Origin of the sequence: Nitratireductor pacificus pht-3B, from assembly GCF_000300335.1 — a bacterium.
Classification (GTDB): domain Bacteria; phylum Pseudomonadota; class Alphaproteobacteria; order Rhizobiales; family Rhizobiaceae; genus Nitratireductor; species Nitratireductor pacificus.
In genome coordinates, this window is the sequence record NZ_AMRM01000023.1 from 1 (window position 1) to 55000 (window position 55000).

Here is a 55000-nt window from a genome sequence, read left to right on the forward strand (position 1 = left end):
CCGAAACACGCCCTTCCGTTACGTCGAGCTCCCGGGGAATGAAGATCGTCTGCGTCATGCGGCTGCTCCACGCGCCTGCCGGTTGGCCGGGGCAACGCCCCGGCGGCACCAGTTCCGATAGGTTGGGTTGTCGGTCCGCGGACCGGAGTGCCGGTCAGTGGGAGACCAGCACGCCCTTGGCCTCGAAGATCTCGCGGATCTGCCGGACATAGCCGTGATAGGCCTTGTCCTCATGGGTGCTGCCCCATTGGCGCGGGCGCGGCATGTCGATCTTGAGATCGAGGTCGATCCGTCCGGGGCGCGGCGACATCACCAGCACGCGGTCGGCGAGGAAGACGGCCTCGTCGATGCCATGCGTGATGAAGAGAACCGTATTGCCGGCCTTGAGCCACATCGCCTGCAGATCCATGATCATCTGCTCGCGCGTCAGCGCGTCCAGCGCGCCGAACGGCTCGTCCATCAAAAGCAGGCCCGGCTCCTGGATCAGCGCGCGGCAGATCGCAACGCGCTGGCGCATGCCGCCGGACAGTTCCGAGGGATATTTGTTGCCGAAGCCCTCGAGGCCCACCTGGGTCAGGAGTTCCTCGGCGCGGACCCTGTACCTGGCGATGTCGAGCTTCTTGATCTCGATCGGCAGCAGGATGTTGTCGAGCACCGTGCGCCAGTAGAGCAGCAGGTCGGACTGGAACACGACGCCGATCTTGGGATGCGGCTTGCTGATCGTTTCGCCGTCGATCGCGATGGTACCGGTCGTGATCCCCGTCAGCCCTGCCATGAGGGACAGAAGGGTGCTCTTGCCGCAGCCGCTGGGGCCGACCACGGCCACGAAGCTGCCCGGCTCGAACTGCAGGTCGATCCCGTCGAGCGCGACGACGTCGTCGTCCTCGCGCACCTCGTATGTCTTCGACAGCCGGGAGATATCGACCGCTGCCCCGGTTTGACTGATGGCATTCATGGATTTGCCTCGCTTAACCTAACATGTGTCGTGGATGACTGATCCACTCAGGGGCTTTCGGCTGGCCTATTTGGCCGCGTCCCGCTTGTAGGCGACACGGGTCTCGATCAGGTCCAGCGCGAAGTAGAGCAGGACGCCGAGACCGGAAATCGTCACCACCGTGGCGAAGTTCAGCGTCGTGTCGAAGAGCGAGTTTGCCTGAAGCTGAAGATAGCCGAGGCCGCGTTCCGCAGCGACATACTCGCCGATCACCGCGCCGATCACGGCCAGCGAGATGGCAACCTTGAAGCCGCCGAAGATGCTGGGCAGCGCCGCCGGCAGGCGGACCTTGAAGAAGGTCTGCAACTCGTTGGCCCCCATCGAACGGACCAGATTGACCAGGTTCTTGTCCAGCGACTGCAGCCCCACGACGGTCGAGATGACGATCGGAAAGAACGAGATCAGAAAGGCAAGCGTGATCTTCGGTGCCCAGCCGTAACCGAGATAGAGCACCAGAAGCGGCGCCAGAGCCACCTTCGGCACGGTCTGCAACGCCACCAGAAGCGGATAGATCGCACGCTCGAACGCCCGCGAGTAGAAGATGGCGAGCGCCAGCGGGACGCCGAAAAGCACCCCGATGGCGAAGCCGGAAACCACCTCGAACAGTGTCACATAGGCATGGGTGGCGAGCAGCGGAGCCTCGCTCACGATGCGCTTGGCGATCGCCAGGGGTGTCGGCAGGACAAATTCCGACACGCCCGACAGGGGAACCAGGATCTGCCATGCTCCGAACAGGACCGCCGCCAGGATCAGCGCCGAGTATCGCTCGGTCCATGGTGTGCGCTTCTTCTTCTTGCTCATGGTCTTGCTCTGTCCCGTGCGCGCCCTGCCGGCGCCGATAGCATCCGTGTTCGCCACCATAACCTCACTGCGTCAAGAGTTCGTTGGTGTAGAAGGTGGAGAGCGGCTTCGCCTCCCCGATGTCTTCGACGCTGCCGATAAGCTTCAGCGCGTCGGATATCGCCTTCTCGTCGATCCAGCCGGTCGGCTGGCCGCTCGGCGAATGGATCGAGGCGGAGGTCGCTTCGACCTGCTGGCGAACCACCTTGTCGGAGGGTCCGGCCTGCCAGACCTTCTTCAACGCCGCCGTGGCGGCGTCGGGGTCGGCGCGCGCCATGTCGATCGCCTTGCCGGTGGCAGCGAGGAAGTTGCGGAGCACTTCCGTCTTGTTCTCGATGCCGTCATTGCTGGCGACCACCGCCATGCCGGGAATGGCAAGGCCGTACTTCGTCATGTCGAGGGTGGGAAACTTGGTCCCGGTCCTTTCCTCGAGCACGGGAAGGTCATTGGTCATGTAGACGCTGACCAGATCGATCTGCTTCTGGAGGAACTGCGGCACGCGCGACTGCGAGTCCATCTGGACCTTGCTGATCTTGCTGCAGTCCACATCGTTCAGTTCACAGAAAACCCCGAGATAGGACGTTCCCGTCTCGCCGACGGAATGGGCAATCGACTTGCCTTCCAGATCCTTCGGAGCAACCACCGGATTGTCGGGCTGGGAAATCAGCGCGATCGGCGATTCCGGCTGGTAGAGGGCGACCAGCTTGACCGGCATGCCCTTCTGGATCGCCGAGATGGCGAAGATGCCCGGCAGGATGACGACATCCTCCTGGCCCTGGATCAGCGCGCCCAGCGCGGCCTGCGAGCCCGCGCCTTCGCCAAGCGTCAGCTCGACGCCGGCATCCTTGTAGAGCCCCTTCTCCTCACCGAGATAGAAGAAGCCGTATTCTCCCTTGAGCTTCCAGCTGAACCGGGCCTTGACATCCTCCGCCATGGCGCCCTGGGCTGTGAAGACGATGGCTGCAGTGGCGGTGGCAGCCAGCATCGTGTTGCGAATGAGACCTGTGACGTACAACATAGCTCTCCTCCCTGATGGGCGCCGGCAAGCGCCCTTTGATCGACCCGAAGGTCTGCCTCTCTCCCCAGATCGGAGCGTTCGGCATGCACCGTTATCTCCAATCTTGATCTCATAGTGTGATCACATTTACCGATTGTCAAGCGCTGAGTCCGGGAGATGGCGAGAGATTTTCGGCGTGAATGTCGTGACGGGTCCGTTTGCGCCAGCCATCCGGAGCCGCAACTCGGAGCCTGTTGCCATGTGGCGAGCATTGGCGGCGCACCGGCCGGAACGAGGATCGAGCGCAGGCAACGGTCGTGCGCTCCGGCTGACGAACCAGCACGGGCGGAAGGCAATCACGCCCTTCGCCCCGCTCCGGCGCGCACACCCTACGCGGTCGGTTCTCCGCAATGCAGTCCGTGCGAAGGTTCACAGAGCGCTCCGCAGTCAGGCTGGATCATCCGACACCGGCATGAACGCGGTAAAACAATGAGATTGGCCCCGTTCGGCATTTCTGTGAAACGTTGAACGGGCCTAGGTTTCGGTGAAAACGCTCTTCAGCGAGGCTTCGACCGCCGACCGCGTGAGGTCGCGGGCGATGAAGACGAGCCATCCGCGCGGCGTGTCTTCGGGCCAGCGCGGCAGATATTGCGGCGGATAGACGACGTTCTGCACGCCGTGGATCACCACGGGACGCGCGTCGCCGATCACCGGCAGCAAGCCCTTCACGCGCAGGATGGACTGGCCCCGACTGGCCAGCAGCAACTCCAGCCATTCGACAAAAGCCGGCCATTGCACGGGCCTGTCCAGCGTGACGGAGAACGTGTCGATGCCGTCGCTGTGCCTGCCGGATGCCGGGCCCTGGTCCTGGTCCTGGTCCTGGCTCAGGAAATGCGGCTGCCAGTCGTCGTCATCATGCGCGAAGATCGCATCGCTCGGCGGAAACCGCTCCATGCTCGATGTCAGGCGGCGAACGGAAGGGTTGATCCGGGCGATCTCCAGATCGAGGGCGTCGAGTGACCACGGCTCCACGAGATCCGACTTGGTGACCACCACGCAGTCGGCAAGCGCCACCTGCTGGACCGCCTCGCTGAAATCGCCGATGCTGCGGGCGCCGCTGACGCCGTCAATCGTCGTCACGATGCTGCCCGCCTGATAGGCGCGGCAGAGCCGCAGGTCACTCATCACGGCGTGCATGATCGGCGCCGGGTCGGCAAGCCCGGTGGTCTCCACCACAACCCTGTTGAATGCCGGCATCCTGCCTGTGCCGGCGAGCGATGCGAGCTCGGCCAGCGTCGATACGAGATCGTCGCGCACGGCGCAGCACAGGCAGCCGGACGAGAGGAGCACCACGTCCTCGGAGACCTCCCGCACCAGCAGGTGATCGAGCCCCACCTCGCCGAACTCGTTGATGACGACCGCCGTGTCGGCCAGCCCGGGCTCGCCGAGCAGATGCTTCAGGAACGTCGTCTTGCCGCTTCCGAGGAAGCCGGTCAGGACGTGAACCGGAACTCGTTCGTCGACGGTGGCGGCGGCCGGCAGCACGGTCAACGGACCTCGAACAAGGCCTCGATCTCGACGGGCACGTTGCGCGGCAGGGAGTAGCAGCCGATCGCGGCGCGCGCATGACGCCCCGCCTCGCCGAACACCTCGACCATCAGGTCGGATGCGCCGTTGACCACTTTCGGATGTTCTCCGAAATCCGGCTCCGCGTTGACGAAGCCGCCGAGCCGCACCACACCGACGACGCGGTCGAGATCACCGTCCAGCGCCTGCCGCAACTGCGCCAGCACATTGACGGCGCAGACGCGCGCGGCGGCCTGTCCCTCTTCGGTCGAGAAATCCGACCCGAGCTTTCCCGTGTAGAGATCCTTGCCGTCACGGCTCGGCACCTGCCCGGAAATGAAGACCTGCGTTCCAAGGCGGCGGGCCGGAACATAATTCGCCGCAGGCGCCACGGTGGCCGGCAGGGTGATGCCCAGGCTGGCGAGTTTGTCGTCGATCTTTCCCACTCTGGCGAACTCCTTCGGACCAATTCTAACTGTCGAACTGCAATTCCAGGCCGTTGGCGAAGGGCAGCTCGATGCCCTGCGAACCAGCGACGCTGAGCAGCGCCTTGCCAGTGGTGCGTATGTCATGGACGCATCCCTTCTTGGCGGCAGCTACGTTGTTTTCCCTGAGCGCATTGAGGATGATCTCGTGATCGGACGCGTTCCACGGCATCGACGGGATCAGCAGCGACATGTACATCGTCGGCCCGAACTGCAGCCACAGCGACTCGATCAGCGGCATCAGCACTTCCGAGCCGGATGCCTCATACAGCGTGAAATGGAACTTCTGATTGAGCGACAGGCAGTTCAGGATGTCGCGTTTCTCGATGGCGATCAGCAGATGCTTGTTGACCTCCGCCAGCTCGTCGATGAGCGCCGGGGTCGCCTTGGCAGCGGCCAACTCGACGGCCATGCCCTCGAGCATCTCGCGAACGGCGAAAAGGTCGCTGAGTTTTTCCGGCCCGAGCCGGGGGACGCGGACGGAGCCGCCCTTCGTCTCCTCGAGAGCGCTTGCCGCGACCAGCCGGCTGAGAACCTCGCGCACCGGCATGGGGCTGGTGCCGAGGCCGGCCGCCAGCTTGCGCAAGCTCATCACCTGCCCCGGCAGGAAGGCGCCGACCATCAGCCCGCGACGCATGTAGCGCAGCACCTGTTCATGGACATGGCCGCGCGGAGGCTTCTCTCCGGGGTTGCCGTCAGTCCCTGATCGCTCGACCTTCTTGACCGGCATCCGCTCGCCTTCCGCAAATTCTTCGTTCATTGCCGGCTCCAGACCGGCATCGGGACGAGACCCCATCGACGCCCCGTCATGGAATGGCCGAAACGGCCAAGCGTTGACAGGCGCTTATTTGTGATCTCATATTGTGATCAATAAATGATTTTTGCCTGTCCGGCAACCGGAAATCGGCAGCTTTTCCCGGCCGAAACGCCACTCTTTCAGCGATCGCCTCAAGGGGCAGGAGGTGCCACCGTGACAACCTATTCGAGGGATCGGGACGATCTGCGCGCGATGCTCGCCCGCCTGGCCGGACAAGGGTCCTACAAGCTGCGCAACATCCGTCTCGATGCGACCCTGACCGGGATCGCCTCATCGGCGGCCGACGGTGACGATTTCCTCCTCTGCGACCTCGCCATCGAGGCCGGCAGGATACTCGCAGCAACTCCAGCGGGCATCAATGCCGACGATAGTTCAACCGATGCGATGCCGTCGATGGACGCCGGCGGACGCATCGCGCTGCCTCTCTTCGTGGACTGCCACACCCATCTCGACAAGGGACATATCCTCCCGCGAACCACCCTGGCGAACGGCTCGTTCCCGACGGCGCTCACCCAGACGAAGGCCGACCGCGAAGCCCGCTGGACACGCGATGACCTGGCCCTGCGCATGGACTTCGCGCTGCGCTGCGCGCTGCATTACGGCACCGCCGCCATCCGCACCCATCTCGATTCCCACCCTCCGCAGGACGCCATCTCCTGGCCCCTGTTCGAGGAGCTCCGGCAGGAGTGGCGCGGGCGCATCGAGCTGCAGGCGGCGAGCCTCGTCCCCATCGATTTCCTGCATGACGAGGACCTCCTCGCGAGGCTTGCGCGGCGGGTCTCCGGCGCGGGCGGCGTTCTGGGCGCCGTCACCTACCCGACGCCGGACCTGGATCGCTTGCTGGACCGCTTGTTCCAGGTGGCGTCACGGCAGGGGATGGATCTCGACTTTCATGCCGATGAAACAGCCGATCCCGCCGCCGACACGCTGCACCGCATCGCCCTCGCGGCAAAACGCAACCGCTTTCCGGGCCGCGTTCTCGTGGGACATTGCTGCTCACTGGCGAGACAGGACTCCGCCACGGTCGACGCGACGCTGGACGCCGTCGCGAGCGCCGGCATCGCCGTCGTGTCGCTGCCGACCTGCAATCTCTATCTTCAGGACCGCAGGCACGATGCGACGACGCCCCGGTGGCGCGGCGTCACCCTGCTGCACGAGATGAAGAAGCGCGGCATTCCCGTCGCGCTGGCATCGGACAACACCCGCGATCCCTTCCATGCCTATGGCGACCTGGACATGCTCGAAACCTATCGGCTCGCCACGCGCGTCCTGCATCTGGATCATCCGACGGCCGACTGGCCGAGGGCGGTCAGCGCGACACCGGCCGAAATCATGGGCCTGTCAGGAACGGGCGTGATCGAGCCCGGCGGAAAGGCCGATCTCATCCTGCTCGAGGGGCGGTCCTGGTCGGAGGTCCTGTCGCGACCCGAGAGCAACCGGATCGTCCTGCGCGCCGGCCGTCCCGTCGACGCGCCCCTGCCATGCTATTCGGAGCTCGACGCGCTGACCGCCGGATGAATACCGGGACGGGCGAACCCTCACGCGCGCCATCCTCCCATGAAAAAGCCACCCGGACGTCCGGGTGGCTGAGTTCCATCACCGCAGCGGGAGCGATCGGCCCCGCTCCGGACGATCAGGCGCTGGCACCGACCTGATACAGCTCGACCTTGGTTCCATCGGGATCGGCGATATAGATGGTCAGGCCATAAGGCCCATCGTGCAGTTCGTTGAAGTAGCGGACGCCGGCCTTCTTCAGCCTGGCGTCCATCGCCCTGACGTCGTTGACCTCGAAGGCGATATGGTCGAGCTGCCTGTGCCCGGCCGTCTTGCCGCCGATCAGGGCGATGCCCTGGTGGAAGGCCGTGAAGGGCCGTCCGTCCGCCAGCGGTTTCGCCGGCCGGATCGTGAAGCCGAGCTGCTTCGTGTAGAAATCGACGGACGCGTCGATATCGTCGACCATGATCAGCTGATGGCCGTAATTCGTCACCCGCGGCTTCACCTGCTCGCCGATCCAGCCGATCACCTCCGACGACTGGGCGACCTCGCAGAAATACTGTTTCCAGACCTGCTTTGCGGTCGCCTCCCAGTCGCCATTGACGCCCGACACGCAATCGTCCACGGCGATCACGTCATAGTCGCGCAGATAGGCTTCGCGAATGGAGGTCTCGACGCAGGCATTGGTCGTCGCGCCCGTCACGAACAGGTGCTGCGTGCCCAGCATCTTCAGCATCATCTCCAGGCGCGTCTCATGGAAAGCGCCGAAGCGGTGCTTGCGGATGACGAAGGCCGGATTGACGTCGGCGAGCGGCTTCAGTTCGTCGATGATCTGCTCGTCCCAGCTTCCGGCGAGCGCCGAAACCTGCTTGCGCTTGGCCGTATGGCCGAGCAGCTTCTTCCTGGCGCGGTTGTGATCGATCGCGAAGTGTTCCTGCACGGTCCAGATGACGGGAATGCCCACCTCCTGGCAGCGCGCGATCAGCTTGGCGAGCGGCGGCACGATCGACGAGAGACGTTTCGTATCGACGCCGGAGATGCCGAGCGTTCCCTTGTCGTGAATGAAGGCGTTCTGCAGGTCGATGACGAGCAGGGCCGACTTGCGGTAGTCGAGGACGTCGAGGCTCATGACTTGTTCTCCACCATGTCGATGCCGAGCACGCCGCCACGGCCCCAGCTCTCCTTCGGGGTCTCATGGATGACCACGTGCAGGTGGTCGGGCTTGCAGGCAGCCTCCTCGACCATGGCCTTGGTGATCGCCCTGACGAGGTTGCGCTTCTGCTCGACCGTGCGCCCCTCCCACATCTCCACAACAACGAACGGCATTCTACGTCTCCTCTCCATTGATGGGTTTCGGGCCGGACGCCCACACGGGCACGGCGGGCGCGAAACCCGTAGTCAGATCGTTCGCCGCCCGGTCGGTGCCGCTCAGCAGCCAGAGCGGACGGTTCGCGTAATTGACGAGCAGCTGCTCTTCCATGCAGGCGCGATGCGCGGGATGGCCGGGGTCGCGCTCGAAACGGCTGGTCGCGGGCATCAGCCGGATCACGTAGAGCGGCTCGTCCTCCGCGAACCCGGCCAGACTCTCAGCACCGATCCCGTCAAGCGGCACTGCGCGGGCCTCCGGCCGTTCACGGCTGACCGGCACGAGAATGACGGCGCCGGCACGCGGCGCGACGGGCCAGTAGCGGCCCTCCCGCCCGGCGCCGAGGAAAGCGCCGTAGACCCGGCTCTCCGGGAACAGCTCGCTGTCCCAGAGAATGAAGTCCGGCCCGAGAACCGCGCAGGCCGCATCGAGCACCAGGCTGCTTTCGCAAAGGTCCAGAAAAGCCCAGGGGTCGGTGAAGGCCACGGCATGGCCCCACGGATTGTGAATGCCCGACAGGCGCTCCTGGCGCAGCGTCGCCTTGCGCGCGACGATTCCGGCAACCGCATCCCGCAGATCGAGCGTGGACGGGATCAGCGGATCCCGGCCGGCCAGATCGAGATGGTCGGTGCCGCCCGTCATCACGCGGGCACGGTCACGCAGCGGCCGCGGCCGTAATGGCTGTCGTCGACGGCGCCGTTCTCGTAGACAATGTCGCCGCGCGCCACCGTCATCACCGGCCAGCCCTTGAGCGTCCAGCCTTCGTAGATGCAGGTTCCCTTGCCCGTGTGCTCGACGGTGCGCTCCTCGTCCAGATCGACCAGGACGAGATCGGCGTCAAAGCCGACATCGATATGGCCCTTGCGCGGCCACAGGCCGAAGCGGCGCGCCGGATTGAACGAGTTGAGCTCGACAAGCCGCGTCAGCGGCAGGCCGCGCTGGTGGACGCCGAAATGCAGCATCAGCGATAGCTCCCACGGGAAGCTGACGACGCCCGGAAATTCCGTCCAGAGGTCTTCCAGCTTCTTCGGCAGGAACGGGACGTGATCCGTGCCGAGGCTGTAGACGGAGCCGTTCAGCATGCCGTTCCACAGGCCTTCGAGTTCGTTCCGGTCGCGCAGCGGCGGCGAGATCTTGGCGCGCATGTCCAGATCCTCGTCGTAGCAGGTGCGCGTGAGATAGTGCGGGCAGGTCTCGACCGTGACATGAACGCCACGCGCCTGCGCCTCGGCGGCGAGCACCGGTCCCATCCCGACCGAGGTGTGGACGAGATGCAGAGAGCAGCCCGTCTTCTCGGCGAGGAAGATCATCCGCCGGATGGTCTCGACCTCGCAGAAGGCGGGGCGCGATTCCGTATAGGCGCCGAGGTCCTGACGGCCCGAGGCGGCGATCTCCTTCTTGATCCAGGAGGCGATCTGCGTGTTCTCGCAGTGGACGTTGATCACACCGCCCGGAACCTGCGAGAGAATCCGCATCGCCGCATAGACCCAGCCGTCGGTCGCCGGGACGATGCCGATCGGATTGTCCGGCTCGTAGCCGAAATAGCACTTGAAGGACTTGACCCCGGTCCTGGCGATGATCTCCGGGATCTCGGCGATATGCTCCTCGCGCTGGATGCCGAAATGGAAGCCGAAGTCGATCACCGAATTCTCTTCGCCGATCGCCTTCCGCTCCTCGTAGAAAGGCAGATAGGATTCCTTCAGGTTGCGGATGTAGAGCAGCGCCGTCGTGACGCCGCCGGAAGCGGCTGCGGCGGTCTCCGTGCGCATGTCCTCGTCGAACGGGAACTTGACGCCCAGATGGCAGTGCGGGTCGATCAGGCCGGGCATCAGCACGCGGCCTTCCGCGTCGATCGTGCGCGCCGCGTCCGGCAGCACCGCGTCGGCGCCGGTCATGACGATCTTGCCGTCCTTGACCGCCACGCCGCCGTGAAATTCGCCGTCGTGCCGGACGACGCGCGCATTCTTGATAACCAGATCCGCCTTCATGATGCCTGCTCCCATATGCCTTCAATGCGCCTGCTGATCCCGGTCCACTGGCTGCGGCCGACGGTGATCGGCGCCCGCGAGCCCATGCCCCGCGCCCACACCGCCTTCAGGCCGAGCTCACCCGCCGCCTCGCGGTCGATCGTGCCGGGCGGGGCCGCCACATCGACCAGAAGCGCGTGCTTCGGCAGTTGCCGCAGCATGTCGCGCTGAAGGAGCCGCTTCGGCACGCTGCCGATCACGATGTCCACGCGCGGCAGGAAGCCGGGCATCTCTTCCAGCGTCAGGGCCTCCGCGCCGGCGGCGTGCGCAGCCGCGCGCTGCACCGGGTTGCGCGCCGCCACATGGACATGCGCCCCGAGCCCGACCAGCGTGTGCGTGAGAAGCGAACCGATCGTGCCCTGCCCGACCAGCAGGACGTTCGCCTTGTGGATGGTGATGTCGGTGTTCTCGATGATCACCTTCAGGACGCCCTCGACAATGGCCGGGCCGCGCAGGAGCATCAGGTCCACATCCCACTCATACTCGTGCAGCGTGATGCCGAGCGCCTCGCAATGCCCCTTCAGATTGGCGTCCGCCCAGCCGAGGATGATGTGTCCGGGCTTGTTCATCCCGGCCAGCATCTCCCGCGTCGGGATGATCTTCTCCGGGCATTTCGGCGCGAACAGCGCTCCCTCGGCAGTGATCCCCGGGATCGGGAACAGCGCGAAATCCGCCCCCTTCAGCGCGTCGGCCGCATCGCTCGCATGGTAGACCCCCTCGATGCCGCCCTCCGGCCAGGGAAAGCCGTAGGCGCGCACGCCGGCGCCGGCGCGCAGCGCGCAGCGGGCAATCTCCTGTTCACGGGCATCCCCGGCGACGACGGCGATGACGGTCTTGTCCCAACTCATTGCACACGCACCTTCTCGATCAGCTGGTCCCTTGTCAGGCCGGCAATGCCCATCGCCTCGGCCGTCCGGCCGCCCTGGCGGTAGTCCGTGCCGACCGCGATCTCGGCGAGATTGTAGAGGGACCGCGCCACGGGCGTTTCGACCTCTGCGATCCGCGCAAGTTCGAGGAACGGCAGCAATCCGTGGCCGAAGTCCTCCTTGTAGTAGCGATACTCCAGCGAATCCGGCCCCTTGATGCGCTTGTTGGCCTCGCCCCCGGCGATCGCCGCGCGAAAATCGCTCGTGTCCTCAACATCCGCCTCGACCGTGCCGAGCAGCTTCATCTCCTCGATCAGGTTCGGCAGGTCGTGCCCGAAGGCCCGGGCGACCGCGAGGCGCTCATCGTCGAGCTTTTTCATGATGCGCGCCACACCGGGCGTCATGGCATCGACATAGAAGGTGAAAGCTCCGCCCGTCGCCTCGACCCATGCCGCCGCGAGGACGGCGCCCGGAGGATGCAGGATCATGTTAACGTTGGACAGGTCCGAGGCGATCACGTCGGCGACCGGCTTCACGCCGGGATAGAGCAGCGCCGCGACGTCAAGCGCCGCCGCGTCGCCGCCGAGAACGGCGGCTTTCAGCTCTTTCGCGCGACCGCTGACCGTCACCCCGTCAGGACGGTATTTGCGTGCCACATAGGTGAGCGTCGAGAACTCGACAACCGGCGGTGCGGCCCGACCGGTTCGCGAGAAGGTCTCGGCGAACTCGAGCGCTCCGCCGGTATGGCCGGGGTTGAGCACCACGGGCTTCTCCGACGGCCAGCCCGCCGCCGCCAGCGCTCCTGCGATGGCGGAATGCGAAAAGGTCGGCAGCACCACCACCGCGACGTCGACGCCGGCGATCGCCGCCGCGAGATCGGTCGTGATCAGCCCCGGGCGGGCGACGCCCTCGCCCAGCTTTCCCTCATAGGCGACGCCGCCCAGCGCGACATGCGGCTCGAGCGTTCCCGCCGAACGCGCCCAGAAATGCACCTCATGTCCGGCCTGGACCAGCTCCGCGACCGAAGCCGCGCCACCCGCGCCCGCGCCCAAAACTGCAACTTTCATTCTCTCCTCCGAGGGCCAAAGAGCGGTTAGTATCGCCATGTGACCTCATCTGACGGCGCACCGGCTCCCGCCCTCCTCGACGGGTATCGGCACAAACGCCATCAAATTATTTGATCACACTTTATGATCACATATTGAATTGTCAAGTGCCGGGATGAGGATCGTCGGCCGATCTGCGGCACGAGGTCAACAGCCTTTATCCCAGCAAATGCAAAGAGTTCTCCATTGCCCGGCGGGCTGCCCGCGCCTCCGTCGCCACCGGGGGAACCCGCCGGCCGGCAGCGCGCGGCATGCCGCTTCGAACCGCGTCAGTTTCCTTCGTCGTAGAGCGTCGTCGTGGTCTCCACGTCATCTTGATGCAGGCCGGCGCGCACGACCGCCGCGGCCGCCAGTTCGCGCGCCTTGCGCCGCACCTCCACCTCGTCGACGCCCTGCACCCGTCCGTTGCGGTACAGCGCCTTCCCGTCCACCCAGGTCTGGCAGACCGAAGCCGTGGACGCCGAGAACACCAGCGCTTGCAGCGGATCGTGGAAAGGCGTCCACTCGACGTGGTCGAGATCGAACAGGATGAAGTCGGCTTTCTTGCCGATCTCCAGCGAGCCGATCTCGTCATCCCACATCAGCGCACGCGCGCCCTCGATCGTCGCCGCACGCAGGGCCTGCCGCGCAGTGAAGATATCCGGCTGCATGCGCGCGTCCTTGAACATGCCGGCGACCATCAGCATCTGCCGCATCAGGTTCATGTTGCCCGCCGCCGACACGCCGTCCGTGCCGAGCCCGACCTTGACGCCGGCCGCGACCATCTCGGGATACTTGCCGATCATCGTCGCACCCTTCCCGAGCTTGAAGGAGGAGCAGGGACAGAAGGCCACGCTCGCGCCACGCTCGGCCAGCAGCCGCACCTCCTCGTCGGACACGGCTGAACCGTGGGCGATGACCAGATTCTTGCGGACGCCGCCGGCACGATCGACGCGGGTGATCGGCCAGCAGCCATACTTGCTTTCGCAGACCTTGGCTTCCTCGATCGACGTCGCCAGGTGATAGGTGGTGCCGACGCCGAGTTTCTCGGCGAGCGCCACCGCACCGACATGCAGCTCGAGGCTGCACGGTTCCTTGCCTTCGATGTTGACCCAGCAGCGAGCGCGCCCGTCCAGCGTGTTGTTGTAGCGCACGACACACTCTTCCAGCACCTTCAGCGCCGACTCCGCGTCGGGGAAGAAGTGATGGTCGGCCATCTCCTTGGTCCAGCCGCGCGGCAGTTCCGCCGGAGGATTGTCGGCAGCGTGACGCCCGGTGATCCCGCGCATGCCGGTCTTTTCCATGGCGCGGATGACGATGCCGGGATCGTACTGCGACCCCATGTCGAGGAAGCATGTGGTGCCGCAGCGGAGCATTTCGGTAATGCCCAGCATCGCTCCCCAGTACTCGTCCTCCTCCGTGATATGGGCATAGAACGGCTTGGCCCAATGGAAGACCCAGGCCCGCGTCGTGAGGTTGTCCGGGAAGACGGCGCGCGACAACGTCTCGGAAAGATGCACATGGCTGTCGATGAAGCCGGGGCACGCCCCCATCATGCTGCCGTCGATGACCTCGTCGAAGCTTCCGGCATTGTGACGCGAAGCGATTTCCCGGGCGGGTCCGATATCCGCAATCCGGTCATCCTCGACGACGATGCTCGCATCGCGCAGCACCGTGTCGTCCTCGTCGACCGTAAAGGCAAAGTTCAGGTTCTCGATAAGCGTACGCATGCGGCTCCACCCAATTCTCTGGCCAGGAATTTCCATTTGCGCCGTGCCGCTCGATGACGGCAAGGGCCTCCGCGGCGGCACTCATGCTGCCGCGGACTGTCTTTCAGGCGTCTTCAGGCGACGGCCTGCCGCTTGCCGCTTTTCTTGGCGGCTCCGGTAACGATCAGCCGGTCCGTGTCGGCATAGTCGGACAACAGTTCCGAGCCGTTGGCCGTCACCAGCAGCATGTCCTTGTTCTGCATGCCGAACCCGTAGCCCGTGTCATAGCAGAGCGGCTCGAAGCCCAGCACCATGTTTTCCTCGAGCGGCGCATCGCTGCCCGGCTGGCCGAGCACTGGCGTCAAGCCGAGATAGGGATCCTCGTGCAGGTGCAGGCCGATGCCATGCCCGACGAACGAGATCGGCGGCAGGTCGAGCCTGGCGAGCTTGGCGATGAACGCGTCGTAGATCGCGCGGCAGCTCGCGCCCGGCTTCACCTTCTCCATGATTTCGTACTTGCACTCGACGAGATGGCTCCAGATCTCATCGGCCATCGGCGGCGCCTCGCCGACGACGGCCGTGCGGCAGACGCCAGCCTGATAACCGTTGATCACCGAGAAGATCTCGACCCGGCAGACATCGCCGCGCTTCAGGATCCGTTCCGAGGGGCCCACATTGGGAAGCGTGCTGCGCTCGCCGGTCGCGACAATGAGGAGCTTGAAATGCTCGGCGCCGAGCGAATAGACGTTGCGGGTCAGATGGCCGGCAATGTCCATCTCCGAATCCCCCTCGTCCACCATGGCGAGCGTGTCGGTGATGGCCTGGTCGGCGATCCGCGACAGCCGGCGCAGGAGATCGATTTCCCCGGCGGTTTTGATCTGTCGCAGACGCGCCAGGATCGGTTCCGCATGCTCGAAGCGCGCGCCCGGCATGGCCGCCGCCAGCCGCGCGAAATCCCCGGCCGGCAGATAGTCCATCTCGATACCGATCCGCGCCTTGCCGAGGCCCAGCGTGTGGAGCTGGTCGGCCAGCACCCGCATCGGGTCGTCGGAGAATTCCGCCCAGATGCGTGTCGGCAGATCCGGCAGCTTCCGCCTGATCGTCGATGCCTCCATGTCGACGCCGAAGACTTCCTTCCGCCCATCCGCCGTCACGATGGTCATGGCGTGGCGATGCCGGATGAGGGGCTGCGACGGCACGACGAAACCGGCCGTGTAGGCGAAATTCTCGGGCGACGAGCAAATGATGGCGTCGATCCCGTGCTCGGACATCGCCTTTGTCTGCTTTGCGACGATTTCTGACCGCATCTGTGTTCCCCTCTCCTAGGATGTTGTGTGCGCTCAGTCGCGCAGGCGGTACTTCTCGACCTTCGCCTCGTCGACATCGATGCCCATGCCGGGTCCGTCGGGAATGACGATGGCGCCGTCGGAAAGCTGCATCGGCGCGACCAGCAGGTCGTCCTTGTAGTAGATCCCGCCGACCTGCCCGTTCTGCGCCTCGGCCGGCGTGGAAACCGGGATGACGCAGGACAGTGTCACCGCCGGACAGGCGGCCGCCAGCTGCACATTGGCGAGATTGCCGATACCGGTCTCGATCGAGCCGTTGACGTTGCAGATGATCCCCGCGGCGCGGCACACGGCGCCGACCTCCATGGCCTTGTAGAGCCCCCCGGCCTTGGTCGTGTAAATCGAGATGATCTGGATGCCGCCATGCTGGATGATCTGGATGGCGTCGTGCGCGTTCCATGCGGATTCGTCCGCCATCACCGGCGCGTCGATGCGCCGGCCGACCTCGGCGATGCGCTCGATCCCCATGACCGGCTGCTCCACATATTTGAGCCGGTTCTTCTCCATCAGGCGCACCGTCTGAACGGCCTCGCCCGGCATGCGGTATCCTTCATTGGCGTCGACGCAGATCTCCACCGCATCGCCGGCGACCTCGCGCACCGCATCGACCATGGCGACGTCCCGGGCAGGATCGACGCCGATCTTGACCTTGATGGTCTTGATCCCTTCGTCGACCAGCTTCGCCACCTCGCCGCGCGCCTCCTCGATCGAGATCAGGCCGATGGAATGGGTGACCGGCACCCTGTCGCGCGCCTTCCCGCCGAGCAGCGTGTGGACGGGGACGTTCAGCCAACGGCCCGTCACGTCGTAGGCGGCAAATTCCACAGCGGCCTTGGCATAGGGATAGCCGCGAATGATCGCATCCATCCGCGCATGCAGCTCGGCGAAGTTTCCGAGTTCCACCCCGATGACGGCGGGCGCCAGATAGGTGTCGATGACCGAGCGCACGATCATCGCCGATTCACCGAAATAGCGTCCGAACTCGCCGCCCCAGTCCTTGAGCGCGGGCGCCTCGCCCCAGCCGACACGGCCATCGCTGTCGGTGATCTTGACCATGACATAGCGCCCGATCACCTCGGTCAGACCCGCCCATTTGTGCTCGCGGCGCGTCGGCAGTTGGACAATCAGCGTTTCGACGGACTTAATCGTTGGCAACGGTCTTCACCTTGTTGGTTGTCATGCAGGGTGCGGCTTGCTAAGCTGCGATCATCTAATGTGATCACACTTTATGATCATGAATTTGAGTCGTCAAGCGACGGGCGTGATGATTTTCAGGAGCGCCGGACACGCGGGTGCACGATGCGGGGGCACGACAAGATGATCGTCGAAATCACCAATTACTTTGCCAGGGAAGGTCAGTTCGACGCGGTGCTGGAACAGCGCCGCAAGGCGACCGCGATCCGGCGCGATCTCGGCCTCGATCCCGGCCGGATCTTCGCCAGGCTGGAAGGGGATGGTCCCGACCTGCGCTGGGAGTGCAGGTTCCCGACCCGGCAGGCCTACGAAGCGGACCGTGCAGCGCGCGCCGGATCGCCGGCATTCGAGGCCGCCAAGACGCAGATGCATTCCCTGCTGACCCGCTTCGAGCGTCACGTCTACACGGACGACATCGACCAGTAGCACCGGACCGGCTACGTCGCCGGGACCGTCATCGACCTTATGCGGGAGACGCCGAACGGCCGGCCTGATGCTCACTCATGCACGGCCGCCTGCATCACGCGCTTGGTGTGATCGTCCATCGGCAGGGACACCTCGACGCGGAAGGATCGCAGGGTGACGTCCTGCGGAAGATCCATGAGGCTCTGGAAGCGGAAGAAGTCCAGCCGGCCTCGAGCCGTGTCGAAGCCGAACACCGGGCAGCCGGCTATCCCGTTCTCGGGACAAGTCCCGAAACGCTCTTCGAGCGACAGCGCCAGGCGCCTGACGCGCTGATGCAGCGTATGCGTGGCCGCACTCTCCAGTTCCAGCTGCCGAAACAGGCCCCAGCCCACGGTGCCGGGATCGCGCATCCGGGACAGCAGCCCGTCGGGATGGATGCATGCCTCGATCATGTCCACCGGATCACCGGGCCGCAGGGTCTGCAGGTACCGGGGCATGACGAGTGACATCAGCCATGAGGCGCCGCGATTGGCGGCGCGGATCTTCCAGTCCGCGTCGAAGCAGAATGCCGGGAACGGCTCGTGCACGAACAGAAGCTGCTCCAGAAGCCGCGCGTTCCATGGAGGAGCGGGGCTGGCGCTCAGGCCGGCGCTCGACTGCGGCGTGAAGCCGGCATGGTGCAATGCAGCGTTGCGTATGGACGGCTGTGCGTCTACCTCTTCCAGCCAGCTCTCGATCAGAAGCCGGCTGGGTTTCGCCCGGCCGCTTTCGACGAAGCTGATGTGGCGCGCCGAAAAACCGAGACGCAGGGCGAGCTCCATCTGGCTGAGACCCCTGCGTTCACGGGAACCGCGCAGGATCCTGCACAGATTGGAAGCGCAAGCCGCGGGAGATGCATCCGCGCCATTGAGGAGGCCCCTGCGCTCCAGGGGAAGAGGATCGATGAATTGCAAGTCGTGTCGCAAGAGCCGCTGCTGCCTTGGCAAAAATGAGTCACAACTGGTTCGGTGGAAATCGGGTAGAGTTTCATGACCATGCATGAAAGCACGAAGGGACGAGCGGCGGCCTTGTGGGACGAACGGCGGAAATCGCTTGCGGATGGGGAACGGGTCGCCGAACGCTTGCTCGAGCGGCGCATCGCGCGCCGCGTCGGCGCCACCTGCCTGATCTTCTTTCCGATGGTCGCCGCCATCAACGCATCCTCCATCGCCACGGAAGCGGAGCGCGCCGGGATCGAGATGGATGCGCGCCTGCCATGGGTGCTGGAGTTCACAAGCATGGCGGCGATCATGGTCCCGATCGTCCTGCTGATCCTGATGCAGAGGCATCGGCCGCTGTGGTCGGGCGGCATCCCCTATTCGATCGCGATGATGCTCGTCCTCAGCATCGTCTTCTCGCTTCTGCATGTCGGCGGAATGGCGGCGCTGCGCGCCGTCCTCGTTCCACCGATCACGGGCGAGGAGTACAAGCTCCTGACCGACCCTGTCCGCGACCTTCTCTACGAGTACAGGAAGGACCTTTTTCCTTTTGCCGTCGTCGTGGCGCTGCTGATGTCCTCGCGCAGGCTGGAAGAGGTCATACAGGAAACAGAGGCGGCGCGAAGCGAGGCGCGCGACACGGGCCGGATCACGCTGAAGGACGGCGGGCGGGTCGTCCTGCTTGAGGCCGGCTCCGTCGACTGGGCCAAGGCCGCGGGCAATTATGTCGAGCTGCACGCGGCCGGCAGGACCTACCTGCCCCGCACGGGGTTGACGGCCCTGGAGGACCTCCTGCGCGATGCCGGCATCGACGTCGTGCGGGTTCACCGGTCCCACATCATCAACCGCAGCAGGGTTCACGAGATCGCGCCGACGGGCGATGGCGACCTGTCCATCAAGCTCATCGACGGTTCCGAGATACGAGGCTCGCGCCGCTACCGGGATCGTCTCGGCGTTTGACATGCGGCGGGAGGTCCGCACGAAGACCTCGGTCAGCCTATGGGGACGTATTCCTCCCCGGCCCGGAGCCCTTCCGAGCGCTCGCTCGTGGTCAGGACCCAGCCTTTCGTGATGCGGGTGAAACCGTCACCGGCGGGAACAAGAACGACGAACCCGGAGCCGCCGACCTTCCGCAGGACCCGTCCATCCCTCAGATCGCCGAGAAACGCGATGATGTCGTCTTCGATCGCCTCGGCGAAATCGCGGTAAGCGTCCCGGATGTCATAGAGGTCCGTGTCGATGTCGTAGCTGGCCTTGCGTCCCGTCGCCGGATCGCGCGCCTCGAACGCCAGCCCGATCCAGCGCCGAGGTTCGACGACGACTTGGGCCTCCCACGTCGAGCCGGCAAGCTGCCAGTTCGCCCCGTCGTCCGATACGCCTGTGACCAGCGACCACACGCCCGATTTTTCCATGTCCCGAAGGAAGGCCGATAGCCGCTGTCCCGGCACGTAAGTCACGAAAACTCCTGACCCGGCGCCTGTCGATGACGATGAGGCCGGCCGCGCATCGGCACCGGGATCGCGCGGCGTTTCCGTTCTCGCCGGGGCAGTGTCTATGACCACGCCCCGGCTTCTATCGGTTCGGATCGAAGCCGCAACTCAATCCTGAACCATGTACTGATCCCAGAAACCCTCGGCGGGCTGGATCTGCTCGACCACATCGACGAGAACGCCAGCCGGATCCCGGGTCATGAACCGCCGCTGCCCCCACGCCTCATCCGTCAGAGGATGGACGATAGGGGCGCCATTCGCCTTGAACCGCTCGAACATCGAGGCCGCGTCGCCGACCTCGACCGTCAGGATCATGCCCTGACCGTTGAAATTCTCCGGCCCGGGCGGGTTGGAGGGATGGTCGGGATGCATGAAGGCCAGCGTTGCACCTCGGTTCCCAGCCTCACCCGGTCCGACGAGGTAGATGAACCAGCTCGCCTCGAACGCCACCTGGAAACCGAAGTGGGTGACATAGAAGTCCCGGGTCTCGGTCAGGGCGGGTGTGGTGACGAGCGGGTAGAGGTCGCGAACTTTCATTGGAGCATCTCCTTTGGTGGCGGACGTGTTTGCCAGACCGGGCACCGGCGCCAGGGTCGGCAGAACTGGAAGCAGGGCAAAAGCCCTCAGGACTGCCCGTCGGGGAAAGATGGACTTCATTGGAATGGTCCTCAGCCGATACGGGGTTGCAGGCGGGGCGCCGCACGGAATTCCGCCCAGGCAAACAGCACGACCACCAGCGCCTGCAGGATGATCAAGCCGGCACCCACCAGGTTCGGGCCGGCAATGGCCAGCACAAGGAAGCTCGCCGCGACCCAGGCGATGTTGCCGATCACGACAAGCCGGACACCCGAAGCTGATGGATCGTCCTGATACGACAGGAAGGCCATGAACGCCGCTGTCGGGAAGAGCAGGCAGCCGGCGTAGAACAAGAGGTCTTTGGAAACCCCCATCAGTTCGCACAGTATGGAAGCGAACGATACGAGGACGACGCCCATCAGCGCGCAGGTGATTGCGTCGAGGGCAAGGATTTTCTTCAGGATCATGGCGATGCCTCCGGTTTTGGAATGGAGGCATATGACGCCGTATCCGAAAGCAAATCGATTATGCGGGAGGTAATAGCCGCGACGGGCGCATCCGGATAAAACCCTGTCGGTCGGGTGACGTCGAAGGGCCGTCTCCTCAATGGCGTGCCCGGCGTTTGGTGATCTTCCGTGCCAACAGCGAGCGACCGGTGCCATGATCGAATCCGTGCACACCGAACCGGTATGGCGGGAACGCTCTGACTTCATCATCGCCGCGCGGCTGCCGGAGGCGGACCGGACGGAGCAGCTATGGGCCCGTCAGGTCGGCGACCATCGATTCGAGATCTGCTGCATCCCTTTCTTCACCTACAACCTCGCCCTCGCCGACATCGTCGAAACCGATCACGACCATGAAGTGTTGAGGACAGTCTCCCTGTCGGGGCGCTCGGTGTTCAGGGTCTGGTTCGGCGGGTCCGCTCATCCGCAGGAAGAAATCGTGCGCGCGCTTGCCGCGCGCGGGGCTCTGGTGGAGCGGTCTTCCGGGAACCTGATCGCGGTCGATGCCGCCGACAGAAGCATTGCGCTGGCGGTGCGTGTCTTTCTGGATGCCCATGAGAAACGAGGGCACCTAGCCTACGAGACCGGCAATTAGGCCCATCCGCCCGGCGGGAAGCCCTCAATCATCAGCCTCGAAAGAGGCCGGCCGACCGGCAAAGCCGGGCACCCTCGATGGCTGCAGGCCAAACCGGCGGGCGAACAGGCGCGAGAAATGGCTCGCGCTGTTGTATCCGACGGACAGCGCGATCTGGGTGACGCTCATCCCGCCCGCGCCCAGGAGCCGGCGCGCCTCGAGAAGCCGCTGCTCCTGCAGATAGGCATACACCGCGACCCCGTACAGGCCGCGAAATCCGGTCTTCAGCCGCTTCTGGCTGAGTCCCGCCTCGCGCGCCAGCGCCTCGATCGTCCAGTCCCTCGCGAGATCGGAGACCATCAGTTCACGCACCTGCCGCAACTGGCGGCGGTCGCGCGGCGGCGTGGCCGCCGGCTGCACCTTTCGCATGGCAGCGATCGCAGTGCTGATGATGTCCAGGGCGCGCGCCTCGAGAACCAGGTCGCCACGCTCCGACATCGCGCTGTCGAACAGCGCCTTGATGTGCCCCAGAAGCTCCGGCGGCACCGGCAGGACGCCGACCCAGGTCTCGCCGCTCGACGCCGAGTGCAACGGATGTTCGCCATTCAGGGCGTCCAGCAGATCGCCGGCGCCGAGCCGCTCCCAGAGGTCCATGCCGACGCGAATGTCGATCCCCCTGAACCGCGTGCCGAGCGGCACGTCGTAATAGCCCGTCGCCCCCTTCGGAGCCGACATCACATAGACCCGGCCCGGTCGATAGGGCACCGCGGCGGCGCGCGCCCCGCCGGCATCGAGAATCCAGCCCTGCCCCGAAGCATGAAAGAGGCAGTCGATGGCGACGCAGGGTTCCGTCTGGTAGCGCCCGACGAAGTCCTCACCGACCACGATGTCGAAGACCGAGATCGTCAGACCATTGCGAACGCCCAGGATCTTGTAGGCGCCTTCCGTGGTGGGGGGCGCACGCGTCTCCTCGGCCGGACTCGGGCCGAGAACCACCACTTCCTGCTGATCGGACTGCGCCAGCGCCCGCTGCTCAACCCGTAAACTCATGGCTGCAAATCCATGGATCACGCCCCCGAAACGCCGGTTCACGGCAAATTATGGACCCGATCGCAGTATCCATGAACCTGATTGTTATAGTCAAGTTTTTAGCCCGCGCTTATGAAGACCCCGATTCTGACGCTGAGGGGACATGGCAAGCATCGTTCGAAACCTGATGGCGCGCTCCGCCGGCTGGGCGGTGCTGGGCTGGCTTGCGGGGCTATACGCCGCGCAATCGGTGACCGGAAGCATGGTGCAGACGGCCCTGCCGGTCGTGCTGCGCGATGTCGGCATGCCGCTGGACAGCATCGGCTATCTCTCCGTTCTGTTCCTGCCCTGGGCGCTGAAATTTCTCTGGGCGCCGCTGGTCGATCGCTTCCTGAACGAACGCTCGTGGATCCTCTGCTGCCAGGCCGGCATCACGCTTTGCTTCGTGATCGCGGCAAAACTACCGCCGCAGGAGCACATGCCCTTCTTGGCGTGCGTCCTGCTCGTGATGGGCTTTCTGGCCGCCACCCAGGATATCGCGACCGACTCGCTGGCGGTCCACGCGACGGACCCGGAGACGCGCGGCGCGGCGAGCGGCGCATCCACCGCCGGCGCGTATCTCGGTTTCCTGATCGGCGGCGGCATATGGCTGCTCGTCTACAGCCACGCCGGCTGGGCCGTTTCGATGCTGGCCATGGCGGCATTCGTCGTCACGCTCAGCCTGCCGATCGCGCTTGCGAAACGGCGTCCCGTCGGCCCCACCCCGCAAGCCGAGATGCCCGTGAAGCCCCGCCTGCGCACCACGCTCTCCAACCGCGTTCTGATGCGCGGATTGGTCTTTCTCCTCGTCTATCAGCTTGGGCTGCGCGCCGGTTCGTCGATGACCGGCCCCTATCTGGTCGACAAGGGCGTTTCCCTCGACCTGATCGGCATCATCCGGGGCGCCGGCGGTGCTGCCGCGGGCTTCCTCGCCGCGACGGGCGGCGCGGTGCTCGTGCAGAAGGTCGGCATCGTCCGATCCATCATACTGCTCGCCGCGCTCAACGCAGCCGTGCTCCTACTTCTGGCGATCCTGGAAACCACAGGAGAGATTTCGCCGACGACCGCCATCGTCCTTCTCGTCGTCCAGAGTGCCGCCGTCGCCATGTCCTTCGTCGCCGTCTATGCGGCGATGATGAACTGGTGCAATCCGCAGCAGGCGGCCACCGACTTTGCCGTGCTGCAAAGCGTCGATGCCGTCCTTGCGATCGCCGCCGCTTCGGCTGCCGGCGTGCTTGGCCAGGCCTTCGGCTATGGCTGGATCTTCGGCCTTGCCGCTTGCGCCATCGGCGCCGCGCTTCTCGTCGCACCGCGTTTCCTGGCCGGTGCCAGCATCAGGCCATCGGGTCTGCAACTCCCTGAAGAGGTTCCACAAAAATGAAACACAAACTCCTCCGGGAAGCCTCCCTTCTCGCGCTTGCCACCGGCCTGTCTTTGCACGGCGCATCCGCTCAGGATTTCTCCGGCACCACCCTTCTCGAACGCCTCGTCATCACCTCGACCAAGCGCAGCGAGGATTACTTCGCGGTGCCGGCGCTGGTCGACGTCGCCGAACCCGGCGAACTGAGGCGGCGCAACATCGACAGCGTGGCCGATCTCGACCGCGTCTTTCCCGACGTGAACATCCGCGCGCGGTCTGGCCGCACCTATTCCAACTTCACCATTCGCGGACAGGCATCGCTGGATTTCTACAATCCCAGCACGCAGGTCTATGTCGACGGACTGCCGCAGGACAGCTTCAACCTCGCCCGCGCCCTGCCCGGCGATCTCGAGAGCGTCGAACTTCTCTACGGTCCGCAGGGGACGCTCTATGGCCGCGGCGCGATCGGCGGCGTCATCAACATCACGACCCGCAAGCCCGGCGACGAATTCCGCTTCGGCATCGACGGCGCGATCACCTCCGAAGGCGCCAGCAGTTCACTCCGCATCAACCTGCCCCTGATCGAAGGCGCGCTGTTTGCGGACGCGACCGTCTCCGCCCTGCGTGAGAACGACACCTACACGACGATGATGACGGGAGAGGACGTCGGCGGAACGGACGACGTTCACGGCCAGGTCCGGCTGCGCTACGCCCCGGAGGGCAGCCCGCTCGACATGATGCTCACGGCCGGGCGCGGCCGGGTGACCTCGACCGAGGAGTATTTCGTCATGGAATCGATGCTGGAGGACAGGATCGCGCTTCCCGTTCCCTCCCGATACGATCTCGACACCTGGAATCTCGGCCTGAATGCCAGCTACGATCTGGGCTTCGCGACGATCACCGCCCTGACCGGCTATCAGGACAGCACCCTCGACCGCACGATCTTCGGCAACTACACGCCGGAATGGCAGAGCACGTTCAGCCAGGAGCTCCGCATCGCATCCAACCCCGATGAGGGCAATGTGATCGACTACGTGGTCGGCGGCTATTATCAGAATCTGGATTTCACACGGAAGGTGCCCGCCGCCAACCAGGTCTCCAACCAGAAGATCGGTTCCTACGCGCTTTTCGCCGACCTCACCTGGCACGCGACGGACCGGCTGGACATCAGCCCCGGCCTGCGTTTCGACTACGAAAAGGCGAAAGCCACCTCCGCAGGCGGCGTCACGCTCGACGGAGAAAACAGCTTCTCGTCCCTCTCGCCCAAGCTCGGCGCGAGCTATCGCGTTTCGGACGAATGGCTGGTCTACGGGCTGTTCAGCACCGGCTTCAAGGCCGGCGGCTTCACCCGCACCATGACGCCCGCCAACATCGCCTTCACCTACGACCCGCAGACCACCTACAATGGCGAGGTCGGCGTCAAGTACCGCAACGATGCGGGCACGCTGGAAGCGCGGCTTTCCGCCTACTACAACGTCACGCGGGACTACCAGATGTTCGTCGGCATCCAGCCGGTGCAGTATCTCCAGAATGTCGGCGAGGTGACCTCCAGGGGCGTAGACCTGAAGGTGCGCGCCATGCCGACCGACAGGCTCGGCGTCACCGCAGGCATCGGCTACAATCACACCCGGTTCACCGCCTACGACAACCCCGTGACGCCCGGAGTGGACCGCACGGGCAACAGAGTGCCCTACGCCCCGGAAATCACAGCCAATCTCATGGTCGATTACCGGTTCGACCTGGCGGGCGACTACGGTGCGCTGATCCCCTACGCCGCCGTCAGCTATGTCAGCGACATCTATTTCGACGAGACCAACACGGTTGGCCAGGACGGCTATGCGCTCGTGGATCTCGGGGTGAAATGGGAGGTCAACGAGAAGGTCGCCGCCGAGGCGTTCGTCACCAACCTGTTCGACAAGACCTACACCACCTACGGCTTCAACGCCGGCGCGCCCTACGGCAATGTCTATCAGTTGGGACAGGGCCGCACGATCGGCGGGCGCATCAACCTGACCTTCTAGGGGGACGTGCCATGCGCATCCTGATCGCCGGCGGCGGCCCCGCCGGCCTGACGCTCGCCGCTTGCCTGCGCGACCGCGGCATCGAGGCCATGGTCATCGAGAAGGCGGAGAGGGAACGCACCGGCGGCTATTCCATCGGCCTGCACGTTAACGGCTGGAACGTTGCGGAGAGGCTGGGTCTGATCGAAGACCTCAGGGAGAAGGCAATGCCGCTCGGTCCGGCGCATCATTGCGACCGTAGGGGGCGGAAGCTCTTCTCCTACGACTATCGGACGCTGGCGAAGGCCGCCGACGGCCGCATTCTCGCGATCATGCGCAGCGATTTCCAGGACCTCCTGACCCGGAAGGTCGGGCGGGACGTCGAGATACGCTACCGGACAACCCTCGAAAACATTTCCGACGATGGGGACGGCGTCGACGTCACCTTCTCCGACGGACGGCGCGACCGCTTCGATCTGGTGGTCGGGACGGATGGATATCGCAGCCATCTGCGCGCCCTGGCATTCGGACCGGTGGAACACTTCCTGAGGCCGCTCGGCTACCGCGCAAGCGCCTGGCGGGTGCGGCTCGAAAAGCCCCTCGATGCCAGCTTCGTCGGCATGATGGACGTGGACCACCAGGGCGGTCTCTACGACATCGGCGACGGGACGGCGGCGACGCTTTTCTGCTGGCGCGACAAGAGAACGGAAAGGCTCTCCCCGGCGGAACGCCTCGAGGTGCTCATGGAGCGGTTCGGCGACTGGCCCGACCCCGTTCGCTCGGCGCTGCGCTCTCCCATCGACTGGGACCGGGCCTTCTTCGACACCGTATCGCAGATCGAGATGCCCGGATGGTCGAAGGGCAGGATCGTCCTGCTGGGCGATGCGGCCTGGTGCCTCACATTCCTTGCGGGACAGGGAACCTCCACGGCCATGGCCGGCGCCTACATTCTGGCGTCCGAGCTCGCCGGCAAGCCGTTCGCCGAGGCCTTCGCGGCCTATGAGGAGCGTCTGCGCCCGCTGGTCGACCGGGTGCAGGCGGTGTCGCGCCGGATCGGCGGACATTACATCCCGCAGAGCACCTTGGGGATGCGGATACAGTCCTGGGTTCTTCCCCTCCTGCTCTCGGGGCCGCTGGTGCGCCGGACCACAGCACGCCTCGGCGCGCCGGAACTGGCGCTCGGCCCCGCCGGAAGCTGACCGCAGGCCGACCGGTGCATTCCCTGCTGAAGCGATGTCACTTCGGCGGGTAACTCTCCAGGCGGCCGGCGGTCTCGCAGTGCGAACTCAGTTGCGGAAGGCAGCGAGGGGAAAGCGCCGGCAGAGCGCCCTCACCTCGTCGAGGACGGCCCGCTCGACAGCGCCGTTGTCCTCTCCATTGGCCGCAAGCCCGTCGAGCACGCGGACCGCCATCCGGCCGACATCGCCGAACTCAGCACGCCCGAAGCCGCGCGTGGTCGCGGCGGGCGTCCCCAGCCGGATGCCGGAGGTGACGAAAGGCTTCTGCGGATCGAACGGGATGCCGTTCTTGTTGCAGGTCAGCCCGGCGCGTTCCAGAGCCTCCTCCGCGTCGCGCCCGGTAACGCCCTTGGCGCGCAGATCGACAAGGACGAGATGCGTGTCGGTGCCGCCCGAAACCAGCGAGAGCCCGCCATCCATCAGGGCTTCGCCAAGTGCTTCCGCATTCTCGACGACGCTTTCGGCATAGCTGCGGAACCCTGGCGCCAGCGCTTCGCCGAAAGCCACGGCCTTGGCCGCCACAACATGCATCAGGGGCCCGCCCTGCAGGCCCGGGAAGACCGCCGAGTTGAACTTCTTCGCGAGGTCGCCGTCATTGGTGAGGATGAGGCCGCCGCGCGGCCCCCGCAGCGTCTTGTGCGTCGTCGACGTGACCACATGCGCGTGGGGAAACGGGCTGGGATGGACGCCTGCCGCCACGAGGCCGGCGATATGCGCCATGTCCACCATCAGCCAGGCCCCGACCTCGTCGGCGATCGACCGGAACGCCTCGAAATCGATATGGCGCGGATAGGCCGATCCGCCTGCGATGATCAGCTTCGGGCGATGGGCGAGCGCCGCCTCGCGCACCGCATCCATGTCGATCCGGTGATCGCTTTCGCGAACGCCGTAGTGAACCGGCCGGAACCACTTGCCCGAAAGCGCCACCGGCGCGCCATGGGTCAGGTGCCCGCCATGGGCGAGCGACATGCTGAGAAAGGTATCGCCCGGCTGGAGCAGCGCGAAGAACACCGCCGTGTTGGCCTGCGCGCCGGAATGCGCCTGGACATTGGCGAATGTGCAGCCGAACAGCGCGCAGGCACGCTCTATCGCCGCCTGCTCCACCTCGTCCACCACGGTGCAGCCGCCATAGTAGCGCCGGCCCGGATAGCCTTCCGCATATTTGTTGGTGAGTACGGAACCCTGCGCCCTCAGCACATTGGCCGAGACGATGTTTTCCGATGCGATGAGTTCGATCTGGCCATCCTGGCGCTGGTACTCGCGCTCGATGGCGTCAAAGACGGGGTCGTTCATGAATTGCTCCTCAGGCATGGCATGCCCGCCGGCAATCCGGTCCCGTGACATCACGGGGACGAAACCTCATCGGGAGGGATCACGGGCGGGGCACGCGGTTTTTCTTGCTTTGATGCCCCATCTGTCTTGGCGCCTGAGAGTATTATCCCGTCGGCGGAACACCTCCGAAGCGGCGGCGCTCTCTCTCCAGATGTAGAAATGTCGCGGGAAGGTCCTTTTGCCTGAGAGTTTCCGGGGCGGTTGCTCCTTCGGCGCCGGCTCTGCCGGCCTCTCCCTTCCGCACGTCTTTCGGTGGTTGTCTCTTCCTCCCTGAATGATCGGACGGGCCGATTTAAGCGGATACGAAGAAATCCCGCAACTCCCGCAGCTCGACGACGTGGCAATAGATCATGTTGATGATCGCGAGCTCGTGCCGGTGCAGCTCCATGGTTGCCGCCGCGCAGCAATCCTCGACCACGACGACGCCAAAACTCTCGTCCGCCAGGCTGCGCACGGTGGAGGACACGCACTGGTCGGTGAAGATCCCGGTGCAGATGACGTCGCGTATGCCCATGTTGCGCAGCATCAGCCGCAGGTTGGTGCCGGTAAGCGCGCTGTCGGTGGTCTTGAGAACCTGTATCTCGTCGTCCCGCGGCGCGAGTTCGGGAACCACCTGGCTGTCGGCGCGGTCCTTCGGCAGGAGAAGATAGTTGAAGCCCGGTTTCTTCTGGCTCAGCGAGCGGTCGCGACCGTCGGGCTTGTGGCAGGCGATGCGGGCGAAGATCACCTCGACGCCCCTTTGCCGGCAATCCGCGATCAGCCGGGCATTGTTGGGAATGACCGTCTCGCGCATGCGGCTGTAGAAGGGTTCCCAGCGACGGGTCTCCTCCTCGGTCTCCTTCGGTTCCAGATAGGTGTTCTGGACATCGATCACCAGGAGCGCGGTGCTGGCGGGGTCGAGGCGGATGTCTTCCGGCTCCTCCGCATTGGCGTAGTAGAAAGAGCGGTGGGCGGTTTTCCAGCTCATGCACCTTGTCCGTTGAAAACGTCCGAACGCATAAAAAGGGGCGGCCCTTGGCGGCCGCCCACCGGTCATCAGTCGACCGAAATCTCATGCAGCGGGAAGATGCCCATCGGGTTCTGGTAAAACCCTTCGACGCCCTTCCGGCTGATGTTGGAGAAGGGGCTGTAGAAGAGGTCCACCCAGTGAACGTCCTCCTTCACCTTCGCCTGAATGTCGTAATACATCTGGCGGCGGGTATCCTCGTCCAGTTCGGCGCGGGCCTTCTTCACCAGCTCCGTGACTTCCGGATTCTCGTACCGCGAGAAGTAGCTCTTGTTCTCGTCGGCGCCCACCGTGAAGGCGACCTTCTGGTCCGGGTCGAGCACGTCGTAGGTCCAGTAGACCACCGCGAGATCGTAATCGCCTTCGACCAGGCGGCCCCATGTCTGGCCGGGATCGAGCTTGCGGATGTTCACCTTCAGCCCGATCGCGGCAAGCTGCTGCTGGATCATCACGGCGATCTGTTCGTTCGCCTTGTTTCCGGCTGCGCCGTTGAAGGTCAGTTCGGCGCCCTCCGCACCGGCCGCCTTGATGAGTTCCTTGGCCTTCTCCGGGTCATAGGGCAGGTTCTTGTTGTCCGCATAGTAGAACATGGTTCCGGCAGGCATGAGCGAGTTCGCCACCTGCGCCTTGCCGAAGGTCACCACCTGGGTGATCGCATCGAGGTTGAGCGCCATGTTGATGGCCTGCCGCACCTCCTTCTTGGCCAGGACCGGGTTCTCGTGGTTCATGAGAAGCGAGTCCTCGCGGGTCGACGGGTCGAGATGGACGCTGACCGCCGCATCCTGCTCGAGCGAAGGAATGAGCGAGAAGGGAATCATGATCGCCGCGTCGAGTTCGCCGGCGCGCACCTTCAGGACACGCGTGTTGTCATCCGGGATCACGTGCCACTCGACGCGATCCACCTTCGAGATGGCGCCGCCATAATAGTGCTCGTTCGGCTCCAGGGCGAGCATCTCGCCGCGCCGCCATTCCACCACCTTGTAGATACCGGCCGTGACGGGGCTGGTGCCATAACCTTCCTCGTCCGCCTCGATGGCATGCTTGGGGACGATCGAGGCGGCGGCCATGGAAAGGGACGGCAGGAAGGCCGCGGACGGCTCGCTGAGCGTGATGCGGATCTGCCTGTCGTCGAGGGCTTCCACGCTCTCCATGATGGCGAAGACGCTGCGCATGGCCGATTCTTGATGATCGCGCAGGCGCGTGAGGCTGAACACCGCGTCCTCGGCCGTGACCGGGGAGCCATCGGAGAACTTGGCCCGCTTCAGCGTGAACGTATAGACCTTCTGGTCGTCGGACACGCCGTAGTCCTCGGCCAGGTCGAGCTCCACCCCGTCGCCCTCGCGGTTCGAGCGCAGCAGGAAGGCATGGATGTTGTTGTCGATCCAGATATCGACATTCTGGCTGGTCTTGATGGGATCGAGCGTCGTGGAGTCTTCGTTGCGGCCGATGCGCAACACATTGTCGGCTGCCGCCTGTTCTATTCCCATTGTCAGAACAAGCGCCAATGCAACCAGCATTTGGCGAAGGGAATGCTTCATGGTTTGTCTCCTCCCTGTGGGCAAACACATCTGGACATAGCGTCCCGAAACAGCTAAATATTGCATAGCAATATGAGTAACCGCTTTGCAGTTTTAAATAACACAGGTTGAACCCGATGGGAATATTTCATGCGAAACCGCCGGAATTGCCTCTGGCGACCATGGACGCCGAAGGCGAGCGCGACCCGTTGTTCGTGGGCTCGGTGGCAAAGGCGCTGCGCGTCCTGCAGGCCTTCCGCGAAGCCGACCGGGAGTTGAGCCTGGCCGAGATATCCGACCTCAGCGGCCTCGGCCGCAGCGCCGCTCAGCGCTTCTGTCACACGCTGCTCCTTCTCGGCTATCTGGAGAAGGATCCGCGCAGCCGGCACCTGCGGCTCTCCGCGCGGGTCCTCGATCTGGCCTATTCCTTCCTGTCCAGCAATCCGTTTCTGGCCGTTGCGTCGCGCTTCGTCCTGGCCGCCCACGAGGCGAGCGGCCATGCCTTCAATCTCGGCCAGCCGATCGACGCCGACATGATGTATGTCGTGCGTCTTCCCAGCCTTCATGCGGCGATCACCAGCCCGCTGGTGGGCGGACGCGCGCCGATGTACTGCACCGCCAGCGGCCGCTCGTATCTTTCGGCCCTGCCCGGTGAGGAGTCAGACTTCCTGATCGAGCACTCCACCCTCGATGCCATCACGCCGCACACCATGACCGACCGGGGCGCGATCCGGGCGCGGCTCGATGTCATCCGCGAGAAGGGATACGAGGTGGCCAACCAGGAATGCGTGATGGGCGAGCTCACCGTGGCGTCCCCGGTGCTCGGCCGCGGCCGCCAGGCGCTCGGCTCCGTCAACCTCTGCGTGACCACCCGGGAATGGACCATCGAGCGCGTGGAGGAGGAACTGTCGCCGATCATCACGCAGCTCGCCAACGAGATCTCGCGCGCGCTCGGAGCCTCCCCCTCGGCCTGATCAGGGGTAGAGGAGGCACGCGCAGTCATGCGAGGTCCCCACGCCGCGCCTTTCGGGCACCACCGTCCGGCATTCAGACATCGCCTTCGCACAGCGCGGATGAAACGCACAGCCCGGCGGCAGCGACAGCGGGCTTGGCGGCTCGCCGGCCAGCAGGCTGCCGTCCCTGATCGAGCTCCCATCCATCGTTGGCCGTGCTGAGAGCAGGGCCTGGGTATAGGGGTGGCGCGGATTGGCGAAGACCTCCTCCGTCGGTCCGTACTCGACGATCCGCCCCAGATACATGACGGCGAGGCTGGCGCAGACGTGGCGGACCACGGAAAGATCGTGGGAGATGAAGATCATCGCCAGATTGCGCTGTTCCTTGAGGTCGATCAGCAGGTTGAGAATCTGCGCCTGGATCGAGACATCGAGCGCGGAAACGGACTCGTCGGCGATGATGACCTCCGGCTCCACCGCCAGCGCCCGCGCAATGCCCACGCGCTGGCACTGCCCACCGCTCAGCTGACGCGGCTTGCGATGGACGAAGTCCTGGCTGAGCCCCACCGTCTCCAGAAGCGCAAGCACCCGCTCCATGCGCTGCTCCGGCGCGCACAGGCCGTGAACCTTCAGGACTTCCGAAAGCGTCTCGCCCACCGTCAGGCGGGGATTGAGGGAAGCATAGGGATCCTGAAACACGATCTGGGCGGACCGCCTGAACGAGAGCAGCGCATTCCCCTGCAGGGGACCGACGGCGGCGCCACGGTAGAAGACCTCGCCCTTCTGGTAATCGACGAGCCGCAGGATGGCGCGTCCGAGCGTGGTCTTGCCGCAGCCCGATTCGCCCACCAGCCCCAGCGTCTCGCCCCGCTCCAGGGACAGGGAGATGTTCTGGACGGCCTGCACGGCGCGCGGCGCGGCTCCGCGGACGACATCCGTCAGGGATCGCTGCTGGCGGAAGGACACGGTCATGCCGCGTATGTCGAGTAACGGTCCTTCGCTCATACGGCCAGTTTCTCCCAATGGTGGCAACCGCTGGCCCGCCCGGGCGCCACGGTCGCCAGGACCGGCGCCCGCTCCCGGCATTCATCGTCGGCCATGGAGCATCGCGTGACGAAGCGGCATCCGGCGGGCCAGGCATGCGGTGCGGGCGGACTGCCCGGAATGGCCGGCAGGCGCTCCCCGGCAACGGTCATCTCGGGCTGCGAGGCGAGAAGCGACTGCGTGTAGGGATGCAGCGGGCGCCTGAGCAGTTCCCCTGCCCGCGCCGTCTCGGCCACCTTGCCGCCATACATCACCGTCACCGTGTCGCAGGTCTGCGCGACCACGGCGAGATCGTGGGTCACCAGCAGGATCGAAAGACCCAGACTGTCGCGCAGATCCATCAGCAGGCGCAGGATCTGCGCCTGAATGGTGACGTCGAGCGCCGTGGTCGGCTCGTCGGCGATGAGGATGCGCGGACGGCAGGCGAGCGCAGCGGCGATCATGGCCCGCTGCTTCATGCCGCCGGAGAACTCATGCGGATAGTTTTCCACGCGGCGCAGCGGATCCGGTATCCCCACCTGGCGCAGCAGTTCCACCGCTTCCTGCCGCGCTTCCTGCCGGCTGGCGCCATTGCGCTGACGAAACACCTCGCCGATCTGGTCGCCGATGGTCATGACGGGATCGAGGCAAGCCGAGGGATTCTGGAAGATCATGCCGATCCCGTGGCCGCGCACCGTCCGCATGCGGGCTTCGTCGAGCGCGGTCAGTTCTTCGCCATCCAGCCTGATGCTGCCCCTGGTGACATTCACGCCGGACGGCAGGAGACCGATGATGGCGCGACAGGTGAGCGACTTGCCCGAACCGCTCTCGCCGACGATGCCCTGGATCGACCCTTCCTCCAGCGCAAGCGAAACGTCCTCCACGAGACGGAGCGCCGTCGCGCCGCGTCGCGCGCCGAGATCGAGGCCGGAGACGGTCAGGAGCGGAGCGGCGCTCATGGATCCACATCCAGCTGTTCGGCCAGCCCGTCGGCCAGCAGGCTGAAGCCCAGCGCCATCAGGACGATGGCGACACCGGGGAAGGCCGGGATCCACCAGGCCGTCGTGATGAAGGTCTGGCCCTCGGCGATCATCACGCCCCATTCGGCCGTCGGGGGCTGCACGCCCATGCCGAGATAGCTCACGGACGCGCCGGCGAGGAGCACCAGCACCACGTCCGACATGGAGAACACGATCGACGCGACGAGCGCGTTGGGCAGGATATGGCGCAGCATGATGCGCATGTCCCCATAGCCGAGCGCGCGCGCCGCCATCACGAAATCCGAGGATTTGAGGACAAGCACCTGCGAGCGCACGAGCCGCGCATAGGACACCCACCCGACCAGCGTGATGGCGATATAGAAGCTGTAGAGGCCTGGCCCCAGCACGGCGATGATCGCCATCAGCAGGATCAGCCAGGGAAAGGCCAGCATGATGTCCAGCAGGCGCATCAGCACCATGTCGATCACGCCGCCGAAATAGCCCGCGATCAGCCCGATGAAGGTGCCGAGGACGAACGGCAGCACGACGCCCAGCACGCCGATCTGGAGATCGACGATCGTCGCGTGGATGATGCGCGAGAGAATGTCGCGCCCGAACATGTCGGTCCCGAGCCAGTGGGTCGCGGAGGGCGGCGAAAGCACCGCGCCATAGTCGTGCACGTTCGGGTCGTAGGGAGCGATCCATGGCGCCGCGAAGGCGATCACCACCCAGAAGGCCACCATCAGGATGCCCGCCATGAGAACCGGCTTGGGCGAGCCGACCCGCCGACTGATGAAGCCGCGGGTACGGGAGAGTGCCGGAACCGCCCCGGTCATTGCGATATCCTCGGGTCGAGCGCGACGGTGATCACATCGACGACGAAGCTGACGAACACCGTTGCGCAGGCGAACACCAGGGTCAGGCTCTGGACCACCTGATAGTCGCGCGAGAAGATCGACTTGACCATGAGCTGGCCGAGGCCTGGAATCGAGAACACCGTCTCCACGACAACCGTCCCGCCGATCATCCAGCCGATGTTCACCCCCAGGAGATTGATCGCCGGAATGAGCGAGTTGCGCAGCACATGCCGGTTGAAGATCCACCGCGGGGAAAGCCCCTTGGCCCGCGCCGCCATGACGAAATCGGCGCCGAGCGTCTGCAGGAGGCTGGCCCGCATCGTGCGGATGAGGATGGCGGACAGGGCAAGCGCAATGGTCAGGGACGGCAGGAACAGATGGTGCAGATGCTCGATGAAGCTGTTGCCGTAGCCGCCCACGGGAAACCAGCCGAACCCGACGCTGAACACGATGATCAGCATCAGTCCCAGCCAGAAAGTGGGAAAGCCCAGCCCGAAGGTTGAAAAGCCACGAATGATCTGGTCCGGCAGGCGCCCCCGATAGAGCGCGGCGACCACTGCGAGGGGCAGCGTGACCAGAATGGACAAGACGGTCGAATAGACGAGCAGGAACCCGGTCGCCTGCGTGCGCCGCGCCAGAAGGTCGGAGATCGGCACCTTGTAGACGATCGATTCTCCCAGATCGCCGCCGAGCAGATTGCGCACGTAGTAGAAATACTGGACCAGAAGGGGCTGATCGAGGCCGTAGCGGGCCCGCAGCGATGCGACCACTTCGGGCGAGGTCCGTTCGCCGAGCAACGTCCGGATCGGGTCGCCGGGGACGGCGTGAAGCAGGAAGAAGGAGATCAGGCTGATGCCGATCAGCACCGGTATCAGTTGCAGCGGGCGATGGAGGACGAAGCCGTAGCGACCCATGGGCACCTCAGGCGGTTGAAAGACTGGGTTGCGGTTCCTGCTGTCGGCTTATGGTAGCATCGAGGAAGTCGCGCATCACCTGCAGGAAGCGCTCCGGTTCCTCGTGAAAGGGCATGTGCGCGCTGGCTTCGAAGACTTCGAGCCGCGCATGCGGCATCGCTTCCTTCATCAGCCGCGCGCAGTTGGGCGTGATCTCGTCATGGCGTCCGACGACGATCAGCGCCGGAACGTCGACCGCGCGCAGTTCGTCGAGCCGCCGCCAGTCCTTCAGATTGCCGATATAGTGAAACTCGTTCGGCCCCTGCATCAGGTTGTAGATATGGCGGTTGGACGTGCTCAGCGAACGCTTCACCGGCTCGGGCCATTCGCGCAGCCGGCAGACGTGGCGGTGATTGAGCAGGGTGATCGCCGCCTGGTACTCGGGATGCTGGAAATCCCCACGCGCCTCATGCGCCGCCATCATGGTCACCGCTTCCGGCCCGAGCGCGGCGCGCAGCCGGTGCAACTCGCCGATCAGGTGCGGGATGTCTGCGCAGGTGTTCTCGAGGATCAGGCTCGCGAGGTTTTCCGGATGCGTCACCGCATATTCGACCGCCAGCCAGCCGCCCCACGAATGTCCGGCCAGATGAACCTTGCCGAGGCCGAGCGCCGTGCGGACCGTCTCCACCTCTTCCACATAGCGCTCGATCGACCAGAGGCTGTCGTCCTCCGGCCTGTCCGACCGACCGGTCCCCAGCTGGTCGAAGCTGACGACCTGCAACCCCTTGCCTGCCAGCGCCGTGTGGCCGGACAGCATGTAGTCGCAGGAGAGCCCCGGCCCGCCATTGAGGCACAGCAGGGTCTCTTCGCCCTCCCCCACAATGTCGCAAACAACCGTATGACCGGAAACGCTGATGGATTTCTGCCGCACGTCAGTATCGCTATGCAATTTCTGTTATCTTAATACGATTGTTATCGGATTTTTGGTTGATGTCAAACATCTTCCGCCCGCGGGGTGCACCGCCTCGACGCACGGTGCACTCCGAGCCCTGGGTTCCGATAAATGGATTGTTCGATTAAGGGGCTTCCCGCCGGCGCCGTGAGTGCGGGGCGGTCATTGTCGCTATCGGCGATGTGGAGGCGGACACAGAGCGTGTCGTGCCGGGCGCGCATCGGCCGGAGAGCCTTGGCGGCGTTCCGGGTGCGACAGCAGGCGCAGCGGGCACACCTTGCGCCAGCCCGACGACGTCAGGCGGGTCGAAGGTGCCGGCATCCGGACCTGTTTCAGGCTAAAGGTGCCCTGGGGCGGTATGCACGGCGGCTGGCGTTTCAGGCGCCCGCCGCCGCCGTCAGCCTATTCCGCCGCTTCGGCGAACGACCCGGGCAGATAGTTGAGGATCGGCCCGAGCCAGCGCTCGACCTCCGCGACGTCCATTGCCTTCCGCGCCGCATAGTCCTCGACCTGATCGCGCTCGACCTTGGCGACCCCGAAATAGTAACTCTCCGGATGCGACAGATAGATGCCGGAAACGGAGGAGCCCGGCCACATCGCCATGCTCTCGGTCAGGCTCACACCGGCCTGCCGCTCGGCGTCGAGCAGGCGGAACAGCGTCACCTTCTCGGTGTGGTCGGGTTGGGCGGGATAGCCCGGCGCCGGACGGATACCCTGGTAGGGCTCGCCGATCAGGTCATCCGGCGTGAAGGTCTCGTCCTGGGCGTAGCCCCAGAACTCCTTGCGAACCCGTTCATGCATCCGCTCCGCGAAGGCTTCGGCGAACCTGTCGGCCAGCGCCTTCACCAGAATGGAATTGTAGTCGTCGTTCGCCCGCTCGAAACGTTCGGCGATCGCCACCTCCTCGATGCCGGCGGTAACCACGAAACCGCCGATCCAGTCCGGCTTGCCGCTGTCGGCCGGCGCAACGAAGTCGGACAGCGCCATGTTGGCCTTGCCGTCGCGCTTCGTCAGCTGCTGCCGCAGGGTGTAGAACGTGGCCAGTTCATCCGACCGCGTCTCGTCCGTGAACAGCCGGATGTCATCGCCGATCGCATTCGCCGGCCAGAAGCCGATCACCCCCTTGGGGACGAACCATTTCTCGTCGATGATCTTCACCAGCATCGCCTGCGCGTCGTCGAAGAGCTGTCGCGCGACCGGCCCCTGTTTCTCGTCATCGAGGATCTTCGGATAGCGGCCTTTCAGTTCCCAGGTCTGGAAGAACGGCGTCCAGTCGATGTAGCGGGCAAGTTCGGCGAGGTCCCAGGTCTCGAATGTCTTCGTACCGACAAAGGACGGACGCGGCGGCGCGTAGTTCGCCCAGTCGATCTTGTGCGCGTTGGCCCGCGCCCGCGCCAGTGGCAGGCGCTGCTTCTCGCGCTCCGAACGCTCATGCGCCTCCGTGACCTTCTTGTACTCGGCATGAAGCGTCTCGACGAAGCCGGGCTTCATCTCGGGCGACAGCAGGTTCCCGACAACGCCGACGGCGCGGCTCGCATCCGTGACATAGACGGCCTGTCCGCGGTCATAGCGGGGGTGTATCTTGACGGCCGTATGAACACGGCTGGTCGTCGCCCCGCCGATCAGAAGAGGAATATCGAACCCCTCGCGCTCCATTTCGGCGGCGACGTGCACCATCTCGTCGAGCGACGGCGTGATCAAACCACTGAGCCCGATGATATCGACATTCTCGGCCTTTGCCGTCTCGAGGATCTTGGTTGCCGGCACCATCACGCCGAGGTCGATGATCTCGTAGTTGTTGCATGCGAGCACGACGCCGACGATGTTCTTGCCGATGTCGTGGACATCGCCCTTGACGGTCGCCATCAGGATCTTGCCGGCACTCCGGCGCTCGGAGCCGCCATTTGCCTCCTTCTCTGCTTCCATGTACGGCAGCAGAACGGCCACGGCCTGCTTCATCACGCGCGCCGACTTGACGACCTGCGGCAGGAACATCTTTCCCGCGCCGAACAGGTCGCCGACAACGTTCATGCCCGCCATCAGCGGCCCTTCGATCACGTGCAGAGGCCGTTCAGCGTTCAGCCGGGCCTCTTCCGTGTCCTGCTCGACAAACTCGGTGATCCCGTTGACCAGCGCATGTTCGAGCCTTTTCTCGACGGGCCATTCGCGCCAGGCGAGGTCCTTCTCCTTGGCTTCCTTACCGCCCTGCCCCTTGAAGCGCTCGGCGATCTCCAGCATGCGCTCGGTCGCGGTCCCGCCCGTCTTGGGAACCCGGTTGAGAACGACATCCTCGCAGGCTTCGCGCAGTTCGGGATCGATGGACTCGTAGACCGCAAGCTGGCCCGCATTGACGATGCCCATGTCCATGCCGCGCTGGATGGCGTGGTACAGGAACACGGCGTGCATCGCCTCGCGAACCGGCTCGTTTCCCCGGAACGAGAACGACAGGTTCGAAACGCCGCCGGAGATGTGGACATGCGGCAGCGTGTCGACGATCTCACCTGTCGCCTCGATGAAGTCGACACCGTAATTGTCGTGTTCCTCGATGCCCGTGGCGACGGCGAACACGTTCGGATCGAAGATGATGTCCTCGGGGGCAAAACCGGCCTTCTCGGTGAGAAGCTTGTAGGCGCGCGTGCAGATCTCGACCTTGCGATCCTTCGTGTCGGCCTGGCCGACTTTGTCGAAGGCCATCACGACGACGGCGGCACCGTACATGCGGCAGAGGCGGGCGTGATGGAGAAAGGCTTCCTCGCCTTCCTTCATCGAGATCGAGTTGACGATCGGCTTCCCCTGCACGCATTTCAGGCCCGCCTCGATGACCTCCCATTTGGAGGAGTCGATCATGACCGGCACCCGGGCAATGTCGGGTTCGGCGGCGATGAGATTGAGATACTCGACCATCGCCCCGGTCGAATCGATCAGGCCCTCGTCCATGTTGATGTCGATGATCTGCGCGCCGTTGGCGACCTGGTCGCGCGCGACGTCGAGCGCAGTGGCATAGTCGCCGGCGGTGATCAGCTTCCTGAACTTGGCCGAGCCGGTGACGTTCGTTCGCTCACCCACGTTCACGAATGGAATGTCGTCCGACAGCGTGAACGGCTCCAGGCCCGAAAGCCGCATCAGGGGTGCCGGCTTCGCCGGCTTGCGCGGCTCGTATTTCGCCACGGCGTCCCGGATCGCCGCGATGTGCTCGGGCGTCGAGCCGCAGCAGCCACCGACGACGTTCACGAGGCCTTCGCGCGCGAAATCCTCGACCTGAGCCGCCATCTGCTCCGGGCTCTCGTCATACTGGCCGAAGGCGTTGGGCAGGCCGGCGTTCGGATAGGCGCAGGTAAAGCTCTCCGACACGGAAGAGAGCTCGGCCAGGTGAGGCCGCATCGCCGCAGCACCCAGCGCACAATTGAGACCGACGGTGAACGGCCGCGCATGACGGACCGAGTGCCAGAACGCCGTCGGCGTCTGGCCCGAGAGCGTCCTTCCCGAAAGATCCGTGATCGTGCCCGAGATCATCACCGGCAGGTGTATCCCCTTCTCGATGAAGATCTCCTCGCAGGCGAAGATCGCCGCCTTGGCGTTCAGCGTGTCGAAGATCGTCTCGATCAGGATGATGTCGGAGCCGCCATCGATCAGTCCGCGCAGCTGCTCGCCATACGCGGTCCGGAGGTCGTCGAAGGTCACCGCCCGGTAGCCGGGATTGTTGACGTCGGGCGAAATGGAGGCGGTACGGTTGGTGGGGCCGAGCGCACCCGCCACAAACCGGCGCTTGCCATCTTCCTGCTCCGCGCGCCGCACCGCGCGCTTGGCCAGCCGCGCGCCATCGCGGTTGAGCTCGTAGACCGTCTCCTCCATGCCGTAGTCGGCCTGCGCGATCGAGGTCGATGAGAAGGTGTTGGTCTCGATGATGTCGGCGCCCGCCATGGCGTAGGCGTAATGGATGTCCTCGATCGCCTTGGGCTGGGTCAGGATCAGGAGATCGTTGTTGCCCTGCTGGTGGCAGGCACAGCCGTCGAAGCGGTCGCCGCGGAAATGATCCTCGTCGAAACCCAGTTGCTGTATCTGGGTGCCCATCGCGCCGTCGAGCACAAGGATGCGCTCGCTTGCCGCGGCCCTCAGCAAGGCGTGGATCTCCGAACCATCTGGCTTGCTGCCGACTGGTCCGAACAATCCGTCAACTGCCGACATGCGACGCTCCCTGTGTGAAAAGTGAATGGAAGATATCACATAAGGACATCTTTATGTCAATATATCCGCGACGAGGCCATCACCCCTCGGTCCGCCCGTCAGGCGAAGTTCGGGCTTCATCGAGAATCCAGTCCCTGAACCTCTTGATGTTCGGCAGCCTGGATGCGCCCTCGCGATAGGCCAGCCAATAGCCGCCAGCCTGTTCGAGGGAGAGGTCGAAGGGAATCCTCAACCTGTCAGACGCGATCTCGTCGGCAAAGAAGCCCGGCGTGACGATCGCCGCGCCGCCTTGCTTCAGCGCCGCCGTCACTTCCGATTGCTGGGTGCCGAGATCGGTCGAAGCGATCCCGGCCATCTCATCGTCGCGGACACCCGCCGCCGGCAGCCACGCCTTCCACCAGTTCAGCCGTCCGAACAGGGGAAGCGCGAGAAGATCGCGCGGCGCCTGCAGGGCATCGTGCATTTCGGGGCCCGTCACCACGGTGTAGAGATTGGGAAACAGGAACTTGGACGTGCACCCCGCCCAGACACCGTTCCCCGAGCGCACCGCGACGTCGAATCCCCCCATCCGCAGATCGGCTGAATCCGTCGAGCTGTTGAGTTCGATCCGATAGCCCGGATAGGTCTTCTGGAACCGGCCCAGGCGGGGAACGAGCCAGTTGGACGCGACCGTGGGAAGGGCAGTTATCCTGAGGCGCTGCGCACCCTGCCTGGACGCCAGCGCGCAGGCGGAGCGCATGGTCGCCAGCGCGGTCGAAAGCGATGCGGCCAGCTCCTCGCCGACGGGCGTCAGATGGATGTGCCGACCCGCCCTTCGAAACAGCGTGACATTGAGAAACGTCTCCAGCTTCTTGACCTGATAGCTGACCGCCGCCTGCGTCATGGCAAGCTCCTCGGCAGCCTTGGTGAAGCTGTTCAGCCTCGCCGTCGCTTCGAAGGCCCGCAGCGCGGGAAGTGGGAGATGCGCGTTCTCTTGCATAAAGACAGCTTATACCAAGGCGCGAACTTCCGCATCCAGGAATACGCTCGGCTCCGGTAGAAAAGAGCAAGGCGGAACCGTGCTTACGGTATGGCCGCAGAAGAACGAGGAGCCATGACGCAGCTTGCATCGTTGACAGGCTTTTCGGTCACGCCTGCGGTGGCCACGCCCCGCTCCATGACAAGCAAGCTGGTGTCGCGGACCATGCTGCATGGCCGCGAGGGCGTCGTCGGCCTCTGCGCGGGGCTGATCCTGCACGGCCTGAACCGCTGCACCCCGCGATGATGGCGGCCGCGCGGGCGCCGTTCTCTTCACCTCATGATGAAGGTTTTTCCCAATGGTTGATCGACAGGACTTCAACTCGGCAGGCCCGGCTTGTTTCGCGGCCCGCAAATTCCCGGACCAAAGCAGCAATCGCGGCGGACGGCCGGGCGTCGATGCGTTCCTCACCGTCTGCGACCGCCTGAACGCGAACTGGCTGGAGCGCTCGCCGGAAGGCATGACCGAACTGGGTCTCGATACCGGCGGCAACAACCGGGCCCGGCATGAGCTGGATGACCGCTCCGCCGAAGCCTATGGCGATTTCCTCCGGTCGACCAGGGACCTGTGTCGGCAGGCGGCCGCAATCGACCGGCGGGAACTGACGGGCGCCTTCACGGCCTATCGCAGCGTCGTCGTCGACCATGTTCTGGCCGCCGCCGATGGCGCCCTGCATTTCGGCTTCGGAACGACGGGCGAGGCAGCGCCCTTCATGCTCAACCAGCTCTCGATGGTGCAGCCCTATGTCGTCGGAACGCTGAACGGCGCCTATCAGGGCGTACCGGACTTTCTCATCAACAAGCACCCCCTGGCAGACGCCGCCGACGCGGAAGCCTATCTGGACAGGGTTCGCTCCCTCCCGGGCGTACTCAACGCCGAAACGCGCCGGCTCCGCATCGACGCCATGGAGAAGGGCGTTGTTCCCCCGAACTGCCTTCTTGATCCGGCCATCGCGCGGCTGGACGAACTGATCCGCCAGCCCGCCGGCGAGACGGCCCTTGTCAGGCATCTCCGAGGTGGATGCGAAAGACTGCGATTGCCGGAAGGCATCACGGAGGCCACGACCCGCATTCTGGATAGCGAGGTCAAACCGGCGCTGGCCCGGCAGATGGAGGAGCTGAGGAGGCTCAACCCCGGCGATTCGCAAAGCCCGGGCGTTGCCCGGCTGCGCGACGGCGGGGACTACTATGCCTGGTGCCTGCGCATATCCGCATCGGCATCTCGATCCGCCGAGGAAATCCACGCCATCGGCCTTGATCAGGTGGCGGACATCGCGGCCCAGGCCGATGCGGCATTGAGGAAGCAGGGTTACGCGCAGGGAACGGTGGGCGAGCGCCTGTCCCGTCTCGCCGACGAGCCGCGCTTCAGCTTTCCTGACGACCACGACGGCAAGGAGGCGATCCTGGCGACGTTCCGTTCGGTCACGATGGAAGCGGCCCGCAAGCTGCCGCTGGTGTTCGGACGCCTGCCGCCGACCGCGCTGAGCATCGAGCCCGTACCGCCGGAACTCGAAGCGGATGCGCCACGGGGATATTATCAGCGGGCGGATCTGTTCGGCGCGCGGCAGGCGACCTATTTCGCGAACCTGCGGACGACGAAGGACTGGTCGAAGTTCTACCTGCCCACCTTCGCGTTCCACGAGGGCATGCCGGGCCATCATCTGCAGTTCGCGCTGGCGATGAATGCGCCCGACCTGCCGGAGATCTGCCGCTTCGTTCAAATGGCCGGGTTCAGCGAGGGCTGGGCGCTCTATGCCGAGCAACTGGCCGACGAACTGGGGCTTTACGACGATGATCCCTGGGGCCGCATCGGCTATCTGCAGTCCTCGCTGCTGCGCGCCGCGCGCCTCGTTGTCGACACCGGCCTTCACCACTACGGATGGCTGGTCGAGAAATGCGTCGACTATCTGGTGACGACGGTCGGCGAGACTCCCGGCCGGAGCCGCTCGGAGGTTCTGCGATACGTGTCCTGGCCCGGCAACGCCTGCAGCTACAAGCTCGGGCATCTCGCCTGGACGGAGATGCGGAAGGACGTTCAAGGCGTGCTCGCGGCGGGGTTCGATCCGAAGGGCTTTCACGACGAGGCCTTGAGATACGGCGCCATGCCGCTCGACCAGATGCGCTCGTCCATGCAGGACTGGGCGCGCGACCGGGCAGCGGCGATGATCTGACCCACCGCCCTGATCGTCGCGAGATTGGATCTCTGTTTTCAGTCGGGTTCAGCCGCCAGAAAACACCGACAACCGCGCGCTGCAAGTTTCCGTCTGGAGATACAGTGCTACGGCTTGCGTTGGTTCCTTGCCACGAGAATCTGCGGCTGACGACAGCCTAGAATCGTGCGGTTACGGTGCCTTGGACGTTCCAATCGCCGGCTTTCGTCTTGCCGGCATCGCCGAGAGCGACACCGGCGAAGACGCTGGCCGTGAAGGTGTCGGCAATGGTGTAGTCGAAACCTGCCCCGAGCCCGCCGAGGGTCGTACTGCGCTCCGTCGTGTGATCGCGTCCGAACGCGACATCGGCGAAGAGATAGGGTGAGAGACTGTCCTGCATGGGTTGAAGCCAGGCAGCCGCAGCCCGGTTTCCGAACAGTGAGAAACTCGGCAGGCGCAGCTCGTTGCGCCAGATCATGCCGCTGTCGACGCTGACGTCGTCGTAATTGTAACCGCGCACGGCATAGCGCCCTCCGAGCGAAACCCGCTCCGTATCCGGCAGCGCTTCGCCGGAAAGGGTTCCCGAGATCGAAGAAATCCAGGAAAGCCGGGCCGGTAGCGGCGTCGCGCGGGTGACGTCCATGGCGACATAGGCGTAGCTGAGATCATCGATGCGGCCATTGGAGAATGACAGCCAGCTGGCCGCGTCGTTGCCGTGCAGCACGCCGCCCGGATTGGCCTTTATCCGAACGTCCACGGCGGTCCGTCCCCAGCGGTCCTCGAAACTGCCGCTCCAGCCCAGGACGAGCTGGAAGAGCTCGGCACTGCCTTCCGCGACCGGCACGCCAAGGAAGAACGTCCTCCGTTCGAGGCGCTTGAACTCGACGCCGCCATAGACGTCGCCCCAATAGCGTCCCGGCAGGATGTTCGAGATCGCCGAGCGATAGATGACGGGGAGTTCGAAAGTGGTGTTCTCGATGGCGAAGAAGCGGTTCGGCCGTTCGCTCGTGGCAACCAGGGCCGGCGCGATTTCCAGGCTTTGCCGGGCAAGGGTCGGGATCGTGATCCTGCCGGCATGGCTGATATAGTCCGAATACTCTCCCTTCCGGGGGATGACGATCCCCGGATCGCTCCAGATATCGTCGCTCGCCGTCATCTGGTAGGAGATCCACGGACCACCCGGCAGAGGCAGGCGGGCGGAGCCTCCAGCGAAGTAGCGGTCCCGGCCGGTCTCTCCCGAGCCCGAATTCGACCAGCCCGCGAAGACATTCCAGGGCCGCTGCGCCCTGAGCGTGACATCGAGATCGCTGAGCGCGGCCTCCTCGCCAGGGCGAAAAACGCCTTCGGCGCGCCGATAGGGGGAGCGGTTCAGCCAGTCGAGATCCTCTTCCAGCGCCCGCGCATCGATCCTCTCTCCCGGGTCTGCTCGCAATCCGTTCCTGATGCTCTCCGCTTCGCCCGGTGCAACGCCGCCGACCTTCACCTTGCCGGTGCGGAACTCGATGACCCGGACCTGCAGCACGCCACTGGTGATCTCCTGCGGCGGCAAGGTGACGGAGACGAACGGATAGCCGGCATCCCTGTAGGCGCGGGCGATCGCCGCCTGGATCCGGCCCGCGAGCGCCAGTGTCAACGGCTCGCCGATGAACGGGCGCAAGGCGTCCTCGGCCGCCTGCCGATCGATGATCCCGACCCGACCCCCCACACCTTCGGGCGGCGCGGCGGCAACCGTGTCATTCTCCCCGATCAGAAAAACGCCGGCGAGATCGACGCCAAGCGGTGTCGTGTCCGTCGCACCGAATTCCTGCGCGTCCACGCCTAGGGTCACCGGCTCGCCCGGCGCAATCCGAGGCAGGTTGCGCTCGATGGCGGATTGCGCCAGCGCTGCAGGATGACCAAGCAGGATGCCCGCGCTCAGCGCGGCGGGCAGCGTCAGATGCCGGCGGCTCAGGAGTCTTGGCGCCATGATCATTCCACCGCAGCGCTGAGCCATGCGCCATAAGACCGATTGCAGGGATGAACGGCCACCGGACCGTTCTCGCGAACGATCACCGGCTCGCAGGTGTCGGTTGTTCCATCGTCTGCTTCGACAGGCAGTGGTGGTGAGGCTTCATGTATCTGCGGCCGGGCATCGGGTGTCGGCACGTCTGGCTCGGCGAGGATGGTCAGGACACCGCCGAGATAGGTCAGGTCGTAGTTGGCCGACAAGGCCAGCGAGCCCTGATCGATGTCGTATCCGCCGGCCGGCGAATTCACGCCCGCCGCCGTCGACAGGCCACCGCTCGGTTGATCGCCATTCACGAGCGATCCGGAAATGATGGTGTAGGTCAGATCGGGATTGGCCTCGTCAATGGCACGTTGCAGGTCATCCGCCCGCACCGTCACCGCGCGTCTGGTGATCGTCACGTCCGCACCGGTGAAGGCGATCTGGTAGTTGCCGCCGGCCGAAAGCGAGCCTCGCGTGATCCCATAGCTGCCGACATTGCTGACGGAGGTCGCATCGCTGGCCAGCGCTCCGGTGAGCACGGACGCATCGTCGCCGCCGACCAGTCCGCCATAGGTATAGCCAAGGGCCGGCACGCCGTCGCCGTAGGTCATGCTCGCCGCGTTTGCCGCGACCCACAGGGTCGCCGGCGTGATGTCGGCGCTGGAGGTGGCGGTCGGCGCCAGCGTGTAATTGCCCGCATCCGCACCCGTCAGGCCGAGGCCGGAGACGGTGACCGTCTTGCCCGTACCGACATTCTTGTCCGCGAAGGCAAAACTGCCGCTGCCGGACACGCCCACCACATCGCCGCCGATGAGACCGGAGAGGCTTCCCAGACTGCCGGTTGCGGCGGTGGTGCCGTCATAGACCTTGCTGTCGGCGTTGACCGAAACGGTGAGCGCCTTCGGTGTGATCGCGAGAGAGCCTGAGGCAAGCGTCAAGTCGTAGCCAAACTGGCTTGAATACAGGCCAGCCAGCGTCAGATCGCCGCCGCTATAGGTGCCCACATCCGCATCAGCGGACAGGTAGCCGGCAGTGCCGAAGATCAGGGTGCTGTCATAGGGCGAGCCATAGACGAGCGTGCCGACATCCGAACCTGCAACGCTGCCGTCATAGATCTTGGCGCCATCGCCGCCCGTAACGGTCAGGCCGGTCATGAAGCTGCGCAGCAGCGGCGCCGTATAGCCCTCATAGATGCGCCATGTCGCGCCCGTGCCGCCCTGCCCGTCGACATCGAAGCCGTGGTCGACAAAGGTCGAAAGCTGCTTCATCTCCGCGCTGGTGACGCCATCGACATTGGAGACGGTGCCGACGCCGAGATCGCCGACGGCCACCGACTGCCCGCTTGCCTCGCGGTCCCAGACACTGTCCGTGAGATTGAAATAAACGTATGCGCTCTGACCGACCAGGCCGCCCGACAAGGCCCCATCCACCAGGCCCGAGGCGTATGAGGTGCTGACGCTGGCCCGTCTGCTCCAGCCGATGAGCCCGCCGGCGATGCCGGAGCCACCCGACGCAACGGTGCTGCCCGATGCGTAGGAATCGGAGACATGAAGCCCGTCCGCCCAGCCGACCAATCCGCCCGCGATGCCGGAGTCGCCGGACGCGGTCGTGCTGCCCGACGTGAAAGAGTTGGAGATTCCGACATTGCCGCTCGCAAAGCCAACCAGCCCGCCTACCCTGGTATTGCTGTCGGTCCCGAGGACCGATCCGGAAAACCAGGAGTCCGAAATCGAGAAATTGCTATCAAGGCGGCCGACGAGACCGCCCACGTTGCTGTCGTCACCCACCGAAGTGACTGTTGCCGACGCCCAGGAATTCGTGATGCTGCCGTCATCATATGTATAACCGATCAGTCCGCCTACGCGTTGGCCGGAAACGGTTCCGGTAAAGCTTGAGTCCGTGAGGTTCAGGCCCGCTTCCACATAGCCGAACAGGCCACCGGCCTCGGAGTTCGCACCACCGGAAACATCGACGTCGGCGCGAGTATTCGTGGCCGTCCTGGACTCTGCGCTGGAATAGTATCCCCCGACCCCGCCGACCCTGTAGGAGGAGCCGCCTGACACCGTGCCACTGACGTAGATATTGGCCAGGGTCAAGGTACCGGCATAGCTCTGCGAATGTCCAAACAGGATGCCTGCCTCATAGTTGCCGGCTGCAACAACATGAGCGTTGGTGAGAGACAGGTCCTTGATTTCAACCGATACGGCGCTGCCGGATTCGAGTTGGTTGTCCCAAGTACCAATGAGGCCGGCGTTGTCATTGGGTTTGTAAACGTATAGCCCGTCGATGGTATGTCCGCCGCCGTCGAGAGAGCCGGCGAGAAAGACAGGAGCGAACCCCGCGCCACCGTTCCATTCGGATGTGCCCGTGGCATCGATGTCGGCGACGAGCTGGTAGCTGCGGCCGTTATTGCTGGATGGTTGGTTCCCGAGAGTATCCAGTCCCGTGATCCCCTGCAGGCCGTAGACATCGAAAAGCTGATAAGGGTCCGCGACGGAACCATCGCCACCCTGCGCCCTCACAAAGCTTGCGTTGTAGTGGTTCGTCCTGAAATCAAGCGCCTCGAAGGACGGCAGGCTCGCCCCGACCTGATACCAGTAGCCCTTCGGGAGATTGAAGGTGCCGACATCGACCGTGCCGTCGGAGCCGGTGCTGATCGTACCGACGTCGTCGCTTCCGCCCGTGCCATTGGCACGCAGCGTCAAGCCGCCATTCTTGCCGTCGATCGCGCCGTTGAGCGCGATATCGTCGTCGGAGTTCAGCGTCAGCGTGCCGGTGCCATTCCAGGCGACGCCGCTGTTGAGCAGGATCGAGCCGGCATTGGTTGTCTTCAGCGTCCGGTCGGCGTCGATGGTGAAGGTGCCGCCGCTGGTCAGCGACAGGAGCCCGCCCGCGGTCAGGTCCTGATCGAGCGTGTAGGAGGATGCGGCGTTGACATAAACGCCCTCGCCGCTCGCGGTGAGCTGGGTCGCGCTGGTGTCGATGAAATCGATATCCGTGTCGGTATAAGAGCCGATCGCCGTATCCAGCTTGGCGATGGTCGCCGACAGCGCCGTTTCGCCGGTCAGCAGGTTGAGGGACGAGCCGTAAATATCAAGCCCGGTCACACCTGTTGCAGAAACAGTGTCCTTGAAGGCCGCCGCCTGTGTGCTTTCGCCGTCCAGATAGGCGAGCGCACCGGAGGCGTTGACGGAGCCGGAGGGGGCCAGGATGTAATAATAGCCATTCGCGCCGGTGGTGGCCGATCCAAGCAGCGAACCGCCGGAAATCGCGCTGATATTCGCGCCGGACCAGGCCGTACTGCCCGCATCGGAATAGACCTTGCCGGAAATCGCCTCAGGCGCTGTTGCATATTCCCAGTTGAAATAGGGATAGAGCCCGCTGCCCGTTCCCCAAATGCCGCTATCCAGGGTGACGCCGCCCAGGGCCAAATCGCCCTGCATTTCCGACGTCGTCAGGCCGTTCGTATTGGTCACCGTCGGCGTATAGAAACCCGAATCGCCAATCGCCTCACTTTGCCCGGTCGTGTCCGTGTCCCAGGTCGAGTCGGTTATGGATGCGGTGTTATCAGCGGCTTGGCCGACCAACGCACCCACCTCTCCTTCGGCCTCCACCAGCCCGGTCACAAAGGCGTTCTCAATGATCGTATTTCTGTTAGCACGACCCACAAGACCGCCCGCAGACGCACCATTGGTGCCGAGCACCTGCCCGGCGAAATAGGAATTGCTGATCGTGATGTCTTGGGCTTCGCCGACCAGTCCGCCGGCCTCTCTGAAGGCGCCATCAGCGATGACTGTCGCCGTCGAATAGGAGTTTTCGATCCTGTTGTTGTTGTCGTCGACAGTTCCCACCAGTCCGCCGACGTTCCCTCCGCTAATGGTCCCTTTTGAGCTGGAATTCGATATGGTCAGACCTTCTCTCATGATGCTGACCAGGCCGCCGGTGGCGCCGCCCAAGTCGCTGCTATTGACGGAAACATCGGCATGCACATTGGTCATGATCGACCGGTCAATGTTGCCGTGATACCTGGCCACTACGCCTGCACCCCAGCTATTCGCCTGGACGGTGCCACTGACGGCCACATTCGACATGTTGTGTGCGTGAGCATTCCCACCACCGGTATCGCCAACCAGGATCGCCACCTGGCTGCCCCCAGTGACGGCCGCATTGGTGATTGTGATATCCTTGATTTCCAGGGCTCGTCCGGAGGTGAAATAGTTGTCTTCCCAGTAGCTTACGAGGGCAACATTGCTTTGGGACGGTCGATTGATATGGAGCCCGTCAATCCCATGTCCGTTTCCATCCAGGCTTCCGCGCAGACTGACAGGCGCGAAACCGGCGCCACCATTCCAGGACGACGTCACTGATGCGTCGATGTCGTTGGCGAGTTCATAGTAAAGACTGACGTCGCCAGACCTGCGGCCGCGCCAGTCATTGGTGGTGATCCCTTGCAAGCCATAGACGTCAAACAGCGCATAGGGATCGGTGTAGGTACCATCTCCGCCCAAGGTGCGGATGAAGGTGCCGAATCTAACATCCATACCATTCGCGGAAAAATCTGGCAGGCCGGCACCGACCTGCTCCCAAACACCCCGGTTGAGCGCAAAATTGCCGACATCGACCGCACCGCCAGCGCCCGTTGAGATCGTGCCGACCGCGTCCGTGCTGCTGTTACCATAAGCCAGTAGGGACAGGCCGCCATTCTGACCGGCAATCGCGGCATTGATTGCGATGTTGTTATAGGCGTTGAGAGTCAGCGTATTGGCGCTGGTCCAGGCTATGCCTGAATTGATGATGATATCGCCGTCGCCCGGACTCTGGTTGCCCGGTCCGCTCGCTGTGGTGTTTGTGGTCTTGAGCGTCACATTGGTGCTGGCCAGATTGGTCGAGATCGTCGTGGCGGCCGCCGCATCGACCGTCAGATTGATGGGATCGACCAGCCAGTCGCCCGTCGTGCCGCCCGCGGCTGAGGTGTCGATCGAGACGCCTGTGAAATCGACGGTCTTCTTGCCCGAAGTCTCGATGAAGCCACCCGTCCCGCCTGCGCCGCCCCGCGCGCTGAGCGCGCCGGAGGCGGATGTATCCTGTTCGGCGAAGATCATGATCTCGCCGCCCTTGACGCCATCGCTTTCGGCCGAAGCGTCCAGTGTGCCGGTGACCTCGATGTTGCCCCCAGTGAGGGTAATCGTCCCGCCTTCGCGCGCCGGCCGCGGCGTCGGAATGGGCACGTTCACCGCCGCCTTGCGGGCCTTCAGCCGGCCGCTGGCCTTGACCTTGCCCGTCGCTCCGGCAGTCAGGAAGATGCGCCCCCCGGAACTGGTCGCGCCGGTCGCCTTGATGACGCCGTCGGTGTTGCCGGCCAGCGCGTAGACGTTGCCGCCATTGGCGCGGATCTCGGCGTTGGCGGCCGCGATGGTGCCGGAGTTCACGGCTTCCGTGTCGGGGCCGCCGAGCGCCACCGACAAGAGCCCGTCCGCGTCGGCGCGGTCCTTCATCAGCACCTCGTAGCCGGCGGCGAGCCCGGCGGTACCGTTCGGCGCTTCCAAGGTGCCGCTGTTCTCGACCCGGCGGGCGATCAGGGCGATGTCGCCCTGCGCGGAGCGGATGATGCCCGCATTCTTCACCTCCGCCGTGCTGGCGCCGGAGAAGGTCATATCCCCGCCATCGAGGAAATCAGCGTCCGTGACGTCGTGCGTGGAGGCGGCAAACGAGCCGCCGGTGGCGACCATGCCGCCGCTGCCGACCACCACGCCCGCCGGATTGACGAGAAACACGCTGCCGGTCGCGGTCAGGCTACCGTCAATCTGGCTCGACACGTTTCCGGTGACGCGGTTGAGCGTGGCGCCATTGCCGTTGTCGAAATGAACGCGGTTGCCGGACCCGACGGAAAAGCCGTTCCAGCTGATGATGCCGGCCTCGCTCGTTTGCCGGATGTCCATCCGTGAGCCGGTTCCCGAGATCGTGCCGCTGCCGGCGGTGAACGCTCCACCGGAAGGCAGGGCTTCACCGGCCAACGCGGTGGTGGGAACAAGCGCCGTGGTCAGAAGGAGGGAGGCGGTGAACGCGCGCGCAGCGCGCGCCGGGCGGCGAAGCAGGGGCCGCCCGGCCCCGAAGCCGCCCAGGTTCGAAATCCCTTTTGCCATCCCTCACCCACTCCCAAATGTTTCGCCGACAAAGCGCATGCCGAGCGGCTCCAGCCTAAATACAGAGGGCGACCTGAGGGATTCCACCTACCAATTCTGATCAATTCTGACTGAATCTGACATTTGCTGCGCATCCTGGAAGATAATTTCGGGAAAATCTTCCCGGAGGGAAGCAATGCGGCCGGTGTGGCTTGCACTGGCGTTGCGCATGGGCAATCAGTCTTGGATGCTCGACCTCAAGACGCTGCTGCTGCTAGAATTCTGCACGACGAGCCTGCAGGCCGTCGCCTGGCTGCTCGTGTGGCGGTCATGGCGACATCTCTATCAGCTCAAGGTCATCGCAGCCGGCTTCGTCGCCATAGCGCTCGGCCTGCTGCTGTTGTTGCAGCGGGGCCCCGATCCCTCCCTGTTCCGCATCGTGCTCGACAACATGATGATCAAGATCGGGCTGGTGCTCCTCGCCGACGGGATGGCCCGTTTTCTCGGCCAGCCGAGCTATCTCAGGATCGGCACGGTTTTCCTTGCCGCGCACTTCGTCGTCTGGTCGCTGGCCGTCGCCTTCTTTCCGGCCGACCTCGCGCTTCGCATCCACGCCTCGACGGTCTTCACCATCGTGATGATGGGACTGATGATCCGGACGCTCTATCTGGACCGGACCCAGCCGGGCTTTCTCCGCTGGATCACCATCGTCCTTCTGGCGGAGTACATGGGCGCCAGCCTTCTCCAGAGCGCCCTTGTCTATCTGTATCCCGCGACGGTGAAGAACGGCCCGGTCCTGAGCAACATCAACGCCTGGTACTTCTTCCAAGGGCACCTGTTCATCACCGGTTTCTTCATCTGCCTGCTGTTCATGGTCGGGATGCGGCTCTCCATGGACCTGAGGGACCGCAACTCCGCGCTCGCGCGCGAGGTCGCGGAACGCAGACGCCTCGAGGACGAACTGTCCGCCAGCCTCGAATCCGAGAAATCGGCACGCCAGGAGCAGAGGCAGCTCGTCCGTATGGTGAGCCACGAGTTCCGCACCCCGCTGGCGGCGATCCGCTATGCCAGCGGCATGCTCGAAGTGATGCTCGAGCCGCCGCGGGAGGCTGTCGCAAAGCGGCTTCGCGGCATCGACGAGGCCGTCTCGCGCATGACGAAGCTGATCGACCGCTTCTTCGCCGAGGAACGCCAGGTCGATGGCGTGCTCGAAGTCGAGGAAGTCGATATCCCCCGGCTTGCCCGCCAGGTGCAGCACCATTTCGAGCAGGTGGGATTGGGCAGCCGGCTTCGCTTCACCCATGTCGAAGAAGTGCCGGACTATTGGGCCGACGTCGAGATGCTCCGGACGGTGGTGGTCAATCTCGTCGACAACGCCCTGAAATACTCGCCGAACGACGCACCGGTGGAGATTGCGCTCCTTGTCCGCAACCGGCTGCTGACGATCGAGGTTTCCGACCGTGGGATCGGCATACCGGCCGACGAGCACAGCCATCTCGGTCGCCGCTTCTTCCGCGCCTCGAATGCCCGGGCGGCCTCGGGAAGCGGTCTCGGCCTTCACAACTGCCTGCAATTGCTGGGTTACCACGAAGGGTCCCTGAACCTCAGTCACCGCGAAGGCGGAGGAACGGTCGCGACCGTGCGCCTGCCGCTTCCGGGCCTGCTTCCGCGAAACCCCGAGAAGACCGAGGAGGACGCGCTGGCATGAGCCACATTCTCATCGTCGAGGACGAGGATTCGCTGCGCACGGATCTCATCGATTACATGGGCCTGCATGGCTACGAGACGACCGGAGTGGCTTCTGCCGATGAACTTGAGACGGCGCTGGAAACGATACCGCAACCGCACGTGGTCATCCTCGACATCTCGTTGCCCGACGGCAACGGCTTCGAACTGGCTCCGAAGATCCGGCAGCGGTTCGATTGCGGGATCATCATGCTCACCGCGCATGGAGATGCGGAGAGCCGGGTGCGCGGCTTCGACAGCGGCGCGGACATCTACCTGGTCAAGCACACGAGCCTGCGGGAGATCCTGGCGGCGATCCAGAGCCTGATGCGCCGGCTGCCGATCCACGGCGAACACTGGAACGCTGCCTCCGAATGGGTGCTGGACGACGCCGCCTGGAGGCTGGTGCCGCCCGATGGCGCGAGCATCAAGCTGACCTCGACGGAGCGTGCCTTTCTCGCCGCGCTGATCGAGAACTCCGGCACCCCCTGTTCGCGCGAGGACCTGGCACGGCTCCTGTCGAACCGGCAGACCCAGTTCGACAACCGGCATCTGGACGCCGTTGTAAGCAGGCTGAGACGCAAGATCCAAGATCACACGGCCGCCGAGCAGCCCATCAAATCAGTCTATGGTGTAGGCTATTCGTTCAGCGCCGCCGGCAGAATCGGCAACACGCGGTCCGGGTGAATGCCGGGACTTCCTGCGGCATGGGCAGGGCCGCTCGCGGAAACGTGCAGGGCGGCTCTGCCACCCGGAGCGCAGCCGAGCGCTTGCAAGGCTGGGGAGCAGGTTACCCGCGTTGCTTCTTCATCAAAAAAACAACCCCGCCAACCGTGTGGTCTAGCGGGGTTTTCTGTTCAGATTGGTTGCGGGGGCAGGATTTGAACCTGCGACCTTCAGGTTATGAGCCTGACGAGCTACCGGGCTGCTCCACCCCGCGTCACCAGATGGGAAAACCCCACCGAGAAGCTGATCCTAACGACAAAAGGCCGCCAATGCGGCCTCAACCGCCGGTAACGGCGGAACCTTTGAAGAGAAAACATGCGTTTGGCAGACCTGGCAGCGACCTACTCTCCCGCGTCTTAAGACGAAGTACCATCGGCGCTGGGGCGTTTCACGGCCGTGTTCGGAAAGGGAACGGGTGCAGCCACCCCGCGATAACCACCAGGTCGGCAAAGCGCATGTTTGTTCGAGAAGCTGGCTGCTGCGCCACAATGGGCACGAGCAATGAGAATGATCAAGCCGATCGAGCTATTAGTACCGGTAAGCTCCATGCGTTGCCGCACTTCCACACCCGGCCTATCAACGTGGTCGTCTTCCACGA

44 protein-coding genes, 1 tRNA gene, 2 rRNA genes and 1 riboswitch (1 of these 48 cut by a window edge) are annotated in these 55000 nt (G+C 64.6%); of the genes, 12 read left to right on the forward strand and 35 right to left on the reverse strand.

Features of this window, described 5'->3' with window-relative positions:
• Positions 1 to 154: 154 nt before the first annotated feature.
• The 6 genes from NA2_RS17680 to NA2_RS17705 all read right to left on the reverse strand — a co-directional run bounded on the left by NA2_RS17680 (position 155) and on the right by NA2_RS17705 (position 5642).
• A complete protein-coding gene (locus tag NA2_RS17680; protein WP_008598451.1) occupies positions 155 to 955 on the reverse strand; it encodes an ABC transporter ATP-binding protein in 801 nt (266 codons plus the stop codon).
• Between the two features lie 66 nt (positions 956 to 1021).
• A complete protein-coding gene (locus NA2_RS17685) occupies positions 1022 to 1855 on the reverse strand; it encodes an ABC transporter permease (RefSeq protein ID WP_008598452.1) in 834 nt (277 codons plus the stop codon).
• Positions 1856 to 1859: 4 nt separating this feature from the next.
• Complete coding sequence (locus NA2_RS17690; RefSeq protein WP_040678438.1) at positions 1860 to 2852, reverse strand: ABC transporter substrate-binding protein; 993 nt, start codon at positions 2850 to 2852, stop codon at positions 1860 to 1862.
• 513 nt (positions 2853 to 3365) lie between these two features.
• Positions 3366 to 4376: a CobW family GTP-binding protein gene (locus NA2_RS17695; RefSeq protein ID WP_040678452.1), complete on the reverse strand. Its 1011-nt coding sequence runs from the start codon at positions 4374 to 4376 to the stop codon at positions 3366 to 3368.
• Between the two features lie 2 nt (positions 4377 to 4378).
• Complete coding sequence (locus tag NA2_RS17700; RefSeq protein WP_008598456.1) at positions 4379 to 4843, reverse strand: RidA family protein; 465 nt, start codon at positions 4841 to 4843, stop codon at positions 4379 to 4381.
• A 25-nt stretch (positions 4844 to 4868) separates the two neighbouring features.
• On the reverse strand, positions 4869 to 5642 hold the full coding sequence (locus tag NA2_RS17705; RefSeq protein WP_008598457.1) for a GntR family transcriptional regulator: 774 nt from the start codon (positions 5640 to 5642) through the stop codon (positions 4869 to 4871).
• Between the two features lie 249 nt (positions 5643 to 5891).
• Here NA2_RS17705 and NA2_RS17710 point away from each other — a divergent pair, with 249 nt between their 5' ends.
• Entirely contained in the window at positions 5892 to 7217 is a 1326-nt protein-coding gene (locus tag NA2_RS17710) for a cytosine deaminase (protein ID WP_040678456.1), read from the forward strand.
• A 115-nt stretch (positions 7218 to 7332) separates the two neighbouring features.
• Here NA2_RS17710 and NA2_RS17715 read toward each other — a convergent pair whose 3' ends face one another.
• The 9 genes from NA2_RS17715 to NA2_RS17755 form a co-directional block, all read right to left on the reverse strand.
• On the reverse strand, positions 7333 to 8322 hold the full coding sequence (locus NA2_RS17715) for an isochorismatase family protein (protein WP_008598460.1): 990 nt from the start codon (positions 8320 to 8322) through the stop codon (positions 7333 to 7335).
• Complete coding sequence (locus NA2_RS17720; protein WP_008598461.1) at positions 8319 to 8519, reverse strand: 2-hydroxymuconate tautomerase; 201 nt, start codon at positions 8517 to 8519, stop codon at positions 8319 to 8321. Before NA2_RS17720 ends, NA2_RS17715 begins: the two co-directional genes overlap by 4 nt.
• A gap of 1 nt (position 8520) precedes the next feature.
• A complete protein-coding gene (locus NA2_RS17725) occupies positions 8521 to 9201 on the reverse strand; it encodes a hypothetical protein (RefSeq protein WP_008598462.1) in 681 nt (226 codons plus the stop codon).
• The gene (locus NA2_RS17730) at positions 9201 to 10547 is read right to left on the reverse strand and encodes a dihydroorotase (RefSeq protein WP_008598463.1); all 1347 of its coding nucleotides are present in this window, start codon (positions 10545 to 10547) and stop codon (positions 9201 to 9203) included. The genes NA2_RS17725 and NA2_RS17730 overlap by 1 nt, the downstream gene beginning before the upstream one ends.
• A complete protein-coding gene (locus NA2_RS17735; RefSeq protein WP_008598464.1) occupies positions 10544 to 11434 on the reverse strand; it encodes a dipicolinate synthase subunit DpsA in 891 nt (296 codons plus the stop codon). Before NA2_RS17735 ends, NA2_RS17730 begins: the two co-directional genes overlap by 4 nt.
• Positions 11431 to 12519, reverse strand: a complete 1089-nt coding sequence (locus tag NA2_RS17740) for an NAD/NADP octopine/nopaline dehydrogenase family protein (RefSeq protein WP_040678439.1) — start codon at positions 12517 to 12519, stop codon at positions 11431 to 11433. The genes NA2_RS17735 and NA2_RS17740 overlap by 4 nt, the downstream gene beginning before the upstream one ends.
• Before the next feature lie 308 nt (positions 12520 to 12827).
• Complete coding sequence (locus NA2_RS17745) at positions 12828 to 14267, reverse strand: amidohydrolase family protein (protein ID WP_008598467.1); 1440 nt, start codon at positions 14265 to 14267, stop codon at positions 12828 to 12830.
• Positions 14268 to 14380: 113 nt separating this feature from the next.
• Complete coding sequence (locus NA2_RS17750; protein WP_008598469.1) at positions 14381 to 15553, reverse strand: M24 family metallopeptidase; 1173 nt, start codon at positions 15551 to 15553, stop codon at positions 14381 to 14383.
• A 33-nt stretch (positions 15554 to 15586) separates the two neighbouring features.
• Complete coding sequence (locus NA2_RS17755; protein WP_008598470.1) at positions 15587 to 16747, reverse strand: mandelate racemase/muconate lactonizing enzyme family protein; 1161 nt, start codon at positions 16745 to 16747, stop codon at positions 15587 to 15589.
• A 144-nt stretch (positions 16748 to 16891) separates the two neighbouring features.
• Between NA2_RS17755 and NA2_RS17760 the strand changes: the two genes are divergently transcribed.
• Positions 16892 to 17212, forward strand: coding sequence for a hypothetical protein (locus tag NA2_RS17760; protein ID WP_008598472.1), 321 nt, complete (start codon positions 16892 to 16894; stop codon positions 17210 to 17212).
• Positions 17213 to 17283: 71 nt separating this feature from the next.
• On the opposite strand, the gene NA2_RS22035 is transcribed toward NA2_RS17760, so the two are convergent.
• On the reverse strand, positions 17284 to 18231 hold the full coding sequence (locus NA2_RS22035) for a helix-turn-helix domain-containing protein (RefSeq protein ID WP_274531973.1): 948 nt from the start codon (positions 18229 to 18231) through the stop codon (positions 17284 to 17286).
• Here NA2_RS22035 and NA2_RS21320 point away from each other — a divergent pair.
• Positions 18220 to 19128 (forward strand): LytTR family DNA-binding domain-containing protein, encoded by a 909-nt coding sequence (locus NA2_RS21320; RefSeq protein WP_008598475.1) that lies wholly within the window; start codon positions 18220 to 18222, stop codon positions 19126 to 19128. The genes NA2_RS22035 and NA2_RS21320 overlap by 12 nt on opposite strands.
• Positions 19129 to 19160: 32 nt before the next feature.
• On the opposite strand, the gene NA2_RS17775 is transcribed toward NA2_RS21320, so the two are convergent.
• The 3 genes from NA2_RS17775 to NA2_RS17785 form a co-directional block, all read right to left on the reverse strand.
• Complete coding sequence (locus tag NA2_RS17775) at positions 19161 to 19625, reverse strand: hypothetical protein (RefSeq protein WP_202803253.1); 465 nt, start codon at positions 19623 to 19625, stop codon at positions 19161 to 19163.
• A 141-nt stretch (positions 19626 to 19766) separates the two neighbouring features.
• Complete coding sequence (locus NA2_RS17780; protein ID WP_008598478.1) at positions 19767 to 20195, reverse strand: VOC family protein; 429 nt, start codon at positions 20193 to 20195, stop codon at positions 19767 to 19769.
• A gap of 131 nt (positions 20196 to 20326) precedes the next feature.
• The gene (locus tag NA2_RS17785; RefSeq protein ID WP_008598480.1) at positions 20327 to 20701 is read right to left on the reverse strand and encodes a hypothetical protein; all 375 of its coding nucleotides are present in this window, start codon (positions 20699 to 20701) and stop codon (positions 20327 to 20329) included.
• A gap of 193 nt (positions 20702 to 20894) precedes the next feature.
• On the opposite strand from NA2_RS17785, the gene NA2_RS17790 reads away from it, so the two are divergent.
• Positions 20895 to 21332 (forward strand): DUF4265 domain-containing protein, encoded by a 438-nt coding sequence (locus tag NA2_RS17790; protein WP_008598481.1) that lies wholly within the window; start codon positions 20895 to 20897, stop codon positions 21330 to 21332.
• Between the two features lie 24 nt (positions 21333 to 21356).
• On the opposite strand, the gene NA2_RS17795 is transcribed toward NA2_RS17790, so the two are convergent.
• Positions 21357 to 22361 (reverse strand): helix-turn-helix domain-containing protein, encoded by a 1005-nt coding sequence (locus NA2_RS17795; RefSeq protein ID WP_008598483.1) that lies wholly within the window; start codon positions 22359 to 22361, stop codon positions 21357 to 21359.
• Positions 22362 to 22503: 142 nt separating this feature from the next.
• Between NA2_RS17795 and NA2_RS17800 the strand changes: the two genes are divergently transcribed.
• The 3 genes from NA2_RS17800 to NA2_RS17810 are packed head-to-tail and all read left to right on the forward strand — an operon-like array spanning position 22504 to position 26938.
• On the forward strand, positions 22504 to 23760 hold the full coding sequence (locus NA2_RS17800) for an MFS transporter (RefSeq protein WP_040678442.1): 1257 nt from the start codon (positions 22504 to 22506) through the stop codon (positions 23758 to 23760).
• Positions 23757 to 25760, forward strand: a complete 2004-nt coding sequence (locus NA2_RS17805) for a TonB-dependent receptor (protein ID WP_008598486.1) — start codon at positions 23757 to 23759, stop codon at positions 25758 to 25760. Before NA2_RS17800 ends, NA2_RS17805 begins: the two co-directional genes overlap by 4 nt.
• 11 nt (positions 25761 to 25771) lie before the next feature.
• Positions 25772 to 26938, forward strand: coding sequence for an FAD-dependent monooxygenase (locus NA2_RS17810; protein WP_008598487.1), 1167 nt, complete (start codon positions 25772 to 25774; stop codon positions 26936 to 26938).
• Between the two features lie 87 nt (positions 26939 to 27025).
• Here NA2_RS17810 and glyA read toward each other — a convergent pair whose 3' ends face one another.
• The 3 genes from glyA to NA2_RS17825 form a co-directional block, all read right to left on the reverse strand.
• Entirely contained in the window at positions 27026 to 28270 is a 1245-nt protein-coding gene (gene glyA / locus NA2_RS17815; RefSeq protein WP_008598488.1) for a serine hydroxymethyltransferase, read from the reverse strand.
• A gap of 199 nt (positions 28271 to 28469) precedes the next feature.
• Positions 28470 to 28555, reverse strand: a riboswitch (glycine riboswitch).
• Positions 28556 to 28601: 46 nt separating this feature from the next.
• Entirely contained in the window at positions 28602 to 29276 is a 675-nt protein-coding gene (locus tag NA2_RS17820) for a cysteine hydrolase family protein (protein ID WP_008598489.1), read from the reverse strand.
• A 68-nt stretch (positions 29277 to 29344) separates the two neighbouring features.
• The gene (locus NA2_RS17825; protein WP_008598490.1) at positions 29345 to 30853 is read right to left on the reverse strand and encodes an ABC transporter substrate-binding protein; all 1509 of its coding nucleotides are present in this window, start codon (positions 30851 to 30853) and stop codon (positions 29345 to 29347) included.
• A 116-nt stretch (positions 30854 to 30969) separates the two neighbouring features.
• Here NA2_RS17825 and NA2_RS17830 point away from each other — a divergent pair, with 116 nt between their 5' ends.
• Positions 30970 to 31806, forward strand: a complete 837-nt coding sequence (locus NA2_RS17830; RefSeq protein ID WP_081582723.1) for an IclR family transcriptional regulator — start codon at positions 30970 to 30972, stop codon at positions 31804 to 31806.
• Here the strand turns inward: NA2_RS17830 and NA2_RS17835 are convergent, their stop codons facing one another.
• The 7 genes from NA2_RS17835 to NA2_RS17865 all read right to left on the reverse strand — a co-directional run bounded on the left by NA2_RS17835 (position 31807) and on the right by NA2_RS17865 (position 41654).
• Positions 31807 to 32790 carry an ABC transporter ATP-binding protein gene (locus NA2_RS17835; protein ID WP_008598492.1) on the reverse strand — a complete coding sequence of 328 codons (984 nt, stop codon included), beginning with the start codon at positions 32788 to 32790 and terminating at the stop codon, positions 31807 to 31809.
• Positions 32787 to 33767, reverse strand: coding sequence for an ABC transporter ATP-binding protein (locus NA2_RS17840; protein ID WP_008598493.1), 981 nt, complete (start codon positions 33765 to 33767; stop codon positions 32787 to 32789). The genes NA2_RS17835 and NA2_RS17840 overlap by 4 nt, the downstream gene beginning before the upstream one ends.
• On the reverse strand, positions 33764 to 34630 hold the full coding sequence (locus NA2_RS17845) for an ABC transporter permease (protein WP_420798712.1): 867 nt from the start codon (positions 34628 to 34630) through the stop codon (positions 33764 to 33766). Before NA2_RS17845 ends, NA2_RS17840 begins: the two co-directional genes overlap by 4 nt.
• Positions 34621 to 35559, reverse strand: coding sequence for an ABC transporter permease (locus NA2_RS17850; RefSeq protein ID WP_008598495.1), 939 nt, complete (start codon positions 35557 to 35559; stop codon positions 34621 to 34623). Before NA2_RS17850 ends, NA2_RS17845 begins: the two co-directional genes overlap by 10 nt.
• A gap of 7 nt (positions 35560 to 35566) precedes the next feature.
• Complete coding sequence (locus NA2_RS17855; protein WP_008598496.1) at positions 35567 to 36469, reverse strand: proline iminopeptidase-family hydrolase; 903 nt, start codon at positions 36467 to 36469, stop codon at positions 35567 to 35569.
• Positions 36470 to 36892: 423 nt separating this feature from the next.
• Positions 36893 to 40675, reverse strand: coding sequence for a methionine synthase (gene metH, locus NA2_RS17860; RefSeq protein WP_040678450.1), 3783 nt, complete (start codon positions 40673 to 40675; stop codon positions 36893 to 36895).
• 79 nt (positions 40676 to 40754) lie between these two features.
• Positions 40755 to 41654 carry a LysR substrate-binding domain-containing protein gene (locus NA2_RS17865; protein ID WP_008598498.1) on the reverse strand — a complete coding sequence of 300 codons (900 nt, stop codon included), beginning with the start codon at positions 41652 to 41654 and terminating at the stop codon, positions 40755 to 40757.
• A 114-nt stretch (positions 41655 to 41768) separates the two neighbouring features.
• On the opposite strand from NA2_RS17865, the gene NA2_RS22040 reads away from it, so the two are divergent.
• The gene (locus NA2_RS22040) at positions 41769 to 41939 is read left to right on the forward strand and encodes a hypothetical protein (protein ID WP_157188294.1); all 171 of its coding nucleotides are present in this window, start codon (positions 41769 to 41771) and stop codon (positions 41937 to 41939) included.
• A 52-nt stretch (positions 41940 to 41991) separates the two neighbouring features.
• Positions 41992 to 43863 carry a DUF885 domain-containing protein gene (locus tag NA2_RS17870; protein ID WP_008598499.1) on the forward strand — a complete coding sequence of 624 codons (1872 nt, stop codon included), beginning with the start codon at positions 41992 to 41994 and terminating at the stop codon, positions 43861 to 43863.
• Positions 43864 to 44020: 157 nt separating this feature from the next.
• Here the strand turns inward: NA2_RS17870 and NA2_RS17875 are convergent, their stop codons facing one another.
• Positions 44021 to 45808 carry a ShlB/FhaC/HecB family hemolysin secretion/activation protein gene (locus tag NA2_RS17875; RefSeq protein WP_244423674.1) on the reverse strand — a complete coding sequence of 596 codons (1788 nt, stop codon included), beginning with the start codon at positions 45806 to 45808 and terminating at the stop codon, positions 44021 to 44023.
• A 2-nt stretch (positions 45809 to 45810) separates the two neighbouring features.
• The gene (locus tag NA2_RS17880; protein ID WP_008598501.1) at positions 45811 to 51972 is read right to left on the reverse strand and encodes an MBG domain-containing protein; all 6162 of its coding nucleotides are present in this window, start codon (positions 51970 to 51972) and stop codon (positions 45811 to 45813) included.
• Positions 51973 to 52180: 208 nt separating this feature from the next.
• On the opposite strand from NA2_RS17880, the gene NA2_RS17885 reads away from it, so the two are divergent.
• Positions 52181 to 53659, forward strand: a complete 1479-nt coding sequence (locus NA2_RS17885; protein ID WP_244423675.1) for a sensor histidine kinase — start codon at positions 52181 to 52183, stop codon at positions 53657 to 53659.
• Entirely contained in the window at positions 53656 to 54363 is a 708-nt protein-coding gene (locus NA2_RS17890; protein WP_008598503.1) for a response regulator transcription factor, read from the forward strand. Before NA2_RS17885 ends, NA2_RS17890 begins: the two co-directional genes overlap by 4 nt.
• Positions 54364 to 54539: 176 nt before the next feature.
• Here the strand turns inward: NA2_RS17890 and NA2_RS17895 are convergent.
• From NA2_RS17895 to NA2_RS17905, 3 genes are all read right to left on the reverse strand, one after another.
• A tRNA-Met gene (locus NA2_RS17895) sits at positions 54540 to 54616 on the reverse strand.
• A 114-nt stretch (positions 54617 to 54730) separates the two neighbouring features.
• Positions 54731 to 54845, reverse strand: a 5S ribosomal RNA gene (gene rrf / locus NA2_RS17900).
• A gap of 64 nt (positions 54846 to 54909) precedes the next feature.
• A 23S ribosomal RNA gene (locus tag NA2_RS17905) occupies positions 54910 to 55000 on the reverse strand (it continues 2716 nt past the right edge of the window).

Excerpts from the sequence above, each read along its gene's own strand:
- NA2_RS17680 (WP_008598451.1), bottom strand. The coding sequence starts at position 955 with ATGAATGCCATCAGTCAAACCGGGGCAGCGGTCGATATCTCCCGGCTG.
- NA2_RS17685 (WP_008598452.1), bottom strand. The coding sequence starts at position 1,855 with ATGGTGGCGAACACGGATGCTATCGGCGCCGGCAGGGCGCGCACGGGA.
- NA2_RS17690 (WP_040678438.1), bottom strand. The coding sequence starts at position 2,852 with ATGTTGTACGTCACAGGTCTCATTCGCAACACGATGCTGGCTGCCACC.
- NA2_RS17705 (WP_008598457.1), bottom strand. The coding sequence starts at position 5,642 with ATGAACGAAGAATTTGCGGAAGGCGAGCGGATGCCGGTCAAGAAGGTC.
- NA2_RS17710 (WP_040678456.1), top strand. The coding sequence starts at position 5,892 with ATGCTCGCCCGCCTGGCCGGACAAGGGTCCTACAAGCTGCGCAACATC.
- NA2_RS17715 (WP_008598460.1), bottom strand. The coding sequence starts at position 8,322 with ATGAGCCTCGACGTCCTCGACTACCGCAAGTCGGCCCTGCTCGTCATC.
- NA2_RS17720 (WP_008598461.1), bottom strand. The coding sequence starts at position 8,519 with ATGCCGTTCGTTGTTGTGGAGATGTGGGAGGGGCGCACGGTCGAGCAG.
- NA2_RS17725 (WP_008598462.1), bottom strand. The coding sequence starts at position 9,201 with ATGACGGGCGGCACCGACCATCTCGATCTGGCCGGCCGGGATCCGCTG.
- NA2_RS17730 (WP_008598463.1), bottom strand. The coding sequence starts at position 10,547 with ATGAAGGCGGATCTGGTTATCAAGAATGCGCGCGTCGTCCGGCACGAC.
- NA2_RS17735 (WP_008598464.1), bottom strand. The coding sequence starts at position 11,434 with ATGAGTTGGGACAAGACCGTCATCGCCGTCGTCGCCGGGGATGCCCGT.
- NA2_RS17740 (WP_040678439.1), bottom strand. The coding sequence starts at position 12,519 with ATGAAAGTTGCAGTTTTGGGCGCGGGCGCGGGTGGCGCGGCTTCGGTC.
- NA2_RS17745 (WP_008598467.1), bottom strand. The coding sequence starts at position 14,267 with ATGCGTACGCTTATCGAGAACCTGAACTTTGCCTTTACGGTCGACGAG.
- NA2_RS17750 (WP_008598469.1), bottom strand. The coding sequence starts at position 15,553 with ATGCGGTCAGAAATCGTCGCAAAGCAGACAAAGGCGATGTCCGAGCAC.
- NA2_RS17760 (WP_008598472.1), top strand. The coding sequence starts at position 16,892 with ATGCGGGGGCACGACAAGATGATCGTCGAAATCACCAATTACTTTGCC.
- NA2_RS21320 (WP_008598475.1), top strand. The coding sequence starts at position 18,220 with ATGACCATGCATGAAAGCACGAAGGGACGAGCGGCGGCCTTGTGGGAC.
- NA2_RS22035 (WP_274531973.1), bottom strand. The coding sequence starts at position 18,231 with ATGCATGGTCATGAAACTCTACCCGATTTCCACCGAACCAGTTGTGAC.
- NA2_RS17780 (WP_008598478.1), bottom strand. The coding sequence starts at position 20,195 with ATGAAAGTTCGCGACCTCTACCCGCTCGTCACCACACCCGCCCTGACC.
- NA2_RS17785 (WP_008598480.1), bottom strand. The coding sequence starts at position 20,701 with ATGATCCTGAAGAAAATCCTTGCCCTCGACGCAATCACCTGCGCGCTG.
- NA2_RS17790 (WP_008598481.1), top strand. The coding sequence starts at position 20,895 with ATGATCGAATCCGTGCACACCGAACCGGTATGGCGGGAACGCTCTGAC.
- NA2_RS17795 (WP_008598483.1), bottom strand. The coding sequence starts at position 22,361 with ATGAGTTTACGGGTTGAGCAGCGGGCGCTGGCGCAGTCCGATCAGCAG.
- NA2_RS17800 (WP_040678442.1), top strand. The coding sequence starts at position 22,504 with ATGGCAAGCATCGTTCGAAACCTGATGGCGCGCTCCGCCGGCTGGGCG.
- NA2_RS17805 (WP_008598486.1), top strand. The coding sequence starts at position 23,757 with ATGAAACACAAACTCCTCCGGGAAGCCTCCCTTCTCGCGCTTGCCACC.
- NA2_RS17810 (WP_008598487.1), top strand. The coding sequence starts at position 25,772 with ATGCGCATCCTGATCGCCGGCGGCGGCCCCGCCGGCCTGACGCTCGCC.
- glyA (WP_008598488.1), bottom strand. The coding sequence starts at position 28,270 with ATGAACGACCCCGTCTTTGACGCCATCGAGCGCGAGTACCAGCGCCAG.
- NA2_RS17820 (WP_008598489.1), bottom strand. The coding sequence starts at position 29,276 with ATGAGCTGGAAAACCGCCCACCGCTCTTTCTACTACGCCAATGCGGAG.
- NA2_RS17825 (WP_008598490.1), bottom strand. The coding sequence starts at position 30,853 with ATGAAGCATTCCCTTCGCCAAATGCTGGTTGCATTGGCGCTTGTTCTG.
- NA2_RS17830 (WP_081582723.1), top strand. The coding sequence starts at position 30,970 with ATGGGAATATTTCATGCGAAACCGCCGGAATTGCCTCTGGCGACCATG.
- NA2_RS17835 (WP_008598492.1), bottom strand. The coding sequence starts at position 32,790 with ATGAGCGAAGGACCGTTACTCGACATACGCGGCATGACCGTGTCCTTC.
- NA2_RS17840 (WP_008598493.1), bottom strand. The coding sequence starts at position 33,767 with ATGAGCGCCGCTCCGCTCCTGACCGTCTCCGGCCTCGATCTCGGCGCG.
- NA2_RS17850 (WP_008598495.1), bottom strand. The coding sequence starts at position 35,559 with ATGGGTCGCTACGGCTTCGTCCTCCATCGCCCGCTGCAACTGATACCG.
- metH (WP_040678450.1), bottom strand. The coding sequence starts at position 40,675 with ATGTCGGCAGTTGACGGATTGTTCGGACCAGTCGGCAGCAAGCCAGAT.
- NA2_RS17865 (WP_008598498.1), bottom strand. The coding sequence starts at position 41,654 with ATGCAAGAGAACGCGCATCTCCCACTTCCCGCGCTGCGGGCCTTCGAA.
- NA2_RS22040 (WP_157188294.1), top strand. The coding sequence starts at position 41,769 with ATGACGCAGCTTGCATCGTTGACAGGCTTTTCGGTCACGCCTGCGGTG.
- NA2_RS17870 (WP_008598499.1), top strand. The coding sequence starts at position 41,992 with ATGGTTGATCGACAGGACTTCAACTCGGCAGGCCCGGCTTGTTTCGCG.
- NA2_RS17875 (WP_244423674.1), bottom strand. The coding sequence starts at position 45,808 with ATGGCGCCAAGACTCCTGAGCCGCCGGCATCTGACGCTGCCCGCCGCG.
- NA2_RS17880 (WP_008598501.1), bottom strand. The coding sequence starts at position 51,972 with ATGGCAAAAGGGATTTCGAACCTGGGCGGCTTCGGGGCCGGGCGGCCC.
- NA2_RS17885 (WP_244423675.1), top strand. The coding sequence starts at position 52,181 with ATGGGCAATCAGTCTTGGATGCTCGACCTCAAGACGCTGCTGCTGCTA.
- NA2_RS17890 (WP_008598503.1), top strand. The coding sequence starts at position 53,656 with ATGAGCCACATTCTCATCGTCGAGGACGAGGATTCGCTGCGCACGGAT.